Source organism: Paraburkholderia kururiensis (assembly GCF_034424375.1).
Lineage (GTDB): Bacteria > Pseudomonadota > Gammaproteobacteria > Burkholderiales > Burkholderiaceae > Paraburkholderia > Paraburkholderia kururiensis_A.
The window spans coordinates 5,497,449-5,555,119 of record NZ_CP139965.1 but is presented as its reverse complement, the minus strand read 5'-3'; the positions used below and the strand labels follow the sequence as shown (position 1 = coordinate 5,555,119).

Below are 57,671 nucleotides of genomic sequence, written 5' to 3'. Positions count from 1 at the left end.
TGCTCACCGCCGCGGACGTGTCGAGCCTGCGCACACTCTTTCTCGCGGGCGAGCCGCTCGACGAGCCCACGGCGACGTGGATTTCGGGCGCGCTCGGCAAACCGGTAGTGGACAACTACTGGCAGACCGAAACCGGCTGGCCGATGCTCGCCATCCAGCGCGGCGTGGAAGCGTTGCCACCCAAGCTCGGCTCGCCCGGCGTGCCCGTGTACGGCTACAACGTCACGTTGCGCGACGAGCACACGGGCGAGCCGTGCGGCCCCGGCGAGAAAGGCGTCATCACGCTCGGCTGGCCGCTGCCGCCCGGCTGCATGCAAACCGTGTGGGGCAACGACGCGCGTTTCGTGAAGACCTACTGGGAAAGCGTGCCCGGCGAGCAGGTCTATTCGACCTTCGATTGGGGCGTGCAGGACGAGGACGGTTACGTGACGATCCTCGGCCGCACCGACGACGTGATCAACGTGGCCGGGCATCGTCTTGGCACACGCGAGATCGAGGAAGCGCTGTCGAGCCACGCAGCCGTGGCCGAGGTCGCGGTGGTGGGCGTGAGCGATGCGCTGAAGGGCCAGGCCGCGCGCGCGTTCGTCGTGGTGCGCGATCCGGGCCGCTATGCTGACGAAACCGCGCGGCTCACGCTCGAAGCGGAACTCGCAGCGACCGTGGACCGCCAACTGGGCGCCATCGCGCGGCCCGCACGCGTGCATCTCGTGGCGATGCTGCCGAAGACGCGCTCGGGCAAGCTGCTGCGCCGCGCGATTGCGGCGCTGGCCGAGGGTCGCGACCCGGGCGACCTGCCCACCATCGAAGACGCCATGGCGCTGCACGAAGTGCGCGCGGCGCTGGACGAGGACAAGGGGCGATAGGTTTCGTGCGCGTTGCGGCGGCGTTGCGGCGGCGTTGCGGCGGCGTTGCGGCGGCGGTGCACAAGCAAAGAAGCGCGGCGCCGCAACAGTGGAGCATCCGCTTCGGAGGCGGGCTCGACGTCGAGTAACCAGGCGCGGCGCCGCTGCCCGCGCTAAGCGGCAGGCTCCTCCGCCCGCGCTTCCAGGAAGCGCCGCAGAATGCCGGTCGAATACGTGCCCGCGATCTCCGTGAGAAACGAGGCGAACGACGTGGGCGCGTGATCGTCGGCGGTATCGGACACGGTGCGCACGATCGCGCACGGCACCTCGTATTCGTGACACACCTGAGCGATGGCGGCGCCTTCCATCTCGACGGCAAGCGCGTCGGGCAACGTGGCGCGCAACGCCTCGACGGCGCTGGCGCTCGCGACGAACTGATCGCCGCTAATCACGAGCCCCCGATGCACCTGCGGCAACGCCGTGCCGAAGTGCGCTGCCAACGCCGCGCCCTCTTCCGCCACGAAGCGCTCGCACGCCGCGGCGAGCTGCGCGGCAAGACGCAGGTCGGCCGAAAAGCGCGCCATGCCGAGCAGCGGCACCTCGAAACGCGGAAAGAGCGGCGACGCATCCAGATCGTGCTGCAACAGCGTCTCGCCCACCACGATGTCGCCGATGCGCACGTGCGGCCCCACGCCGCCCGCCACGCCGGTGAACACCACGGCGTCGACGTCGAATGCATGGATCAGCGCGCTCGTGGTGGCCGCCGCGGCCACCTTGCCGATGCGCGCGAGCGTGACGACGCACGGCGCGCCGTGCACCGTGCCGACGTGATAGTCGCGACGGCCGTGCGTGACGGTCTTTACGCCGGACTCGGCGCGCATGGTGGCGATGAGGTCGCCGAGTTCTTCGGGCAGCGCGGCGAGCACGCCAAGCGGACGGGCAACAGTGCGGGTGGTCGGGTTCATTTTCTGTTTGTCAGGTGTGGGCCGGAGGCGAAGCGCACGCGCGCTCACTCCACGGGTTGCAGCTTCGCCACCGCCAGCGCGAGCCACTTCTCGCCGTGACGCTTGAAGCGGACCTGCGCCTTCGCGTCGGTGCCGCTGCCTTCCAGCGCCGTAATCGTGCCCTCGCCGAATTTGGTGTGGAACACCTGCTGGCCGACGCGAAAGCCCGTTTCGGCCGCACGCTGTTCGTTGGCGAACGCGGGCAGCGGCGCGGAGGGCTCGCCGCGGTATTCGTCGCGGCCGGCACGCTGTCCGTCGGGTCGCGCAAACCAGTCGCGGCCCCAGCCCGCGTTGTCCGAGCGGCCGCCCCAGCGCGCGCCCGCCTCCACCTTCGGCGTGAGCCACTTGAGCGTGTCCTGCGGCAGTTCGTCGAAGAAGCGCGAACGGATGTTGTAGCGCGTCTGGCCGTGCAGCATGCGGCTCTGCGCGAACGAAAGATAGAGCCGCTCCTTCGCACGCGTGATGGCGACGTACATGAGCCGGCGTTCCTCTTCGAGGCCGTCCGCTTCCATCGCGCTGTTCTCGTGCGGAAAGAGCCCTTCTTCCAGCCCCGTGATGAAGACGGCCGTGAACTCGAGCCCCTTGGCCGCGTGCACGGTCATGAGCTGCACGGCGTCCTGGCCCGCCTGCGCCTGGTTGTCGCCGGCTTCGAGCGAGGCGTGCGAGAGAAAGCCCGCGAGCGGCGTCATCACGTCCGGGTTCTGGGCCGGATCGGTGATGGCCGGGGCATCGAGCACTTCGACTTCGTCGCCGGCCGCCGTCGCCAGTTCGGGCGCCGAGGTTGCGCCCGGACGCAGCGGAATGGAGCGCGCGGGCGTGTCGAGCCCGTAGCCCTCCTCGCTCACGAAAGCGGCCGCCGCGTTCACGAGTTCCTGAAGGTTCTCGAGGCGGTCCTGGCCTTCGCGCTCGTTCTGGTAGAAGTCCGCAAGGCCGCTTGCGCGCACCGTGTATTCGACCGTCTCCGGCAGGCTCATCTGCTGCGTTTCGGCGCGCATTTTCGCGATCAGGTTCGCGAAGCCCGCGAGGCTCGATCCCGCCTTGCCCGCCACATACGGAATCGCCGCCGCCATCGAGCAGTTGTAGAGACGCGCCGCGTCCGTCAACTGCTCGATGGAACGCGCGCCGATGCCGCGCGCGGGAAAGTTCACGACGCGCGCGAACGCAGTGTCGTCGCTCGGGTTGTCGATGAGACGCAGATACGCAAGCGCGTGCTTCACCTCCTGGCGCTCGAAGAAGCGCAGCCCGCCATAGACGCGATACGGAATGCCCGCGTTCACGAGCGTGTGCTCGATGGTGCGCGACTGGGCGTTGCTGCGGTAGAGCACGGCGATCTCGTGGCGCGCAAGCCCCGTGTTGATGAGCGCGCGAATTTCCTCGACGATCCAGCCCGCCTCCTGCGAGTCCGTAGCCGCTTCGTAGACGCGCACGGGTTCGCCGTGGCCCGCGTCGGTGCGCAGGTTCTTGCCGAGCCGGCGCGCGTTGTGCGCGATCAGCTGGTTCGCGGCATCGAGAATGTAGCCGTGCGAACGGTAGTTCTGCTCCAGCTTGATGAGATGCCGCACGCGAAACTCTTCCTCGAAGTCGCGCATGTTGCCCACGTTCGCGCCGCGGAACGCGTAGATGGACTGATCGTCGTCGCCCACGGCGAAGATCGCGTTGTTCTGTCCCGCGAGCAGCTTGAGCCACGCGTACTGCAGCTTGTTGGTGTCCTGGAACTCGTCGACGAGGATGTGCCGGAAGCGCGCCTGGTAATGCGCGCGCAGCGGCGGATTGTGCGCGAGCAGTTCGTAGCAGCGCAGCAGCAGTTCGGGGAAATCGACCACGCCTTCGCGCTGGCACTGCTGGTCGTAGGCTTCGTAGAGTTCGACGAACTTGCGGTTGAAGTTGTCGGTGACGTCCACGTCCTTCGGCCGCAGGCCCTGCTCCTTCGCGTTGTTGATGAAGTACTGCAGGTTCTTCGCGGGGTACTTCTCGTCGTCAATGTTCAGGCCCTTCATCAAGCGCTTGATGGCGGAGAGCTGATCGGCCGTATCGAGAATCTGGAACGTGGCGGGCAGGCCGGCGTCGCGGTAATGCGCGCGCAGCATGCGGTTGCACAGACCGTGGAAGGTGCCGATCCACATGCCGCGCGTGTCGATGGGCAAGAGCGCCGAGAGCCGTCCCATCATTTCGCGCGCGGCCTTGTTCGTGAACGTCACGGCGAGCACGGTGGCAGGCGAGGCGAGCCCCTGCTGGATCAGCCACGCGATCCGGGTGATCAGCACGCGCGTCTTGCCGCTGCCGGCCCCGGCGAGAATCAGCGCCGGCTCGTTGGGCAGCGTGACGGCGGCATGTTGTTCCGGATTCAGGTTCGCGAGCAGATCGGGCATGAGGAAATGGGGGAATCAGGAGGAAAACGGGGACGTTGCGGCGGCTGGCCGGCGCGTGGCGCAGATCGTCCGACATTATAAGTCGGGGGCGCTGCGGGACGCCGGGGCACCGCCGGGCGCGCTTGGCGGCGCGGGGGGCGTGGGGGCGTGGGGGGCGTGGGGGGCGTGGGGGGCGTGGGGGGCGCGGGTGGCGCAGTTGGCGCACTCGGCAAGGGGCCGGCGCGGCACGCCGCTTCCCATGCGTTCGGCATGCGCGCTTCGCATTCGCGTGCGCTGCTTCGCACGTACAGCTTGTCGACACGCGCGGCCGCCGCATCATCGGCAATGATCGCCCGCCTTGCGTGCAGAGCGTGCTGCGTGTTTCGCGTGTTGCCGGCACGGCGCCGGGGCACGCCAAACGTCTGTGCTGCGGCAAGGCGGGGATCGAGCCACGGGAGGCATTCAACATGTCGAGCGCGATTTCGGCCTTGTCCTTCGATACCGTGCCGTCGTCCGGCACCGGTTCCTATGGTGCGTACGGCTTCTCCAGTTCTCCGGCGACCGATCCGCAGCTCGAAAGCCTGTTGGGCGGCACGACCGGGCTGCAGCCCTATTTCAGCTGGGAAAAAACCACCTTCGGCCAGAACGGCAACCCCGGCACCGCCAGCAAGGCGGCGCAGCAGCTCTTCGGAACCACCAACGCGCAAGGCAGCCAGGGCAGCGGCAACGGCCAGTTCGACTCGGCGCTGCTTCAGGTGTTGATCGCGCTGCTGGAAGAACTGAACCAGTCGATCTCGTCGAACGACGGATCGGCGCCCACCTCAGGCCCGGTGTCCGCGGGCGGCTATGGCGGCGGCGGAGGTTATGGCGGAGGGTACAGCGGCGGATCGAGGTCGGTCGGCAACGCTTCGGGCAATACAGGCGGCCCTGTCCAGCACGGCGACACCAACGTGGCGCCCGCCGGCTCCGGCAACCCGGCCGGCATCGCGCAAGGGCTTCTCGATCATTCGGCCGCGAGCATCATGGCCAACCAGAACGTGCCCATGGACCGCGGCATTCCCACCGACGTCTGCTGCGCGAATTTCGTCTCCGCGTGTCTGACGAAGGCGGGCGAGCTGCCCGAATCGCAGCACACCAACAGCGTCGCCACGCTCGACTCCGAACTGAAGCAGGACGGCTGGCACACCGAAAGCCGCAGCGAGGCCAAGCCCGGCGACGTGGTGATCATCGGCAGCGACGAGCACACGGAGATCGTCGCGAGCAACGACAACGGCCGCATCACGCTGATCGGCTCGAACAACACCGAAGGCGGCTCGGGCCCGCAGGTGGTGTCGTACGACAGCGCCTCGGGCAACCGCGGCAACGTGGAGTTCCTCACGAAGTCGTAAAGGCAGGCTGTGCGTCGATGGGGCAACCACGGGCGCGCGACGGCTGCGCGGGCTCGGGCTTCAGTGGTCGCTTCATTCAGGCCACCTCGTCGGCCGACTCGTTCGACCCACTGACAGACCGCCGGCGCGCGCCTGAGCGCCGCCGTTAGTTGCCACCGGTCAACGCAATCGCGCGCTCTTGCCGCGACGCTTGACCCGCCCCCGCGGTGTTGTCGCTGCCCGCCTTGTGCGCGGCGTCTTGCCCGTTGTGCCTGCCGCCCCCGCGCCCTTCATTGCTCCCTCGCTGCGCCCCTCACGTCCCATCACGCGCCCATCACGCGCCCTGTGCGCCGCCCACCACGCCCGGTCCCCGCCTGTGCGGGCCGGCTCGCCCCGCCTCCCTTTATAATTCAAGGTTTCACGCCTCTCTTCACGCATTTTTTCGGCAGACTTCCATAATGAGCGACAGCACGCTTGCCAAGAGCTTCGAGCCTCAAACGATCGAGGCCTCGTGGGGCCCGGAGTGGGAAAAACGCGGCTACGCCGCGCCCGCCTTCGAACCGGGACGCCAGAATTTCTCGATCCAGTTGCCGCCGCCGAACGTCACCGGCACGCTGCACATGGGGCACGCGTTCAACCAGACGATCATGGACGCGCTCACGCGCTACCACCGCATGCTCGGCGACAACACGCTGTGGGTGCCGGGCACGGACCACGCGGGCATCGCCACGCAGATCGTCGTGGAACGCCAGCTCGACGCGCAAGGCGTCTCGCGCCATGATCTGGGCCGCGAGAAGTTCGTCGAACGCGTGTGGGAATGGAAGCAGCAGTCGGGCTCCACCATCACGAGCCAGGTGCGGCGCCTCGGCGCGTCCATCGACTGGTCGCGTGAATACTTCACGATGGACGACAAAATGTCGGCCGCCGTGCGCGAAGTGTTCGTGCGGCTCTACGAGCAAGGCCTGATCTACCGCGGCAAGCGGCTCGTGAACTGGGACCCGGTGCTCGGCACCGCGGTGTCCGACCTCGAAGTGACGAGCGAAGAAGAAAGCGGCCACCTCTGGCACATCCGCTATCCGCTCGCGGACGGCTCGGGCCATCTCACGGTGGCCACCACACGTCCCGAAACGATGCTCGGCGACGTCGCGGTGATGGTGCATCCCGAAGACGAGCGCTACGCCGCGCTGATCGGCAAGAGCGTGAAGCTGCCGCTCACGGACCGCGAAATTCCCGTGATCGCCGACGACTACGTGGACCGCGAGTTCGGCACGGGCGTCGTGAAGGTCACGCCCGCGCACGACTTCAACGACTACCAGGTGGGCCTGCGCCACAAGCTCGCCGCCATCGAAATTCTCACGCTCGACGCGAAGATCAACGACAACGCGCCCGCGCACTACCGCGGTCTGGACCGCTTCGAGGCGCGCAAGCAGATCGTGGCCGACCTCGACGCCGCAGGCCTGCTCGAATCCGTGAAGCCGCACAAACTGATGGTGCCGCGCGGCGACCGCACGGGCGTGGTGCTCGAACCCATGCTCACGGACCAATGGTTCGTCGCGATGAGCAAGCCGGCGCCCGAAGGCACGTTCACACCGGGCAAGTCGATTGCGGAAACCGCGCTCGACGTGGTGCGCAACGGCCAGATCCGCTTCGTGCCCGAGAACTGGACCACCACCTACTACCAGTGGCTCGAAAACATCCAGGACTGGTGCATCTCGCGCCAGCTCTGGTGGGGCCATCAGATTCCCGCCTGGTACGGCGACAACGGCGAAGTGTTCGTCGCGCGCACAGAAGACGAGGCCCGCGCGCAGGCCGCGGCGAAGGGCTACACGGGCGCACTGAAGCGCGACGAAGACGTGCTCGACACGTGGTTCTCGTCGGCGCTCGTGCCGTTCTCATCGCTCGGCTGGCCGAACGAAACGAAGGAACTCGCGGCGTTCCTGCCCTCCTCGGTGCTCGTCACGGGCTTCGACATCATCTTCTTCTGGGTGGCGCGCATGGTCATGATGACCACGCACTTCACGGGCAAGGTGCCGTTCGATACGGTCTACGTGCACGGCCTCGTGCGCGACCACGAAGGCCAGAAGATGTCGAAGAGCAAGGGCAATACGCTCGACCCCATCGACATCGTGGACGGCATCGACCTCGAATCGCTCGTCGCCAAGCGCACCACCGGCCTCATGAATCCGAAGCAGGCCGCCACCATCGAAAAGAAAACGCGCAAGGAATTTCCGGACGGCATCCCCGCGTTCGGCACGGACGCGCTGCGCTTCACGATGGCGTCGATGGCCACGCTCGGCCGCAACGTCAACTTCGACCTTGCGCGCTGCGAGGGCTATCGCAACTTCTGCAACAAGCTCTGGAACGCCACGCGCTTCGTGCTGATGAACTGCGAAGGCCACGACTGCGGCTTCGGCGAAAAGGCAGCGGCGTGCGGCCCCGACGGCGCGGGCGGCTGCGGCCCGGGCCGCTATCTCGACTTTTCGCAGGCAGACCGCTGGATCGTCTCGCTGCTCCAGCGCGTGGAAGCGGAAGTCGAAAAGGGCTTCGCGGACTACCGTTTCGACAATGTGGCAAACGCCACATACAAGTTCATCTGGGACGAATACTGTGACTGGTACCTGGAGCTCGCCAAGGTGCAGATCCAGAACGGCACGCCGGAGCAACAGCGGGCCACGCGCCGCACGCTGCTGCGCGTGCTCGAAACCGTCCTTCGACTCGCCCACCCGATCATTCCGTTCATTACCGAAGCCCTGTGGCAAAAGGTTGCGCCGCTCGCGAACCGTTATCCGGCAGGCAAGGCCGAAGGCGAAGCCTCGATCATGGTGCAGCCCTACCCCGTCGCCGAGCCGGGCAAGATCGACGAAGCCGCGGAGCAATGGGTGGCGGACCTGAAGGCCATGATCGATGCGTGCCGCAACCTGCGCGGCGAGATGAACCTCTCGCCCGCCACGAAGGTGCCGCTGCTCGCCACGGGCAACGCCGAACGTCTCGCGACGTTCGCGCCGTACGCCCAGGCGCTGGCGCGGCTGTCCGAGGTGCGCATCATCGCCGACGAAGCGACGCTCGACGGCGAAGCCCATGGCGCGCCGATTGCTATCGTGGGAACGGACAAGCTCGTGCTCAAGGTCGAGATCGACGTGGCCGCGGAGCGCGAGCGTCTGTCGAAAGAAATTGCACGCCTCACCGCGGAAATCGCGAAGTGCAACGCGAAGCTCGGTAACGAGAGCTTCGTGGCAAAGGCCCCGCCTGCTGTCGTTGAGCAGGAACAGAGAAGGCTGGCAGAATATGAAACCACCATTGGCAAGCTGACCGCGCAGCTTTCGCGGCTGCCTGCCTGAACACCGCGGCGGCCGTTTTGGCCGCAGCAGTCGCCGCATGCGGGGCATGGCGCAGTGCTGGAGGCGCCGCGTGCGGACAAAGGACCAGGGTAACGACATGCTCAAAGTAACCAAGGCGGTATTCCCCGTGGCCGGTCTCGGCACGCGCTTTCTGCCCGCCACGAAGGCGAGCCCGAAGGAAATGCTGCCCATCGTGGACAAGCCACTGATCCAGTACGCGGTGGAAGAGGCGATGGCCGCCGGCATCACGGAAATGATCTTCGTGACGGGACGCAGCAAGCGCGCCATCGAAGACCACTTCGACAAGTCCTACGAGATCGAGGCCGAACTTGAAGCACGCGGCAAGGACAAGCTGCTCGAACTCGTGCGCAGCATCAAGCCGAGTCACGTCGACTGCTTTTACGTGCGTCAGCCCGAGGCGCTGGGTCTCGGCCACGCGGTGATGTGCGCCGAGAAGCTCGTGGGCGACAACCCGTTCGCCGTGATTCTCGCGGACGACCTGCTCTACGGCACGCCGCCCGTCATGCAGCAGATGATCGAGGTGTTCGACCACTATCACAGCTCGGTGATCGGCGTGGAAGAGATTCCGCCCGAAGACACGAAGTCGTACGGCATCGTGGACGGCAAGGAGTGGGAAGACTCGATCATCAAGATGTCGGGCATCGTGGAAAAGCCGGCACCGGACGTGGCGCCGTCGAACCTGGGCGTGGTGGGTCGCTATGTGCTGAAGCCGCGCATCTTCGAACATCTGCGTGCGCTGAAGCCGGGTGCGGGCGGTGAATTGCAGCTCACGGATGCGATCCAGTCGCTGCTGGCCGACGAGCAGGTGCTGGCCTACAAGTACCACGGCACGCGCTTCGACTGCGGCAGCAAGCTCGGTTATCTGAAGGCGACCGTCGAGTTCGCGTTGCGCCACCCCGAGGTGGGCGCGGAATTCGAGGCCTATCTGCGCACGCGCTCGCCGGTGCTCGCCGGGTAAAGCCGCGCCGCGGTGCAAGCACCGCGCACATGTTTGATTCATGCCGTAAAAAGGCGCTGCGATTCGTTCTCCGCGGATCGCAGCGTTTTTGTTTTGGGGGGCCGATTTCAGGTGCCCATCGCCATGTCCGGCATGACGCTTCCGTGACACGGGCGTCCGCCCGGTCCGCGCTTGACTCACGTCAACTCGCCACTGCTCGCCGGTGCGAACATCCGCCCTACCGGCCCGTCCTCTTCGGCTGGCGTTGCCCGGCAAACCGACGCGATGCCGACGTCGTAACGCGCCGGCGTCCGGCTCACTTCTGAATCCGATCATGATGCTTCCGGACGGCAAGGCGCGGTTCCTTTCTCCCATTCTGTCCCGGCTGTTGCGCTCGCCGCGCGGCGGCTCGCACGTGCCCGCCACGCACGACACGCTCGGCCAGTTCGCGCGCATGTCGCCCGACGAAGCCATGCAGCGGCTCGGCACCGGCGCCGCGGGGCTCGACGCCGACGACGCCGCGCAGCGGCTGCGCACCGTCGGTCCGAATCAGGTCGCGCGCGAGGCGCGGCACACGATGGTCCGCGAACTGGCCGCGCGAGCCGCCAATTCGCTGAACCTGCTGCTGCTCTCGCTCGCCGCCGCATCGTGGTTTCTCGGCGACCCGCGCGCCGCGCTCATGATTTCCGTGATGGTCGTGCTGAGCGTTTCGCTCGGCTTCGTGCAGGAGCACCGCTCGAATCGCGCCGCCGAAGCGCTGCGCCGCATGGTGCACACCACCGCCACAGTGCGTCGGCGTCGTGCCACGGGCGGCAGTGAAGCGGGCGTCGAAACGCTCGACATTCCCATCGAACAGATCGTGCCCGGCGACATCGTCATGCTCTCAGCCGGCGACATGATTCCCGCCGACCTGCGGCTCATTTCCGCGCGCGATCTGTTCGTGAATCAATCGGCGTTGACGGGCGAAGCCATGCCGGTCGAAAAAGCGCCCACCGTGGGCACGCACAGCGCCGACTCGCACTTCGAATTGCCGGACATCTGCTTCATGGGCAGCGCGGTGGTGAGCGGCGTGGGTTGCGGCGTCGTGATTCTCACGGGCGGGCGCACCGCGTTCGGCGGCGTGGCCGACATGATCGCGGGACAGCGCGTGCTCACGAGCTTCGACAAGGGCATCGCACGTTTCACGTGGCTCATGATGGGCTTCATCGCCGTGATGGTGCCGCTCGTGTTTCTCATCAACGGGCTCACCAAGGGCAACTGGTTCGAGGCGCTGCTGTTCGCGGTCGCGGTGGCCGTGGGGCTCACGCCCGAAATGCTGCCCATGATCGTGACCGTCAATCTGGCCAAGGGCGCCATTGCGATGTCGCGCAAGAAGGTGATCGTGAAGCGGCTCAACGCGATCCAGAACTTCGGCGCCATGGACGTGCTCTGCACCGACAAGACCGGCACGCTCACGCAGGACCGCATCATCCTCAAACGCCATCTCGACATTCACGGCAACGACTCCGACCGCGTGCTCGAATACGCGTACCTCAACAGCACGCATCAGTCGGGCCTCAAGAATCTGCTCGACGTGGCCGTGCTCAAGCACGTCGAGCTGCATGAGCAACTGAAGGCACACGAGCAGTACACGAAGATCGACGAGATGCCGTTCGACTTCGAGCGCCGCCGCATGTCCGTGGTGCTCGCGCGCGACGACGGCGCGCATCTGTTGATCTGCAAGGGCGCGGTGGAAGAGATCTTTTCGGTATGCACCCGCTATGCGGTGGATGACGACATCGGCGTGCTCGACGAAAGCCACTTCGTGGCCGCCAAACAAACCACGGACGCGCTCAACGCCGACGGCTTTCGCGTGGTCGCCGTCGCCTACAAGGAGATGCCGCCGCAACAGGCGGCCTGTTCGGTGAAGGACGAGCAGGACCTCACGCTACTCGGCTACATCGCGTTTCTCGATCCGCCGAAAGAAACGGCGGCCGCGGCAATCCGGGCGCTGAAGGCAAGCGGCGTCGCCGTGAAGATTCTCACCGGCGACAACGACATCGTCACACGCAAGATCTGCCGCGAAGTGGGCATCGACGCCGGCACCATCGTGCTCGGCAAGCAACTGGAGAACTGCACGCCTGACGAACTCGCCGCGCTCGCGGAGCGCGCCTCGGTCTTCGCGAAGGTGTCGCCGGCGCAGAAGGCGGCCATCGTCGACGCCCTGCATCGCCAGGGCCATGTGGTGGGCTTCTTAGGCGACGGCATCAACGACGGGCCGGCGCTCAAGACGTCGGACGTGGGCGTATCGGTCGACAGCGCCGTGGACATCGCCAAGGACTCGGCCGACATCATCCTGCTCGAAAAGAGTCTCGCCGTGCTGGGCGACGGCGTGATGGAAGGCCGCAAGGTGTTCGGCAACATCACGAAGTACATCAAGATGGGCGCAAGCTCGAACTTCGGCAACATGTTCAGCGTATTGGGTGCGAGCATCCTGCTGCCGTTCCTGCCGATGGCGCCCATTCAGGTGCTGACCAACAACCTGCTCTACGACTTCTCGCAAACCGCGATTCCGACCGACAACGTCGATGCCGAATATCTGGCGGTGCCGCGCCGCTGGGATATCGTCAACATCATGAAGTTCATGCTGCTGGTGGGCCCCATCAGCTCCATCTTCGACTACGTCACCTACTTCCTGATGCTCGACGTCTTCCATGCGTGGAACAACGCGTCGCTGTTCCAGACCGGCTGGTTCGTGGAGTCGCTGCTTACGCAAACGCTGATCATCCACATCATCCGCACCGCGAAGGTGCCGTTCTTCGAAAGCCGCGCGAGCGGCGCGCTCATGGCGACGAGCGCCGTCATCGCCGTGGTGGGCATCGCGATTCCATTCACCTGGCTCGGCCACGTGCTGGGCTTCACGCGGTTGCCGTGGACGTACTGGCCCGCGCTCGTGCTGATCCTGCTTGCCTACGCGGCGCTCACGCACGTCGTGAAGACGTGGTTCGTGCGGCGGTTCGGCCTCGGCTGACCGGGCAAACGTTTACCAAACCGACCGCGCCCCGAACCGCCGCCGCTTCCCGCTTCGCCCCGCCACACCTTGCCTCGTTTTCCGTCAAATTTACTTGACGCCGATTCCAAACGGCAGGAAAAATAGCGACGCTTACGTCAAGTAAATTTGACAAGGGCGACGCACCGGACCCGGCATGCGCGCTCGCGAGCCGGGGCAACGGGGCTTCAGGCGACGTTTCCAGGCGGGGTTTCCAGGACATATGGAATGAACGACAGTTTCCTGTTACCGGTCGCGCTGCGCGGACACGAACGTGGCCCGGTCGACGCCAACAGGCAAGACGAGGCGCAATTCCTCGGCAAGCAGGTCGAACTGATCCGCCTGCTCCTGCATCGCGCGCACAGCCTGCGCGGATTCGGACGCGAGACGCCGGCCGCCGATCTCTTCGTCGCCTGCATCGTCAATCTGCTGGAAGCACTCGAACTCAATTCGCCTGACGAAGCCGGCATCGGCATCGCCCGGCTGCAACAGATCATCGACCTGATCTTCACAGACGGCCCGTGGCGAACGGCGTCAGGCTGATTCAACGGCCCGCGCAACACGGCGCGGCCGCGATGAGAAAACGTCCGACACGAGAGAAAGCGCATTCATCCACGGCGCGTGCGGGACGACAACACCAGTTCGCAGAACTGGAACACGAGGGGTTGCCATGCATCAAGAGACCGGTTGGGTGGTCACGCCTTTTCGCCTCTCGGCGACGGAGCGTCGCGTGTCCGACGAAGAATGGATGCGGGTCGCCCATCTGTTCTCGAACGACGAAACGAGACGCGGCGGACGGCGCAAATGCCCGGACCGGTCCGTGCTGGATGCGGTCTTGTGGGTCATGACGAGCGGCGAGAAATGGCACCGGCTGCCGTCCTGCTATCCGGCACAGCAGACCTGCTACAACCGGTTCGTGGCGTGGCGCCGAAGCGGCCTGCTCGATCAGGTCGTGCGGCTGCTCGGCTGGGACGCGATTCGCGCCGACGTCCCGCACGCCGAAGTCTGACGCGCGCTGCCCGTGGCGCGCGCTCAGGCGACCCCAAAGATGCGGCCGTATTCGCTTTCGAGCGTGCTGTGGCATTCGCACGCGGCCGCTTCGATCGCGGTGCGATCGAGCACGCGAATCGATCCTGGCCGGCAACGCACGGCGCCGCTCGCTTCGAGCGACGTCAGTTCGTCGAGCGCGCTCGCCGCGTGGGCACCCAGCACGTCGGGAAATACCTTCTGACTGAAACGGATGTCGTCGGAATCCTGGCGGCTGAGCGTCTGCAAGAGCCAGCGGCACATCTGCTGACGCGGCGTGTGATGGTTCACGCACAAGGCGATCTGCGTCATCTGCGCCATGAGCGCCTGGGTATAACGCAGCAGCGCCCGCTGGAACGCGCCCGCGAGCGCGAACTCGCGGCGTGCCACCTCCACGCTCAACCGGAAGGCCTCGCCCGCCCCTTGCACGACGGCACGCCGTGCGGCATGCGGCTCGCCGATGCACGCGGACAAGCCCAGCATCCCCTCGTTGCCCACCACCGCCACGCCGAGCGGCGCGCGATCCGCCGTCGCGTGAAAAATCGCGAAGATCGCGGTGGTCGGCAGGTACACGCTGGTCAGCGGCTCGCCTTGCCGGAACACGACCTGGCCGAGCGGCATCGCCACCGGCGCGAGATGCGGTTCGAGGCGCTCGCGCTCGCGCGGCGAAAGCGCGGCGAGCAGCCGGTTGCCGGGCGCCGCAGCGTCGGCGGCGGTGCCGTCCGCATTGCGGCCCGCGGTTGCATGGCCTGCGACGCGTCGCACGAGCGCGAGGTGCTCCTGAATCAGCGTGTCGCGGTTTCTTTCGGGCAGCAGGCTCAGCACGGCCGAGCGCACGTCGTTGTGACCGAGTACGTCGAGAATGCGAAGCTTGACGAGGGTACCGAGATCGCTCTTGCCGTTGCGCCAGGCCGATATCTGGGCACGGGTGAGATGGAGAGCGTCTGCAAGCTGGGCGTCGCTTGCGAAGCCGCCCCGCGTTTTGACATCGTCGAACAATGCGTACCAGTCGCGCACAGTGTTATTGGCCTGGGTTGGCGTCCAGAGAACTCGACATGGACGGCATGGCAGCGCTGCGGCATGTCGATGAAGTAACCGGGTAAGGTGACCGCACGAGGGGACCGGGTCCGGTCGAAAGCGCACCCTTTATAGCACAACTGCGACAGTGTCCACGCCTCGCGCCGGCAAGACTCGATGCGACGTCATCCGCCGCGAGACGCCGTTTGCGCAGACAGCGCCGCGATGATCCGCACGAGCTGCTCGCGGCAAACCGTACTCTCGCTCGTATCGTTGAGTGCGATGCCTTCGAGCAGATTCACCATTGCGCTCAGGAACGCATCGGCCACCGGCGTGGGTCGAGCGCGGCTGCGCAGATAGTCGGCGTGGCCGAACACCGCTTGCAGAAATGCGACCTGGCAGGATGCGAACTGCTCGTCGTCGAGGCGCCCCGCGACGGCCACTGTCTCGCGCCCGTTGCGCAACGCACCGGGCAACCGAATCGTATGCGGATTGTTCATGGCGCCCTCGCACACGCCGTGAATGACCACGAGAGAATTGCCATGCGCGGACGCCGCCTACCTTGATCTGTATCAGCGAGGCGGCAGACGTGCCGCCGCCTCGGGCCACCGGTTCGGGCGCGTGCCGCTGCGTGTTCGCTCTGCTGCACGTGGCCCGAACCAGCGCGTGCCTCAACGAAACACGCTCACGGCATCGACCAGACGCGTAGCCTGCTGTTTGAGACTCTCCGACGCCGCCGTGCTTTCTTCGACCAGCGCCGCGTTCTGCTGCGTAATGCGGTCCAGTTCGCCCACCGCCGCGTCCACTTGCGTGACACCGCTGCTCTGCTCCTCGGTGGCCGCGCGAATTTCGGCGATGAGGTCCGAAACGCGTTTCACCTGCGCCACGATCTCGTCCATCGTCGTGCCCGCGTCGTCCACAATGCGCGCGCCCGACTCCACGCGCTCCACGCTCGCGCCGATCAGGTCCTTGATCTCGCGCGCCGCGTTCGCGCTGCGTTGCGCGAGCCCGCGCACTTCGCCCGCCACCACGGCGAAACCGCGTCCCTGTTCGCCCGCGCGTGCGGCCTCCACTGCCGCGTTGAGCGCCAGGATGTTGGTCTGGAACGCGATGCCGTCGATCACGCCGATGATGTCGGCAATGCGCCGCGAGCTGTCGGTGATCTCGTTCATCGTATGCACGACTTCGGACACCGCGCGCCCGCCCCGCGCCGCAGCGCCGCTCGCCGAGCCCGAAAGCGTGTTGGCCTGCAGCGCCGTTTCGGCATTGCTCTTCACCGTGGCCGTCATCTGCGCCATGGACGCCGCCGTCTGCTGCACGCTGAAGGCGGCCTGCTCGGTGCGCTTGCTCAGATCGGTGTTGCCCTGCGCGATCTCGTCGCTCGCGCGCTGCACGTTGATGACCTGCTCGCTCACGTCGTCGATAAGCCAGCGAAACATCAGGCCGAGCTGGCTGATCGTGCGCAGCGTCATGCCGATTTCGTCGGCGCGGTTCATGTGAACGACGTTCTGGCTCTCCCCCGTCGCCACGCGCAGCGCCTGGGCAAGCACCTGTTCGAGCGGTCGCGAAATCTGCGATTCGAGCCACCACGTGGCCACGAACGACAACGCCGCCATCAGCGCCGCAAAGCCGCCCAGCGCGCCGCCGGCAAGGCCGAGCAGCCAGGCCGCGGCGACCGTCGCCGGCGCCATGACGAGCAACGCCGAGCGGATACGCCAGCGCACCGGCATCGTCGTCAGCAGCGACATCCACCCCATCAGGCCGCGGCGCACCAGCAGGCCCTTGTGAAAGCGCCGGTTGCCGGCCTTGCCCTCGCGGAAGTCGCGATAGAGCGACTCCGCTGCGGCAATTTCCTCGCGCGTCGCCTTGGTTCGCACCGACATGTAGCCCGCGGCCCGGCCGTTGCGCACCACCGGTATCGCGTTGGCCCGCACCCAGTAGTGATCGCCGTTCTTGCGGCGGTTCTTGACGAGCGCCGTCCACGGCTCGCCGCCCTTCAGCGTGGCCCACATGTCGGCGAACGCTTCTTTCGGCATGTCGGGATGACGCACGATGTTGTGCGGCTGGCCCTGAATTTCTTCCTCGGAAAAGCCGCTGACCTGAATGAACGCCGCGTTGGCGTAGGTGATGTGACTCTGCGCGTCCGTGGTGGACATCAGCGTGGCGTTGTCGGGAAACTCGAATTCGTGCTGCGTGACTGGCTGGTTGTTTCGCATGACTCCCCCGTGAAGCGAATCGTATGTTCGCTATTTATCGACAGGTATTGCGTATTACTGAAGTGCAGACGTGTCGCGATGCGCGCACATTCATTCCGGCGATAACGCGCTCGCGCTTCTTTCGGCATCCTCACACGTCAGCGGCAAGCTGAACATGGCGCGCATTTTTTCGCCATAGGGACGGCCCGCACGCCTTGTGCGGCGCGGGTTTCACGATGCGCTTCGCGTCGTCGGCACGCGCCGGGGATGGCTTCGTGTGGTCGCACCTGCCATCGCGTGGTTCGTCGCGGCGTGCGTGCGAGGCGCGTAAGACATCGGGTAAAACCGGATCGGCAATTATCGCGTTGACTCGTCGCTTATTCGACAACTCTCATTCTGGTCTTACGTCTGCTGAAACTGATGCCCGCTGAAACGCCACTCGCCACGAAGCCGCTTCTCGACACGTACGCCTTGATGAAGCGCACCGTCGAAAGACTGGCCGAACACTACGTTGCGCCCACCCAGACGTACACGCTGGATCTCGTCGTAACCGGTCATGAGCGCGAGTGCTGGCGCTTCGTGATGGGTGCGACCGTGCAATCGATTTCGCCCGATGAGTGCGACTCGCAGCCGCCCGCCATGTGCACGTTGACGTTGTCGCGCGCGCTGCTCGAACACGTGCTCGAGCACCCTGCGTCGTTCGATCTGCGCAGCGCCCAAAGCCTCGCCCTGGGCGGCGCACGCGTCACGGGAACCAGCCGGATCGCCGCCTGGTGGATTCAATTGCTCAAGCGGCCCGATGCAACGCAGCGCGCCGCGCTTGCACGGGCTCGTGCGCACGCGCCGGGGTCGCTGCGGGCCGTAGCCCGTGTATCGCGGCACGATGGCTCCGAGCAGGCGTTGCTCGCGCAGGTGTTGAACGCGCTGCAATCGAGCACCCCATTGCATCTCGCAGGGGTGCTCGACTGGCCCGAGACGCAATGGAGCGCCGCCGACTGGCGCGTGCGAGAAGGCGAAACGGTACTGCCCATCGCCTCGGGAGAAGGTCAACACGTGCGCGTGAGCGCGCTGATCGACGCGTTTTCGGATACGGCCGCGCAGAGCGCCACGCCCTACACCGAAGGCTGCCTGCTGCCGCCCGCGTGGGAGACCCGCTTTGCGATGCCGCTCGTGCCTCGCGACCTGCTGGGTCCGGGACAGCTCTGGGCCGGCCGGCGCAGCACGCAAGCGGTCACGCGTCTGCATTGCGATCTCGGCAACTCGTTTCTCGCGCAGGTGCTGGGACGCAAGCGCGTGCGCCTCTATAGTCCGGCCCAGGAACGCGCGCTCTATGCGCTCGATGCGTTCAACAGCTACCGGGTCTGCGCGGTGGACGTGGACGCACCGGACTTCGAACGGCACCCGCGTTTTGCCGAGGCGCAGGGCGTCGACGTGTTGCTGGCGCCCGGCGATCTGCTCGTCGTGCCGACAGGCTGGTTTCACTGCGTATGGGCGGTGGATGACGTGCTTTCGGTCAGCCGCGTATTGAGCGACGACCGGATCACGCGGCTGCGGTCGCTCGCGTGAGCGTGGAAGGATACGAACGGGAAAGCCGGAGGAAAAACCAGCCGCGAACCCTCTCACGACCGGCACAAACGAGAAACGGCGACCGCCTAGCGCCGCCGCATGAGAAACACGAAGGTCTTGTCCTCCACGGAGCTTTCCACGATCTCGTTACCCGTCTGCTTCGCGAAGGCGGCGAAATCGCGTTGCGAGCCCGGATCGGTGGCGAGCACCTTCAGAATCTGCCCGCTTTCCATGTCGGCCAGCGCCTTCTTGGCGCGCAGGATGGGCAGCGGACAGTTGAGCCCGCGCGCATCCACTTCCTTGTGAACCTGAGTTTGCATCGGTGTTCGACCTTCGGGAGAGGCGCGCCAGCGGCGCGCTCGTAGAAGGCCGGATTTTACCGCAGCCGCCGTGGCGCCGCTGTGCGGGCTGCCGCCACGACGTTCCGCTTCACGCCTGCAACGTCACCGCCTCGCCCGTCTCGAGCGAACGCCGCAGCGCGCTGCCGATGCGCGTGGCTTCCAGTGCATCGGCCAACGTGGCGCCCGCCTGCTCGCCGTTCCTCACCGCCGCGACGAACGCTTGCGCCTCGCACAGGAACGCCTCTTCGAAGCGGTCGAAGAAAGTCGGCGTGCATTCGTTGCGAATGCCGGTGTTGTCGTAGATCTCCACGCGGTTCGCGCGAGGATTGCGCCCCACCGTGAGCGCGCCCGCGGTGCCGATTACTTCGGATGACGTATCGTTGCCGTGCGCCATGGTGCGCGACGCGTAGAACACCGCAAGCTGCCCGCCTTCGAATTCGCAGATGGCCACGCCGTTATCCACATCGCCTGCTGCGCGCAGTCCCTCGTGCAGCGCGATCGTGCCGCTCGCGTAGACGCGTTTGGCGCGCGGAAAGCCGAGCAGCCAGCGCGCCACGTCGATGTCGTGCACGGTGCAGTCCAGAAAGATGCCCCCCGAGGTGGGCGCGAAACGCACGAAAAAACCTTCGGGGTCGTTCTGGTCGCAGGTCTGCGAGCGCACGAGAAACGGCCGTCCGATCGCGCCCGTCTGCACCTTGCCGAATGCGTCGCGATAGCTCGGATCGAAACGGCGCATGAAGCCGATCGTCACCTTGAGGTGCGGATAGCGCGCGGCCACGCCGAGCACGCGTTCGCATTCGGCCACGTCGAGCGAAAGCGGCTTCTCGCAGAACACGTGCTTGCCCGCATGCAGCGCATCGACGATCTGCTGCGCGTGCAGCGAAGACGGCGTGACGAGCCACACCGCGTCGACGGCAGCGTCGGCGAGCAGGGCCGCATAGTCGTCGTAGACGCGCGTGGCGGCAAAGCGCTCGCGCGCCCACGCGCATTCCTCGGCGAGCGGACTGCACGCCGCTGCCAGTGTCGCGCCCGGCACGCGGAACGCGAGGTTCTCGGCATGGCGCCGTCCGAGCCGCCCGAGCCCCACCACGCCGATGCGCAGCGGCTGCGAAGTTGTGATGTTGGCTGTTGTCGCCATCAGTCGTGTCTCCTCGATGCTCTCTGTGAACGAACGCGCGTCAGCCCAGCTGCACGATGCGCCCTTCGCGCCACGACTGCGTGGCGGCCTCGGCCAGTTCGAGCGCCTTCAGGCCGTCCGCTACCGTCGTGCGCACGGGCTTGCCTTCGGTCACGGCGGCGAAGAAATGCGCGATCTCGTCGGCATACGCGGCGCGATAGCGTTCGAGGAAGAACGCCTCGGGCACGTCGATCGCGACAGCACGCTTCGACCACGCCACCACTTCCGTGGGCCGCACGTTGCCCGCCTGGAGCATGCCTTCGCTGCCCAGCACTTCGAAGCGCTGGTCGTAGCCGTAGGCAGCGCGCCGCGTGGTGTTGATCTGGCAGAGCCGCCCGCGCTTCGTGCGAATCGTGACCGCGGTCGAATCGATGTCGCCTGCCTCGGCAATCGCCGGGTCCGTGAGGCAACTGCCCGTGGCATGAACCGTCGCGGCTTCGTCGTCCAGAATCCAGCGGAAGATGTCGAAGTCGTGGATCAGCATGTCCTTGAAGATGCCGCCCGAGTGCTTGATGTACTCCACGGGCGGCGCGCCCGGATCGCGGCTCGTCACGACGAGCATTTCCGGCGTGCCGATTTCGCCCGCGTCGATGCGCGCCTTCACCGCCGCGAAGGTCGGGTCGAAGCGGCGCTGAAAGCCGATCATGCAGACCACGCCCGCGCGGGTCACCGCGTCTGCGCATTCGCGCGCGCGCTCGATCGCGAGATCGACGGGCTTCTCGCAGAACACGTGCTTCTTCGCTGCCGCGGATTTCAGGATGAGGTCCGCGTGCGTGTCCGTGCTCGAACAGATCACGGTTGCGCCAATCGACGCATCGCCCATCGCACCGTCCACGTCCGCCACCTGCGCGCCGTGCTGCGCCGCGAGCGCGGCGGCCGCCTCGCGGTTCACGTCCACCACGTACTTGAGCCGCACGCTGGGCTGTCTTGCGAGATTGGCCGCGTGAATGCGGCCGATGCGGCCCGCGCCGAACACCGCCACGTCGAGGGTCTTGCCGCCTGCTGTTTCAGTCATCGTAGCCTCCAGTGTCTTTCGATTCTTCTACGTTCAATTCGAGCTTGTACGCGAGCGCGATGAAGAGCGCCTGGCACAGGCAGATCGTGCTGGTCAGTGAGCGGAAGGCGAATGCGCTGCCCTCCTTCACGTACAGTTGCGCGCTCGCATAACGCGCGAGCGGCGAAAGCTGGCTATCGGTAATCACGAGCGTCTTCGCCTGGTGATGCTGCGCCACGCGCAGGCAGTACTGCGTTTCCTTGCCGTAGGGTGCGAAGCTGATGGCGATGACCACGTCGCCCTTGCGCACACTGCGAATCTGTTCGCGGTACATGCCGCCGAAGCCCGATACCAGATGCACGCGTTTGGGCGTGTGCTGCAACGCGTAGACGATGTAGCTCGCCACCGGAAACGAGCGGCGCACGCCCACCACGTAGATGTTCTCGGCTTGCTGGAGCATCTTCACGGCGGCGTCGAACTGCGCGTTGTCCAGCCCCGCTTCGAGTTCGTCCAGACCGCTGCGGCACGCGCCGATGAACTCGCGTGCCACCGACCCGCCCGACACGCGCCCCGGTTTTTCGTCGATGAGCTTGCGGATGCGCTGCTGGTAGCTCGTGGCCGACACGCCCTGGTTCGTATAGGCCTGGCGAAACACGGCCTGCAGATCGGAAAAGCCCGAGAAGCCGAAGCGCTGCGCGAAACGCACCACCGCCGACGGATGCACGCCGCAGCTTGCCGCGATGTCGCTCGTGCGATCCACCATCACGCTCGCGCGATGCTGTTCGATGTAAGTCGCCACGCTCTTCAACTGGCGCGGCAGCGACTCGTAGTTTTCCGCGATGCGCTGCATCAGTTCCTCGACGCTCGGCAGCGCTTCGGTGCTTTCTTCGTTCATGGTTCTACCCGTTTCTATTGGTGCGGCGCCACAGCGCCCGGCAAGGTACGTCGCGCCGCCCTTCGTGCTCTTCGTAGCCGGCCTTCATTGCGTCGCAAAAAGCGTCTTGCCCGCCCCGGTGCTCCGGCCGCCTGGCCGCGCTCGGCGGGGCTTTCCGGCCGGTTGCATGTGGCGTGTCGTTGGGGGCGATTATAGGCACGCGGCCTCATCAATGGAACAGATTTTCCATTTTTATTTGCAATGAAATTTCCGTTGCAACGCTCGGCGAGATGACCTAATCTTGTTCGTGAGCGATGGCCCCGGCACGCTTGCCATGCATTCACCGTGGGCCGGCACGCTCGCTCATTCCCTAAAAACGAAAGATCGAGATAGGTGGAGACAATGACACATCGCAAGGGCAAGGCAACGCTCAGGATGCTGGCCGCCGCATTGACGCTGGCGGCCGGCCTCGCCACCACGCTGGGCACGGCGTCCACCGCTTACGCGGCCGACGCGCACTTCGTTCTGATCAGCCACGCGCCGGATTCGGATTCGTGGTGGAACACCATCAAGAACGCCATCAAGCAGGCCGACGAAGACTTCAACGTCCAGACCGACTACCGCAATCCGCCCAACGGCGACATCGCCGACATGGCGCGGCTCATCGAGCAGGCCGCGGCGCGCAACTACGACGGCGTGATCACCACCATCGCCGACTACGACGTGCTGAAGAGCTCCATCTCGAAGGTCACGGAAAAGAAGATTCCGCTCGTCACGATCAACTCGGGCACGGAAGAGCAGAGCGAAAAGCTCGGCGCCATCATGCACATCGGCCAGCCCGAATACGTGGCAGGCAAAGCCGCCGGCGAAAAGGCCAAGGCCGCGGGCGTGAAGAGCTTCCTGTGCGTGAACCACTTCGCGACCAACGCTGTGTCGTTCGAACGCTGCCGCGGTTTTGCCGATGCGCTCGGCGTGGACTACAAGACCTCCACCATCGACTCGGGCCAGGACCCGACGGAGATCCAGTCGAAGGTGAGCGCCTATCTGCGCAACCATCCGAACACGGGCGCCGTGCTCACGCTCGGCCCGGTGCCGGCTGCGGCCACGCTGAAGGCACTCCAGCAGATGGGGCTCGCGGGCAAGGTGTTCTTCTGCACGTTCGACTTCTCCGACGACATCGCCAAGGCCATCCAGGCCGGCACCATCCAGTTCGCCATCGACCAGCAACCGTATCTGCAGGGCTATCTGCCGGTCGCGGTGCTCGCCATCGCGAAGAAGGACCACACCACGGACCCGGCCGCCATCCGCAAGGCGCTGCAGGCCAATCCGAAGTTCCAGGCGCGGCTGCAAACGTACGGGCTGGAACCGTCGTATGGGCCGAAGAACATCCGTTCGGGCCCGGGCTTCATCACGAAGGCCAACCTCGACAAGGTCATCAAATACGCGGGCCAATACCGCTGATGGCGCGTGCCTGATTCGTGGTTGATTCGTTCTGGTTGTTGATTCGTTCTGTCAGTCACCGGTTTCGCCATCCGCACGCGCGCCTGCCCGGCGCAGGGCGTGCGGCATGGCGGCCGGGCTTCAAGGAGACATCATGGGCGTAGCCGGCAAACCTTATCCCTCGCACGTCGACGAGAGCCCTGCCAATAACGGCGGCGGGCGCGGCGCGGCATCGGTCTCGTCGGCCGCGGACGAGCGCGTGCGCAAGGAGTCGTGGTTCGGCCATCTCATGGGCCGCCCCGAGTTCGCCGCCATTTCGGGCACCGTGCTCGTGTTCGCCGTATTCGCCATCGGCGCGGGCAGCTCGGGCATGTTCAATCTCGACGGCGTCATGAACTGGTCGCAGGTTTCCGCGTATCTCGGCATTCTGGCCGTGGGCGCGTGCCTCTTGATGATCGCGGGCGAGTTCGATCTTTCCATCGGCTCCATGATCGGCTTCGCGGGCATGATGGTCGCGCTGCCCACCATGTATTTCCACTGGCCGATCTGGCTTGCCATCGCGTTCGCGTTCATCGCCTCGATGGCGCTCGGCGCGCTGAACGGCTATCTCGTCATGCGCACGCGCCTGCCCTCGTTCATCGTCACGCTCGCGTTCCTGTTCATCCTGCGCGGCCTCACGCTTGCGCTCTCCATCATGTTCGCGGACCGCACCATTGTCTCGGGCGTGGGCGACGTCGCGAAGGCCGACCCGCTCACCAACCTGCTCTTTCACGGCGTCGCGTTCAAGGGGCTCTTCACGGCGCTCGCGCACATGGGCATCGGCTCGCTGCTCGACAACGGCCAGCCGCTCGTGCCCGGCATTCCGAAGGTGATTCTCTGGTGGTTCGCACTCGCGGCCGTGGGCGCCTTCGTGCTTGCGAAAACGCGCTACGGCAACTGGGTTCTCGCCGTGGGCGGCGACGCGAACGCCGCTAAGAATGTGGGCGTGCCCGTGCGGCGCGTGAAGATTTCGCTCTTCGTGCTCACCGCGTTCTGCTCGTGCCTCTTTGCCGTGCTGCAGGTGTGCGACATCGGTTCGGCCGCCGCGGACCGCGGCATCCAGAAGGAATTCGAAGCCATCATCGCGGCGGTGATCGGCGGCACGCTGCTCACGGGCGGTTACGGGTCGGTGATCGGCGCATGCTTCGGTGCCCTGATCTTCGGCGTGGTGCAGATCGGCATCACCTACACGAACGTCAGCTCCGACTGGTTCCGCGTGTTCCTCGGCGTCATGCTGCTGATGGCCGTGCTGTTCAACCACTATGTGCGCCGCCGCGTCGCGCAATCGTAACGGGAGGACGATCATGGCAGACACGACTACGGCGCAGGCCGCCACGATGACGGACACCGCAAGCGACACCATCCTCGCGCTCGAAAACGTCAGCAAGTATTTCGGCAAGGTGATCGCGCTCAACGGCGTCACGCTGCGCCTGAAGCGCGGCGAGGTGCATTGCCTGCTGGGCGACAACGGCGCGGGCAAGTCCACGCTCATCAAGACGCTTGCGGGCGTGCACGCGCCCAGCGCCGGCGAATATCTCGTGGACGGCAAGCCCGTACACTTCCAGTCGCCGAAGGAAGCGCTCGACCTCGGCATCGCCACGGTCTACCAGGACCTCGCGCTCGTGCCGCTGCTCTCCGTCGCGCGCAACTTCTTCATGGGACGCGAGCCGCAGAAGAAGCTCTTCGGGCTCGTCAACGTGATGGACCTCGAAACGAGCGCCGCCACCGCGCGCGAAAAGCTCGCTGAAATGGGCATCATCGTGCGCGACCCGCATCAGCCTATCGGCACGATGTCGGGCGGCGAGCGCCAATGCCTCGCGATTGCGCGCGCCATTCACTTCGGCGCGCGCGTGCTGATTCTCGACGAGCCCACCGCCGCGCTCGGCGTGAAGCAGAGCTTCAACGTGCTCAAGCTCATTCACAAGGCACGCGCCAAGGGCATCTCGGTCATCTTCATCACGCACAACGTGCACCACGCCTACCCCATCGGCGACTCGTTCACGCTGCTCAACCGCGGCCGCTCCATGGGCACCTTCACGAAAGACACCATCACGAAGGACGAAGTGCTCGACATGATGGCGGGCGGCGCCGAGATGCAGAAGATGATCGCCGAACTCGACGGCGCCACGATCTGACGCAGCGCGTCCCTCTACGCTCGATACACGAATACCAGGACTCACTCATGGCACTCACCGGCAACTCCAGCGTCCCCGGCCCGAGCCGCTTCGCGCCAGGCCGCAGCCGCGACGTCATCTGTCTCGGCCGCCTCGCCGTCGACCTGTACGCGCAGCAGGTCGGCGCGCGGCTGGAAGACGTGACGAGCTTCGCGAAATACCTCGGCGGCTCGTCGGCGAACATCGCCTTCGGCTGCGCGCGGCTCGGCCTGCGCGCGGCCATGCTCACGCGCGTGGGCAACGACCACATGGGGCGCTTTCTGACCGAAACGCTCGACAAGGAAGGCTGCGACACGAGCCACGTGCGCGTCGACATGGATCGCCTCACGGCGCTCGTGCTGCTCGGCCTCAAAGACCGCGACACGTTTCCGCTCATCTTCTATCGCGAGAACTGCGCGGACATGGCCGTGGACGAACACGACTTCGACGAAGCGTTCATCGCGTCGTCGAAGGCGCTGCTCATCACGGGCACGCACTTCTCCACCGAACAGGTGAACCGCGCGAGCCGCCGCGCACTCGACTACGCGCGCCGCAACCAGGTGCGCACCGTGCTCGACATCGACTATCGGCCCGTGCTCTGGGGCCTCACGGGCAAGGCCGACGGCGAGACGCGGTTCGTCGCGAACGAAGACGTGACGGCGCATCTGCAACGCATCCTGCCGCTCTTCGATCTCGTGATCGGCACCGAAGAAGAATTCCGCATTGCGGGCGGCAAGAGTGAACTCGTCGACGCGCTCGCCATGGTGCGCGCCGTGACGCCCGCTACGCTCGTCGTGAAGCGCGGGCCGCTCGGCTGCCAGGTGATCGACGGCAAGGTGCCCGCCTCGCTCGACGACGTGCCGTTGCAGGGCGGCGTCGAAGTGGAGGTGCTCAACGTGCTGGGTGCAGGCGATGCGTTCGCGTCGGGCTTCCTGTCGGGCTGGCTGCGCGACCAGCCGCTCGACGCCTGCGCAAAAGCCGCGAACGCGTGCGGCGCGCTCGTCGTGTCGCGCCACGGCTGCGCGCCCGCCATGCCCACGCCCGCTGAACTCGATTACTTCCTCTCGGCCGCGGCCGTGGACCCCGTGCGCATGCGCCGCCCCGATCGCGATACGACGCTCGCGCGTCTGCATCGCGTCACGCCGCCGCGCACGCGCCACGACGAAGTGCTCGGCTTCGCGTTCGACCATCGCAACCAGTTCTTCGACCTCGCGCAGCAAACGGGCGCCGACGAATCGCGCATCGCCACGCTCAAGGGCCTCTTCGTGGAAGCGGTGGCGCAGACCGAAAGCGCGTTGGGGCTCGCGGGCCGCATCGGCGTGCTGATCGACGACCGCTACGGTCAGGACGCGCTCAACGCCGCGACCGGACGCGGCTGGTGGGTGGGTCGCCCTGTCGAGCTGCCGGGCTCGGTGCCGCTCGTGTTCGATCATGGCCGCTCCATCGGCACCACGCTCACAAGCTGGCCCATCTCGCACACGGTGAAGTGCCTCGTGCAGTTCCATCCCGACGAGCCCATCGAACAGCGGCTCGAACAGGAAGCGCAATTGCGCGCGCTCTACGACGCAACGCAGGCAAGCGGCCACGAATTGCTGCTCGAAGTGATTCCGCCCAAGCACGCCGGTCTGCCGCTCGGGCCGGATACGGTTTATCGCGCGCTCAAGCGGCTCTATAACATCGGCATCTATCCCGAGTGGTGGAAGCTCGAACCGATGGATGCCGCGCAGTGGCGGGCCATCGACGCGCTCGTCGCCGAACGCGACCCGTATTGCCGCGGCGTGGTGCTGCTGGGACTCTCCGCGCCCGTCGAGCAGCTCACGCAGGACTTCCGCGCGGCAGCCGCATCGGCCACCTGCCGAGGCTTCACGGTGGGCCGCACCATCTTTCATGAGCCGAGCCACGCGTGGCTCGCGGGCACCATCGGCGACGACGAACTCATTGCCCGCGTGCGCCGCACGTTCGAAACGCTGATCGCCGCGTGGCGCACGGCGCGCGAAGCGGCCGGCGCGGGCGCGAGCAGCGCGACGAACCGCGCAGGCACGGTACACGAGGAGAAAGCCGCATGAACGAACGCGTTGCACCTCCCTCGACCGGCGCCGCGCACACGCCGGCCCAGGCCGCACAGCCGCAGACGGGCACCGTCCGCCTGACCGCGGCCCAGGCCCTCGTGCGCTATCTCGCTGCACAGCGCGTGGCAGCCGAAGACGGCAGCGGTCGCACCGAGCCGCTCTTCGGCGGCGTGTTCGCGATTTTCGGCCACGGCAACGTGGCGGGCATGGGCGAGGCGCTCTATCAGCATCGTCACGAGCTGCCCACTTTCCGCGCCCACAACGAGCAGGCCATGGCGCACAGCGCGATTGCCTACGCGAAGGCACACATGCGCCGCCGCATGATGGCCGTGACGACCTCGATCGGTCCGGGCGCGACGAATCTCGTGACGGCTGCGGCGCTTGCGCACGTGAACCGGTTGCCGGTACTGCTCCTGCCAGGCGACATCTTCGTGTCGCGCGCGCCAGACCCGGTGTTGCAGCAAGTCGAAGACTTCCACGACGGCGGCATTTCCGCGAACGACGCGTTCAAGCCCGTCTCGCGCTATTTCGACCGCATCATGCATCCCGCGCAGTTGCTCACGGCGTTGCCGCGTGCGTTGCGCGTGCTCACGGACGCCGCGCTCTGCGGGCCCGTCACGCTCGCGCTGCCGCAGGACGTACAGGCCGCCGCCTACGACTATCCCGTCGATTTCTTCATGCCGCGCCTCGTGACGTTCCACACGCCGGCGCCGGTCGAGAGCGAGATCGACGCGGTGCTCGGCACGCTGCGCGCCGCGCAACGACCGATGATCGTGGCGGGCGGCGGCGTGCTCTACAGCGGCGCCACGGAAGCGCTGCACGCGTTCGCGCACGCGCATGGCATTCCGGTCGCCGAGACCCAGGCAGGCAAGAGCGCGCTTGCCTGGGACGATCCGCTCAACGCGGGCGCAATGGGCGTGACGGGGTCGCCCGCCGCGAATGCGCTCGCGCGCGACGCCGACTGCGTGCTCGCCGTGGGTACGCGCCTGCAGGACTTCACCACAGGGTCGAACTCGCTCTTCACGCAGGCGCAGGTCATCGGCATCAACGCGAATGCATTCGACGGGCTCAAGCACGGCGCGCTCGTCGTCGAGGCCGATGCGAAGCGCGCGCTCGAAACGCTCGGTGCGAAGCTCGAGGGCTGGCGTGCGGCGGCTGACTGGAGCGAGCGTGCACGGTCGCTTGCTGCGCAATGGCGCGACACCGTGAGCCGCCTCACGAACGCGCCCCAGCACGAAGTCGGGCAAGGTAGCACCCTGCCCTACGACGCGGACGTGATCGGCGCCGTGCAACGCTCGGCCGCGAACTCGCCCGCCAACGACATCGTGGTCTGCGCAGCCGGCACGCTGCCCGCCGAACTTCACAAGCTCTGGCGCGCGGGCCGACCCGGCGCCTATCACGTCGAATACGGCTACTCGTGCATGGGCTACGAGATCGCGGGCGGTCTGGGCGCGAAGCTCGCACACCCGGAACGCGAAGTCATCGTGATGGTGGGCGACGGCAGCTACCTCATGATGAACAGCGAACTCGCGACCTCCGTGATGCTCGGCGCGAAGATGGTCGTCGTCGTGCTCGACAACCGCGGCTACGGTTGCATCAACCGGCTGCAGCAGGCCTGCGGCGGTGCGCCCTTCAACAACCTCTTCGAGGACTGCGTGCAGGGCCCGGCCGGCGCGCCGCAGATCGACTTCGCCGCGCATGCGCGCGCGCTCGGCACGCACGCGGAGCACGTGGCGAACGTCGGCGAACTCGAAGCCGCGATGCAGCGCGCGCGGGCGGCGGATCGCACCTACGTGATCGTGATCGACACCGATCCCGCGCGTACCACGGACGAAGGCGGCTGGTGGTGGGAAGTGGCGGTGCCCGAAGTCTCGCAGCGCGGCGCCGTGCGCGAGGCTCGCGCGAAGTACGAGGCGCAGATCGCCGCGCGCCGTCGCCACGACGGCACCACGTGACGTCATCGAAAAACAAGGAACGCTCCATGAATTCGTTTGAAGTGCGCATCGGCATCAACCCGCTCTCGTGGATGAACGACGACCTGCCCTCGCTCGGCGGCGAAACGCCGCTCGAGGTGGCGCTCACCGAAGGGCGGCGCATCGGCTACGAGGGGTTCGAACTCGGCAACAAGTTTCCGCGCGAACCGCAGGCCTTGAAGGCATTGCTCGCGCAGTACGACCTCGCGCTCGTCTCCGGCTGGTACTCGGGGCAGCTCGCGCGGCGCAGCGTGGAAGAGGAAATTGCGGCCGTCGGCCCGCATCTCGAACTGCTCGCGAAGAACGGCGCCACGGCGATGGTCTACGGCGAAGTGGCCGACACCATCCAGGGCGCGCCGAAACCGCTCTATCAGCGCCCGCGCTTTTTCTCCGCGGCGCAGTGGGACGCCTACGCGGAACGTGTCGATGCCTTCGCGCGCTACACGCTCTCGCACGGCGTGCGCGTCGCCTATCACCATCACATGGGCGCGTACGTGGAAACGCCGGCCGACGTCGACAACCTCATGGCCCGCACGAGCGACGCCGTGGGCCTGCTGTTCGACACGGGGCACATCACGTTCGCGGGCGGCGACCCCATCGCGGTGCTCGACAAATACATCGACCGCGTGTGCCACGTGCACTGCAAGGACGTGCGCCCTGCCGTCGTGAAGCTCGCGCGCAACCGCAACTGGAGCTTTCTCGATGCCGTGCTGGCGGGCGCCTTCACCGTGCCCGGCGACGGCGCCGTCGACTTCGCGAGCGTGATCGATCGGCTCAAGCGCCACGGCTATCGCGGCTGGCTCGTGGTGGAAGCGGAACAGGACCCGGTGGTGGCGCCCTCGTACTCGTATGCGGAGAAAGGCTATCGCACGCTGCGTACGCTCGTGGACGCGCCGCTCGACGCAACGAAGGAGGCCGCATGACCCTGCTGGTAAAGGCCGAGCGCGAAGGCCAGACGATCGCGCGCGTCACGCCCGAATCGGCGGACTGGCGCTATGTCGGTTTCGCCGCCTACCGGCTCGGTGAAAACGACGTGGTACACGTGTTCGACAGCGCGCGGGAAAGCTGCATCGTCGTGCTCTGTGGTGTGGTGGACATCGAGGCCGGCGACACGAAGTGGCTGAACCTGGGTTCGCGCGACAGCGTGTTCGAAGACAAGTCGCCTTATGCGGTGTATCTGCCGCCCAACGTGCGCGCCGTGGTGCGCGGCGTGCGTAACGCAGAGATCGGCGTGGCGAGCGCGCCCGCGAAGGGCACGCTGCCGCCGCGGCTCATCGAGCCCGCGCAGATGAAGCGCTCCACGCGCGGCAAGGGGCTCAATACGCGGTACGTTTGCGACATCCTTCCGCAGACGGAGCCGGCCGAATCGCTGCTCGTGGTGGAAGTGCGCACGCCGCCCGGCCACGCGTCCAGTTACCCGCCGCACAAGCACGACACGGACGCCATACCCGTGGAAAGCTCGCTCGAAGAGACGTACTACCACCGGCTCGATCCGCCGCAAGGCTTCGCGTTCCAGCGCGTGTACACGGATTCGCGCGACATCGACGAATCCATGGCCGTGGAGGATCACGACGTCGTGATGGTGCCGCGCGGTTATCACCCGGTGGTGGTGCCCTACGGCTACGACTCGTACTACCTCAACGTGATGGCGGGACCGCAACGCGTGTGGCACTTCAAGAACGACCCGGCGCACGAGTGGATCATCGAGCGGGATGCGCGCGGCGGCTGAGCGCAGGAGGCGGGGTCGGTCGGGCTGGCGGAGGGAAGACCTGGCTGAAGGGGCGATGAGGCGACGCGATATGCACCTTTTATTGGACATTAAGCTCGAATCGCGTCTTAATGTTCAACATACAAGACAAAACTTGCACCCACCCAACGTCGCGTATACGATGCGTTAAAGCACATCTTCGCCTTAACGCATCGTATACAGAACATGAACCTCGCAGAATTGGGTGAAGCCTTCCGCCGTGCGCGCATGGCGGCCAACCTGACGCAACAACAGGTGGCCGACATGAGCGGCGTCGCCCGCGGCCGCATCAGCATGTTCGAAACGGGAACGCTGCCCGAAATCGGCGCCGTCAAGTTGCTGAGTCTCTTCGACGCGGTCGGGCTCGAACTGATCGCGCGCCCACCGGGCCATCAGCGCACGCTCGACGACGTGCTGACGGAAGCCGCCGTCACCTACGACGCGCCGCCGCGCCAGCGCGTGCGCACCCGCGCCGCGCGGCCTCCGAAAACCACGGAGGGCAAACCGTGAGCGGCGCGACCCTCGACGTCTATGTAAACGGCCGGCAAGTGGGGACGCTCGCGGAGGAAGCCGGCCAGTACGTGTTCACCTACCTGCCCGACGTTCCACCGGCAAGCCTCGTCTCGCTGCTCATGCCGGTGCGCGCGGCCTCGTATGGCTGGAAGACGCTGCATCCTTTCTTCCAGATGAATCTGCCGGAAGGCTTCCAGAAGAATTTGATGATCCGACGGCTCGGCCCGCACGCCGACGTCAGCGATTTCGGTCTGCTTGCGCTCACGGGCGCGAACACCATCGGACGCGTTCAGCTGGTGCCGCGAGGCGTCACGCCGGAACGCGCGGCCAGCAAGGCGGATATGGCGCCGCTGCTGGCGTCGGCCGATTCGCGCGACAACCTCTTGCAACTGCTCGAAGGCGGCGTTGCGGAAGGCGTCTCGGGGGTCATGCCCAAGGCGCTCGCCCGCCCTGACCGTCTCGCTCCTCCCGACCTTCCCGACGATAGAGCCACTGTCCGGACCGACGAGTTCATCCTGAAGACCGGATTCGAAGACTTGCCGGGGCTCGCCATCAACGAATACCTGTGCCTCGAAGTGGCGCGCGAAGCCGGTCTCGAGGTGCCCGAAGCGCGCCTGTCCGACGACGGCCAGGTGCTCGCCGTGCGCCGCTTCGACCGCAACGCCGACGGCGGGATGCTCGCGGTGGAGGACTACTGCGCGCTCAAACCCAACGACGCCGTGAACAAGTACAAGGGGTCGCTGGAAGACCTCGCGAAACTCACGCACACCTACGTGCCGCGGGCCGCGCTCAAAGACAACGCACGGCGCCTCTACACGCTGATCCTGCTCAACTACGCGATTCACAACGCCGACGCGCACCTGAAGAATTTCGCCCTCGTCTACACGAGCGTCGACGACGTCCGGCTTGCGCCCGTCTACGACGTGCTGAGCGGCACCGTCTACCCGAGGTACGCGACGCAACTGCCCGCGCTCACGTTGCAGGGCAAACGGGTGTGGGCGTCGGGCAGCATGCTGGCGACGTACGGCGGCGCACGGCTGGGGCTCAGCAAGGCGGACATGGACGAGGCACGCGAGCGCATCACGACCGCGGTGCACGCGGTGGCGCCGAAGGTGGAGATCTGCGCGAAGCGCTACCCCGCGTTTCGCGAGGTGGCAAAAGGCATGCTGGATACGTGGGCCGCCGGGCTGGAAGACATCCAGCCCGGCGCGAAGCCCGGCAAGACCACGCCGGCGCCGCTGCGCGAACAGATGGGCATGTCGGGGCCCGACACGGCGGCCCGGCGCAAGGAAGCAAATCCCTACGCCAACGCCGACGGTCCCTTCAGCCACAAGTCGCGATAAGCGGTTCGACGCGCGGCCCGGCGCGCCATCCCGCCATCGAGCCGCCTCAACCCGCCAGCTGGAACTTGCCGACCATCCGCTTGAGCGCCTTCGCCTGATCGTCGAGCGACTGGGCCGCCGCCGTGGCCTCTTCCACGAGCGCCGCGTTCTGCTGCGTGCCGGCGTCCATCTGCGTGACCGCGTGGTTCACTTCTTCGATGCCGGCGCTCTGTTCCGCCGAGGCCGCCGAGATTTCGCCCATGATGTCGGTCACCCGCTTCACGGCCTTCACGACCTCGTCCATGGTTTGGCCCGCGTCCTGCGCGAGCGCCGAGCCGTTGCTCACGCGATCCACGGATGCGCTGATGAGCGTCTTGATTTCCTTCGCCGCAGCCGCGCTGCGCTGCGCGAGGTTGCGCACCTCGCCCGCCACCACCGAAAAGCCGCGCCCTTCCTCGCCCGCGCGCGCCGCTTCAACGGCCGCGTTGAGCGCCAGAATGTTGGTCTGGAACGCGATGCCTTCGATCACGCCGATGATGTCCGCGATGCTCTTCGCGCTGTCGTTGATCTCGCCCATCGTCGCGACCACGCGGCCCACCACTTCGCCGCCCTTTTCCGCGATCTCCGACGCGTTGGCCGCCAGCGTGCTGGCCTGCTTTGCGTTGTCGGCATTCTGGCGCACCGTGGACGTGAGCTGCTCCATGCTGGTCGCCGTGCGCTCCAGCGCCGTGGCCTGTTGCTCCGTGCGCTGCGAGAGATCGAGGTTGCCCATCGAGATTTCGCTCGACGCCGCCGCAATGGCCTCGGCGCTCGCCGCGATCTCGCTCACCGTGGAAGCGAGCCCCTTCTGCATGTCGCGCAACGCGAACAGCACGCTCGACGAATCGCGCCGGTCCACCTTCACGGGATAACCCAGCTCGCCCGCGGCGATGCGCGCCGCGATCTCTTTCGCGTAGGCCGGCTCGCCGCCCAGCTGACGCGCGAGCCGCCGCACCACCCACTCGCTCACGAGGAACGCGAGCACGATCAGCCCCACGGTCATCGCCGCGATCATCACGAACGACGAACGGAAGATGAACGCGGACGCCTCGATGGTGGCCTTCGCCGCCGTGCCGCGCTGGGCGACGAGTTCGTCGACGAGCTTTTCGAGCTTGCCCGTTTCCACGAGCAGCGACACGTCCTGCGTGCCCACCTGCCAGTTCATCTGCGAGAGGTCGAGCGGCTGCGCCTTCACGAGCGTCACGAAGTCATGCAGGTGGCCGCTCCAGGTGGCCACCGCCGCAGAGAACTTGCGCTCCAGCTGGGCGTCTTTTGCATCAGACGAAGCATCGGAATATTGCTTCAGCGTGGCGAGCTGCGTGTTGAGCGCGGCGAGCCCGCTTTCGATGTCGGCGCCCAGTTCGTCGCGCTCCTTCGCCGTGGTCGCGGTGAGCAGCATCTTCTGGGCGCGGCTCGCACGCAGCATGTAGCCGCGCACTTCTTCCGCGGCGCGGCTGGCCACGTGGCCCTGGTCATAGATGGATTGCGCCGATGCGTTGAGCCGGCTGATCTGCGTGAGCGCGAATATGCCGATGGCGAGCGTGCCGATCAACAGGAGGGCAAAGGCGAGCCGCAGCGTCGCCTTGACCGACAGCCGCGCGAGGCGGCGTGATCCGGCCGTGCCCGCAGGCTGGCCCGACCGGGGTGCCGCCGGTTCGTGCCGTGGTACGAATCCGATGGCGCCGCTGGTCCCCGAAACTGCTTTCATAGTGTCTTCCCCGCTACTTTGGCCGCGCGCCGCGGGCCGGATCGCACCCGCACACGCGCTTATCCTCCGGGTCTACGGCAACGGCGCCTTTTTCTTTAGCGTTGCGCCGCCCGTGTCGACCCGACCCCGTCGTGACGCGCGCTTCGTGGGCGCACGTCCGTGCGGCTTTATACACGGCCAAAAACGCGCAGCGGCGGCAGCTTCGCATTTGTCATGAAAATCCGTCGCGCGGATGCGACGTAGTTGCCAGACGACTCCCGGCACTTGTTTTCAGGGGGTTTTCACGCGTTCGTCACACCCGTGGGCCATCAGACAGCAGGTCGCGTGGGCGCACGCTGCGCAAACTTGCGTAGCCGATGCGCGAGCCGGTGCGAGGGCCGCTCCACCGCGAGGTAGAACGCGTAGCTCACGGCGAGCGCGATCACCACCGTCGCGAACCATGCGGCCACCACGCCCGGCGGACTGCCCGTCACGCCGAGAATCGCCTGCGCGAGCTTATGGCAGAGATAGAGGCTGTAAGACCACGCGCCCAGTGCACCCACGCGATGCCAGAAGCGACTACGCGAAGGCCGCGCCAGTTCGGCGGCAAGCCATGCGGTCGCAACGAGCTGGAAAACGGGCAGCGTGATGTCGGGCCCGATGAACGGCAGGAACGCCGGCTTGATGCGCGACGTGGAGGCCAGCACGAAGGTCAGCGACGCGGCCGTCACGACGGCGATGCGCGTCACGACGAGTTGCGTCGAAAGCGCCTGCGCGACGACGCGCAGCGTACCGGCAAAGCGCGCGGTAAAGGGGGACATGGACGAGCGCGCAGACGCGGCGCCACGCTCGCCCGCTCTCGTCAAACCCGTCTGCTGGATCTCGGCGACGAGGCAGCCCAGCAGCCAGCCCGGCAGATATAGGAGCGACGTGCCGGCCACGCCATACGTCTCGTAGACGCAGTGCTCACACACGATGTGCGTGTGCGTATGGACGTACCACACCATCGCGGCGCCCGCGAGCGCGATGCCGACGATCATCTCCCCCGCGTAGCGGAAATAGCTGCGCAGCAGCGGATAGAGCGTGTAATAAACGATTTCGCAGTAGAGCGACCACAGCACCGACTGCAGCAGATTGCCCGCCCCCGGCAGAGGCTGACAGACGAGCACGGCCACCGCCAGCGGCAAGCCGATGCGCACGTAGCGCGAGGCAAAATAGTTGACGGGCTTGAGCACCGCGTCGCGATGCCAGGCGTGGTGAATGCAGTAGCCCGAGATCACGAAGAACACGATCACGGCCGCCGGCCCCGCGAACAGCACGACCGAACCCGACCACAGCGCGCCGCCCACGGGCGCGAGCGCAGGCGGCAGCATGGCCTTGAAAATCTCTTTGAAAGGCGGGGGGCCGAAGTGGTACAGCATGACCCACGTGGCCGCGAGAAAACGGATGGCGTCGATCTTGAGCGATTTGCCGGACGCCGCACTGCCCGTATTGCCTGTGTTGCCCTCAGCGCGCGCCCCTGCCGACCTCACAGCGGAAAGTCCGTCCATGACAGGCCCCTTTCAGGAAAGTGCGAAAAGCCTACGCTTGCGTGCCGTGAAAAAAATCGGAAATAAATTCGCATGCGGCGAGGAGGCGAAGCGCAACGCATCGATGTCCTGATTGCGACAAAGGTTGTCCGCACAATGCGCGCAGGACACATTACACTGCGTCAAAACAAGTCGAATAAATCTATTTATTCCATGCAATTTGGCGTCACATCGGGACCGCCCGCTTTGGGCGGCCGCACGCCGCGATGCATGGACACTTCCGCGAATAAAAAATGGATACGAGTTTCGATAAAGGCGCCGCTGCCGCCGCCCGCACCGCTTCGCCTGCGTCAACCACAGCAGCCTCGCTGCCCGCGAAAGCCCAGCGCACCGTTTATTCCGTGCTGGGCGCAATCAGCTTTTCGCATCTGCTCAACGACATGATCCAGTCGTTGATTCTCGCCATCTATCCGATGCTGAAGGCGAATTTCGCACTCTCGTTCACGCAGATCGGCCTGATCACGCTGACCTATCAGATCACGGCGTCGATGCTGCAGCCGCTCGTCGGCATCTATACCGACCGGCGGCCGCAGCCGTGGTCGCTGCCCATCGGCATGGGCTTCACGCTGAGCGGGCTGCTGCTGATGTCGGTGGCGCCGAACTTCGGCGTGCTGCTCGTCGCGGCGGCGCTGGTGGGCTGCGGCTCGTCGGTGTTTCATCCCGAGTCGTCGCGCGTAGCGCGCATGGCGTCGGGCGGACGGCACGGGCTCGCGCAGTCGCTGTTCCAGGTGGGCGGCAACGCGGGCACTTCGCTCGGACCACTGCTTGCGGCGGCCATCGTGATTCCGCACGGGCAGCGCAGCATCGCGTGGTTTTCGGTGGCGGCGCTCGTCGCGATCGTCGTGCTCACGCAGATCGGCCGCTGGTATCGCCAGCATCCGGCCACCAAAAAGACGCGCGCCGAACGGCCGCACGCCACGCTTTCGCGCGGACGCGTGGCGGCCGCGATGGGCGTGCTCGTGCTGCTCGTGTTCTCGAAGTACTTCTACCTCGCGAGCATCAACAGCTACTTCACGTTCTATCTGATCGACCGCTTCCATCTGCCCGTGCAGGCCGCGCAGGTGCATCTGTTCGTGTTTCTCGCGGCCGTGGCGGCGGGCACGATCATCGGCGGACCGGTGGGCGACCGCATCGGGCGCAAATACGTGATCTGGGTATCGATACTCGGCGTGGCGCCGTTCACGCTGCTGCTGCCCTACGCGAACCTGTTCTGGACCGGCGTGCTGACAGTGGTGATCGGCGTGGTGCTCGCCTCGGCGTTCTCGGCAATTCTGGTCTACGCGCAGGAACTCATCCCCGGCAAGGTGGGGATGGTGGCGGGGCTCTTCTTCGGTTTCGCGTTCGGGCTGGGCGGCATCGGCGCGGCCGTGCTCGGCCAGCTCGCGGACGCCACGAGCATTGCCTACGTCTACAAGGTGTGCTCGTTCCTGCCGCTGCTCGGCGTGCTCACCGTCTTGTTGCCCGACGTCGAGGCGAAGAAAGCCGCGGCATGATGCATGGCGCCGCACGCGGTGCGTCGAACGGCGCGGCGTGCGGCGCGTTCGGTGCATTCAGCGCGGCTTCGCCGGCTTCGAGCCAGCTTCGTTCGCTTCATTCGCCTCATGACCGGCCTCACTTGTCCGCAGCGAGCGAGGCCGACGGCCCCGTCGCCTGCGGCGCGGCCATCTGTGCCCCTGCATGCGGCCTGAGGTCCACGTCGAGGCTGCCGTCCAGCGCCATTTTCACGGTGCCCTTCGCCACATCGCGCCGGTACGCGTACATGTCGAAATGCAGCGGACCGTTCGCGCGCGAGTCGTGGATCAGCGTGCGCCCGTTCACGACGAGCGAATCGAACATCTTCACGTCCCCGGCTTCTATCCAGATGTAGCTCGATCCCGCCGACGCCGGCGCGTGGATGACGGGCGCATGCGGCTCGGCGCGAAACTTGAGCACGAGGCCCTCCTGCGTCACCGTCGCGCTCTCCAGATGACCGCGCAACACGGGCGGCGGGAACACGGTGTACTGATCGAACACGAGTTCGTTGCCGCGCAGCGCCACGCCTTTGCGCGCGAACGGCGTCAGCGACGAGAGCGGAATGTCGAGCGCGCGCAGCAAGCCCGCCTGCGGCACGCCGAGCACCGTCACGCTCTGTGGCGCGTAGGCGAGATGCCGCTCGTCGAGCACGCGGATCGTGCCGCTCATCGTCGTGGGCAGCCACACGCCCGGAAAGTGATTCCAGAGCTTGATGCCGCCCGTCACGCGCAACGCGTTGCCTTGCGGCGTGAGCGCGAGGTCGTTGAGCGAGCGCGGCGTGTAGTCGAGCAGATAGTCGTTGAAGAGCGCCGACATTGCGGGCCACGGCTCCACCACTTCGCCGCCCAGAATACGGATGTCGTATTGCGTCGGATCGTCCAGATTGACGGGCTGGCCGGGCTGCTTCGCCACCAGTTGTGCGTCGAGCGAGCGCACGTGAAAGCCGATGCGACCGGTCACGTAGAAGTCCACGTTCTCCGCATGAATGAACGGCGCCGGGCCTGGCGAGCGGCGTTCGTCGTCGGCCGGTTGCGCCGTGGGGGTGCCTGACGGCGCATCCGGGGACATTGACACAGTGGACAGACCCGACGTAGCAGCCGATGCCGTCTGCGCGCTCGCGTCGCGCAACGCCGCCGGCACGAAGCGCCACTGCGCGCGCGCTTCAGCGAGCGACGCCTGCTGCATGCGGATGAAGCTGTCGTTGTATCGGGCCGCGGCGCTGCCGATCTGCATCGGCGCAGACTGCATTGCCTGCGCGGCACCGTTCACAACCGGCCACGACGCGAGCCGCACGTCGAGCGCGCCCGCCTCGCTGAACGTGAGCCAGCCCGCGGCGAGCTGCTCGCGATAGTGGTACAGGTCCAGCACGAACGGCGCGGCGGGATTCACGGGTTCGATGGTCATGTCGATGTTCATCGGCATCGAACGCATGAACTTCACGTCGCCGCCCACGATGCGCAGCCCGCGCGCCGGCATCGACTCGGGCCATACGATGGCCTGCTGTATCGCGTTGGTAGGGTCGTCCAGCGTGAAGCGCACGCCCTCGGGCGTCACGTCGATGTGCGTGATCGTCATGCGCAGCGCGGGCGGCGGCGTGAGCTTCGCGACCTGCATCACGACGTCGTCGCCTTCGAGGCGCGCAATCGGCGTCTCGACCTTCAACAGGTCGGCCATCTTTACGTGGGCCGCCTGCATCAGATGATCGGCGCTCGCGCCCGCCACCTCGACGTGCTGGGCATGGAACACGAGTTCGTCGGCATGGCGCATGGCGAGCGTGCCTGTCAGCGCGATCGGCACCCAACCGTCGCGCCACATCTGCCCCGTGATGCGCAGCGTGCCCTGTTGCGGCACCACGCGCATGTTGCGCAAGGGCGAGCCCTGGTACTGGAACAGATAGCGGTTGAAGATCGCGGTGAGGCGGTCCGCGTTGAGCGTGACGTCGCCGCGATGGACGGCGATGACGACGCTCGTCGGGTCGTCGAACACGACGGGTTCGCCTCGCTTGACGGGAGTGAGCGTGGCGCTCATGTCGTGGATCATGAAGCCGATGTCGCCGGTAACGCGAAAGTCCACGTCGCGCGCAAACATGAGCGACCCGTCGACGCCCGAGTCGCGCAGCGTGAGTGCGCGCGTGCGCTGCAACGCCAAAGGGCCCACGGACGGCACGCGCGCAAGCACGCGTTGATCTTCGCCCAGCTCGCGCGCCTTCGCGACTTCGAGCGTTGGACGCTCGGCCGAACCGGCATCAGCGCAGCCGGTGAGCCACGCGGCCGTGCCAAGCAATGCGATGGCGCACGCCACCGCGGACGCGAAAGCGCGCGCGCCGCGCTTTGCGTGCACGGTGCGTGATCGAGGTTTTTCGGGCTGCGCTTTGGCGTGCGATTTGGCGTGCAATTTAGCGCACGCTTCGTGCTGAACCTCGGCCGAGCTGGTCGTGTCTTGCATGGTGTTCGCCTCCTCCCTGGGAACGGCGCAGCCGCTTCCTGTCGTGTCGTGCCACGCGGCGGCGCCGTCGTCCTCCTTGCCCTCGTTGTCCGGCGCGGTCGTCTGAACGACGCGCCGAAACGGGGTCTTTGCAAGCGATTGTCTTTTTTTGTCGCCGCGCTGCCGACAAGATTCGTCGAGGAGAGTTACCAAACGCGAACGCAGATCGCGGCGACTTCAGAAGCGCCGCGAAGCCGCGTCTGCAGGGGCTTTTCGTCAACGGCCGGGGCCACATTCAAACGCCTGTTTTGAGCGTTCGAATCGATCGACGACGCAGTTTTCGTGCTGCACCGCAATGGCGCCATGTTGCCCGCGCGACGCTCAACCCACGCCGAGCCAATCGCGCACGATGTCGTCGCGTTGCGCGAACGCGTCCAACGACCCTTCGAACACGATGGCGCCGTGCCCCATCACCGCGATGCGGTCCGCCAGCCGGCGCGCGAGCGCAAGCCGCTGTTCGATCAGCAGCACCGCGACGCCGCGTTCGCGCAACGTATGCAGGCAATCGCCCACCACTGCGCTCACCTGGGCCGCGAGCCCTTCGGTGGGTTCGTCGACGATCAGAAGATCAGGATTCCCGAGCAGTGCGCGAGCCAGTGCGAGCATCTGCTGCTCGCCGCCCGAGAGCACGCCTGCGCGTGCCGCGGCACGCTCGCGCAGAATCGGAAAGAGCGCGTAGGCGTCGTCGAGCGTGAAGCGTGGCGTACGCCCCGAACGCGGTGAACGCGGCGCGATGCCGAGCGCGAGGTTCTCGCGTACCGTGAGCGTGGGGAACACGTCTCGGTGCTCGGGCACGTAACCGATGCCGAGCCGCGCGATCTCGAACGTGCACCGGCCCGCCAGCACGTGGCCCGCGAACCGCACCTGCCCTTGCGTGCGCACCATCCCCATCACGGCTTTGGCGAGGGTCGAACGACCCGAGCCGTTGCGTCCCGCAAGCGCGAGCACTTCGCCTGCCTCCACGTGCAGGTCGACGCCGTGCAGCACCTGGCTTGCGCCGTACCACGCTTGTAGTCCGCGAATCTCGAGCAGCGCGCCCATCACGCGAATGCCTCGCCCAGGTATGCGGCGCGCACGGCGGCATGCGCGCGAATCTCCGCGGGCGTGCCCGTCGCGATGACCTTGCCCTGCACGAGCACCGAGATGCGATCCGCGAGTCCGAACACGGCGTCCATGTCGTGCTCGATCATGAGCAGCGTTTTGCCGGCCGTCGTCGCGCGGATCAGCTCGATGGCGTGCGCGGCTTCGGCGCGGTTCATGCCGGCCGTGGGCTCGTCGAGCAGCAGCATGTGGGCGTCGCTCGCGAGCGCGAGGCCGAGGTCGAGCGCGCGCTGCTGCGCGTAGCCTAGACGCGCGGCGAGCACGTCGCGCTGCGCCGCAAGGCCGATGGCGTGCAGCACTTCATCGGCACGCGCGTCGACAAGCGTCGAGTCCATCCACCGATGCCACCATCGCACGCCGCCGCGCCGCGCGGCGAGCACGGCACAACGCAGGTTGTCGTAGACGGAGAGCCGTCCGAACACGCTGGTGGTCTGGAAACTGCGAGCAAGGCCGAGGTGATTCACGCGCGCGGGCGTGAGCCGCGCGATGTCCGCGCCGTTCAGTTCGATGCGGCCCGCGCTCGCGCGCGCGGCGCCCGTGATCACGTCGAAGAGCGTGGACTTGCCCGCGCCGTTCGGGCCGATCAGCGCGTGACGCTCGCCGGCCTCGACGACGAGATCGACGCCGCGCAGCACCTTGACGTCGCCGAAGCGCTTTCCGACGCCACGCAGAATGAGCGCGGCAGTCATGGTTCGTCTCCGGTGCGTGGGCCGGCGCTATCGTTGCCCTTGCCGTTGCTGGTCCCGAGCTTCGACCACGCACGCGCGGCGCGCCACGCGCACACGCCGCCTGCCGTCGCCAGCGCGATCAGACCCATCGCGAAACGCGAGGCACTGGCCGCGTCGCGCGGCACAGCGCCCACGAACGGCAACGCGGCGTCGGCACCGCCACCGCCCGAGAGGTCACCAAATCGCGCGGCATAAGCCCACTGCACCGCGAGCACGAGCGCCACGCCCCACGCAATCGCGCCGCCCGCGCTCCACGCATAGGCACGCGCGCAACGCCGCCCGCCGTATCCCGCGACGACACGCCGCTGCCGCGCAATGAAGCCCGCGAGGCCGCCTGGCGACACCATCATCACGGCCATGAAGTACAGGCCCACGTAGAGCAGCCACGCGCGCGTCACGCTCGCCACCGCCACGCTGAAAAACACCAGCACGACGGCACCGACCGCCGGCCCGAAGAACCACGCGGGACCGCCCGTGACCGTCGCGATCAGCATCGCGGCCGAGGGCAGCATGCCCACGCTCTCGGGCGACACGAGCTCCACGTTCACGAGCGCGAGCGTGCCCGCCACGCCCGCGAAGAACGACGCGAGCACGATCATCGCGTAACGGATGCGCGCTGGCGCACAACCGATTGCGGCCGCACGCACGGGGTTGTCGCGCACGGCATTGGCAAGCCGCACGAGCGGCGTGCGCGAGAGCGCGAACATCGCGACGCTCGCCAGCACGCACCACCCGGCGATCAGCGCGTACGCCTGATGCGCCGGGCCGAAGGTCCAGCCGCCCCAGGCCGGACCGCTCGTACGGTCGATGGTCACGCCCGCCTCGCCGCCGAACCAGTGCGGCAGCGTCCAGGCCGCCGCCGCGACGAGTTCGCCGAGCCCGAGCGTGATCATGGCGAACGCGGTGCCCGCGCGCCGCGTGGCCACGGCGCCGAACAGCACGCCCACCGCCGCGCCGCCCAGGCCGCCAATGAACGGCAGAAGCGGCAATGCGACGCCGAAACGGTTGAACACGTGCGCGGCCGTCAACGCGCCAAGCCCCGAGCAGGCGGCATGGCCGAACGAGAGCAGACCGGTCTCGCCGAGCAGCAGGTTGTACGAGAGCGCGAGCACGACGAGCGTGGCCGTTTGCGCGAGGTACGAGAGCAGCCATCCGGCCGGAACGAAGTATGGCGGCGACAGCAGCGCAGAGACCGACGGCGGCACGGCGAGCCACGCAATCAACGCGCACCAGGGCGCCGCGCGCGGCCACAGGCGCGCCCACGTAAACGCATGAGCTTTACGCATCGTCGCCACGCTGCCCGAAGAGTCCGCGCGGACGCAGCGCAAGCATCGCCACGAGCAGCACGTAGGGCAGCAGCGGCGCGATCTGCGCGACGGTGAGCGCGCTCCAGGCGGGCGGCAGCGCATCGGCAAGCCGGCCGATGTGGCCGAGGCGAGCCAGGCGTTCGGCCAGATCGCCGAACGACACGTTGCTCGCCGCCGCGAACGTCTCCAGGCAGCCCACCGCAAGCGAGGCCACCAGCGCCCCCGCAAGCGAACCGAGCCCGCCCGCCACCACGACGACGAACACGATGGAGCCCACGGACTGCGCCATCGCAGGCTCGATCACGAAGAGCGGCGCGCCCACCACACCGGCCAGTGCCGCGAGCCCCGTGCCCACGCCGAACACCCACGTGAAAACGCGCGGCACGTCGTGGCCGAGTGCTTCCACCATCTGCGGATGCGTGAGCGCCGCGCGCACCACGAGCCCCGTCTTCGACACGCGCAGCACCGCGGCAAGCAGCGCGAGCATGGCGAGCGCCACGGCCATCATGAAGGCGCGGTAGCGCGGAAAGGCGACGCCGTCGAGCGTGAACAGCGGACCGTCGAGCACGGCCGGCACCGTTGCGCTCAGCGGCTCGAGTCCCCACACGAGCTTGACGAGTTCGCCGATCACGTAGGCCGCGCCGAAGGTGAGCAGCAACTCGTTCAACGCGCCGCCGGGCCGCACGCGCCGCAACAGCCAGCGCTCGAGCGCCGCGCCCGTGGCGCCCACGGCGAGCGGCGCGAGCACGAGCGCCCAGCCGAAGCCGATACGCGATGCCAGCGAAAAGCCCACGTACGCGCCCAGCATGTAGAAGCTCGCATGCGCGAAGTTGAGCACGCCGAGCATGCTGAAGATCAGCGTGAGTCCCGCGGAGAGCATGAACAGCAAGAGGCCGTAGCTGAGACCGTCCAGCGTCTGGATTGCCAGGGTCTGCACGGCTTAGTCCGCCGCCCGGTCCTGGTCGTTGCCCTGAGCGCAAGCGCCCGCGTCGTGAGGGGCCACGACGAGCGGCGCGAGCGCGGCGTGCAACGCGTCCGGCAACGCGGCCACCGGCCGCCGCGTGGCGCGTTCCACATAGACGTGCACGAAGTGCCCCTGCGCCGCGGGCTGCGACTCGCCTTCGCGAAAGAGTCCCACCTCGTAGCGCACGCTCGACGATCCGAGCCGCGCCACACGCAGTCCGGCATCCACGCGCTCCGGAAACACGAGCGGCGAGAAGTAGTTGCACTGCGTTTCCACCACGAGGCCGATCGTCGCGCCGTGTTCCACATCGAGCGCGCCCGCGCGGATCAGGTACTCGTTCACCACCGTGTCGAAATAGCTGTAGTAGACGACGTTGTTCACGTGACCGTAGACGTCGTTGTCCATCCAGCGTGTGGTGATGGGCAGGAAGTGGCGGTAGGCGCTGCGAACGATCGCGGTGGGCCTCATGGTGGTTTGCGTCCCTTCGTGGTTTAGAGCGACTCGTGCAGCATGCGCCGGTAGTCGTCCGCGCTGGCTTCGCGCGGATTGGTCTTGTGGCAATGGTCGGCGAGCGCGCCTTCGATCACGTGGTCGAATACGCTCGGGTCCACGCCCATCTGCGCGAGGCCGGTGGGCAGGCCGAGCCGTGCGGTCATGTCGTGCAGCGCGTCGGCCAGATCGGCGTCGGGCGCGAGCCCCATCACGCGGCGCATGCGCTCGTAGCGGCGGTTGGCCACCACGCTTTCGGCGCTCGCGTTGAAGCGCAGCACGGCGGGCAGCACGACGGCATTGAGCGTGCCGTGATGCAGCGACGTGCGGCCGCCCACCTTCACGCCGCCGAGCGGATGCGAGAGCGAATGCACGCAGCCGAGGCCCTTCTGGAACGCCATGGCGCCCTGCATCGACGCGCTCATCATGTTGAGGCGCGCGTCGCGGTCGCTGCCGTCGCGGGTGGCGCGCTCGATGTTCGCCCACGCGCGTTCGAGTCCGTCGAGCGCGATGCCGTCGGCGGGCGGGTTGAAGGCGGACGCAAGGAAGGTCTCGATGCAGTGCGCGATGGCGTCCATGCCCGTGGCCGCCGTCAGCATGGGCGGCAGACCGAGCGTGAGGCCGGGGTCGCAGATCGCGGCCTTCGGCAGCAGGTGCCACGAGTGAAAGCCGAGCTTGCGCCCGTCGTCGAGGATGATGATGGCGCCGCGCGCCACCTCGCTGCCCGTGCCCGCCGTGGTGGGCACGGCGATGAGCGGCGCGGCTGTGCTCGTGATGCGGTTGCTGCCGCCTTCGATGGTGGCGTAGGTGGCGAGCGGCCCCGGGTGCGTCGCCGCAATGGCCACGCCCTTCGCCAGATCGATGGACGACCCGCCGCCCACGGCGACAAGCCCGTCACAGCCCGCCTCGCGATAGCGCGCCGCCGCGGCCCGCACCATGGCCTCCGTGGGGTTCGAGGGCGTGTCGTCGAACACGGGCAATGCGCCCTGGCCGAGCGCATCCACCGCACGCTGGGCAAGACCCGCGGCCGCGACGCCTTTGTCCGTCACGACGAGCGGTCGCGTGATGCCGGCCCGCGTGCATTCGGACGGAAGCTGTTCGAGCGCGTCGTAGCCGAGATGGATGTGAGTCAGGTAGTAGATGTACGCCATGCCATGTCTCCTGGTTGGGTCGCCTGCGTCGTGCGCGGGCCGCTTCGTCTTGTGGGCCGCCGCCCACGGCTGCGGCTTGCCGGGTGCCGCTTCGTCGTTACCGGTACGAATGTGCCGCTACTGCCCGGTTGTTACGGGGTGCTGGTACGTCGCTACAGGCGGCTGCCGCCGTCATTGGCCCGGCCGCTCGACGAACTCGAACGGCAGGCCGCGTCGCCGCATCCATTCGGCGAGCGCCTGGCCCGTGCCCGCCAGCCACGGCCGCAGCTTCGCGGGCTCCACGAGCCGATACTCCAGAAGTTCGGGCGACAGCGCGATGGTGCCATGCGCCTTCACGTGATACGCGATGATCAGTTCGTTCTTGCGGATGAACTCGTAGACGCCGACCAGTTCCACGCTCTGCGCGTGCAGGGCCGTTTCCTCGCGCACCTCGCGGGCAATACCTTCTTCGGGCGTTTCGCCGTTTTCGAGAAAGCCCGTGATGAGCGCGAAGGTGCCCTCGGGCCAGGCGGCATTGCGCGCGAGCAGCACGCGCCCTTCGTACTCGACGATCGCAGCGACCACGGGCAGCGGATTGTTCCAGTGCACATAGCCGCAGGCCTCGTCCGGACAGGTCTGGCGCACGCGGCCGCCCTCGTGTTCCGGATCGGTTCGCTCGACGAGCGGCGTGGCGCAGCGGGGGCAGAAGCGGTAGTCGGTCATGGGGCGGGAGGACGGGCGGCGCGATGGAAAGCGTCCATTTTAGTGTGCGATTGCGGCGGTCGTGGGGCGGCGTCGGCGTGGGGCGAGGTTCGGTTGAGATTCGTCCCGGGAAGGCCGCCTTGGGCCGCCACGCCGCTCTCGTTGTGCCCCACGCCGCGCGCCACAAACGAAACGGGCCGCTCCCTTTTCTTAAGGAGCGGCCCGCTTGTCTTTTACCCTCTTACCCTCTGCTGCGCCGCGACGGCGCTTTCATTTCATCGGGCCATTACCGTAGCCCGCCACGTGCGATTAAAGCTGTGCCTCGATCCAACCCTTCACGCCCGCCAGCGCCGCAGGCAGGTTGGTCGGATCGGTGCCGCCGGCCTGCGCCATGTCGGGCCGGCCGCCGCCCTTGCCGCCCACCTGCTGGGCCACGAAGTTGACGAGTTCGCCGGCCTTCACCTTCTTGCTGGCCTCGGCCGTGACGCCCGCAATCAGGCTCACCTTGCCGCCTTCCACAGACGCCAGCACGATGGCCGCGCTCTTCAGCTTGTCCTTGAGCTTGTCGACGGTCTCGCGCAGCGTCTTCACGTCCGCGCCTTCCAGCGTCGCGGCGAGCACCTGCACGCCGGCCACATCGACGGCCTGGCCGGCCAGCTCGTCGCCCTGGCTCGACGCGAGCTTCGACTTGAGCGCCGCCAGTTCCTTCTCGAGCGACTTCACCTGGTCCTGCACCTGCGAGATGCGCTGCGTGAGTTCGGCCGGCTGCGCCTTGAGCGCCGCGGCAGCCGCATTGATGCGCGCGTCGAGTTCCTGCACGTAGCGCACCGCGTTGTCGCCGGTGATGGCTTCCACGCGACGGATGCCCGCCGCCACGCCGCCTTCCACCACGATCTTGAAGAGGCCGATGTCGCCCGTGCGATGCACGTGCGTGCCGCCGCAGAGTTCGCGCGAGAAGCCGAGGTCGAGCACGCGCACTTCGTCGCCGTACTTCTCGCCGAAGAGCGCCATCGCCCCGCCCTTCACGGCTTCGTCGTAGGGCATCACCTGCACCACGCCGGGCGCGTTCGCGAGCACCTCGGCGTTCACGATGTCTTCCACGCGGCGGATTTCGTCGTCCGTCATGGGCGCGTTGTGGGCGAAGTCGAAGCGCGTTTTCTCCGCGTCCACGAGCGAGCCCTTCTGCTGCACGTGCGCGCCCAGCACTTCGCGCAGCGCCTTGTGCATGAGGTGGGTGGCCGAGTGGTTGCGGGCCGTGCGGGCACGGCGCACGGCGTCGATCTCGGCCTTCACCACGTCGCCCACCTTGAGCGTGCCCTGCTCGAGCAGACCGTGATGACCGATCACGTCGGCCTGCACCTTCTGCGTATCGCTCACGGCAAAGCGCACGCTCGCGTTGCCGAGCACGCCCTGGTCGCCCACCTGGCCGCCCGACTCGGCGTAGAACGGCGTGTGGTCGAGCACCACCACGGCGTGCTGGCCCTTCGTCACTGCGTTCACCGAGGCGCCGTCCACGTAGAGCGCGACCACCTTCGCGTCGTCGAAGACGATCTCTTCGTAGCCGTGGAACGTGGTCTTCGCACCCGAGTATTCGAGGCCTTGCGCCATGCGGAACTTGCCGGCCGCGCGAGCCTGCTCGCGCTGACGCGTCATGGCTTCGTCGAAGGCGGCTTCGTCCACGCTCACGCCGCGCTCGCGGCACACGTCCGCCGTGAGATCCAGCGGGAAACCGTAGGTGTCGTGCAGCTTGAACGCGAGTTCGCCGTCGAGCGTCTTGCCGCCTGCGGCTTCGAGTTCGGCGAGCGCGCCATCGAGGATCGACATGCCGTGCTCGATGGTCTCGAAGAAGCGCTCTTCCTCCTGGCGCAGCACGTCGGTGACGCGCGCCTCGTTTTCCTTGAGCTCGGGATACGCGCCGCCCATCTGCGCGACGAGGTCGCCCACGAGCTTGTGGAAGAACGCCTGCTTGCGGCCCAGCTTGTAGCCGTGGCGGATGGCGCGGCGCACGATCCGGCGCAGCACGTAGCCGCGGCCTTCGTTGCCCGGAATCACGCCGTCGACGATCAGGAACGAGCACGCGCGGATGTGGTCCGCAATCACCTTGAGCGAGTTGTTCGTGAGGTCGGTCATGCCGGTTTCACGGCCGGCGGCCGCGATCAGCGCCTGGAACAGGTCGATCTCGTAGTTGCTGTGCACGTGCTGGAGCACGGCAGCGATACGTTCGAGGCCCATGCCGGTGTCCACGCAGGGCTTCGGCAGCGGCGTCATGTTGCCCTGCGCGTCGCGGTTGAACTGCATGAACACGAGGTTCCAGATTTCGATGTAGCGGTCGCCGTCTTCTTCGGGCGACCCCGGCGGGCCGCCCCACACGTCCGGGCCGTGGTCGTAGAAGATCTCCGAGCACGGGCCGCACGGGCCGGTGTCGGCCATCTGCCAGAAGTTGTCCGACGCGTAGCGCGCACCCTTGTTGTCGCCGATGCGGATGATGCGCTCGGCAGGCACGCCCACTTCCTTCGCCCAGATGTCGTAGGCCTCGTCGTCTTCCTTGTAGACGGTGACCCAGAGCTTGTCCTTCGGCAACTGGTAGACCGTGGTGAGCAGCTCCCACGCGTAGTGGATCGCGTCGCGCTTGAAGTAGTCGCCGAACGAGAAGTTGCCGAGCATCTCGAAGAACGTGTGGTGGCGAGCGGTGTAGCCCACGTTTTCGAGGTCGTTGTGCTTGCCGCCCGCGCGCACGCTGCGCTGCGCCGTGGTGGCGCGCGAGTACGGCCGCTTGTCGGTGCCGAGGAACACGTCCTTGAACTGCACCATCCCCGAATTGGTGAAGAGCAGCGTCGGGTCGTTGGCGGGCACAAGGCTCGACGAGCGCACGATCGTGTGGCCCTTCGATTCGAAGAACTTGAGGAATTTCTCGCGGATATCGGCTGCTTTCATGGCGTGGTGGGGCGGTCTCTGCTTTAAATCCGGCGCGTACCGGTCAAAACCGCAGACGCGCCAGCCATTTGCTTTCCAGACGGTCGATTATACGGGATCACGCCCGCCACGCGAGGCCGCGAGGCCCTCCCGGACAGGGCCGCGGGCGGGAATCGCTTAAGATGGGCGGCATTGCAGGCAGCCACAAGAGGAGACACGCAAGACATGATGGGCGCTCTCAGTCATATCCGGGTGCTGGACCTCACCCGCGTGCTGGCCGGTCCCTGGTGTGCACAGACACTCGCCGACTTCGGCGCCGACGTGATCAAGATCGAGCGCCCCGGCGCCGGCGACGACACGCGCCATTGGGGTCCGCCGTACCTGAAGACGCCGGACGGCGCCGACACGCGCGAAGCCGCCTACTACCTCGCGGCGAACCGCAACAAGCGGTCGGTCACGGTGGACATCGCCACGCCCGAGGGCCAGCGCATCGTGCGCGAACTCGCCGCGCAAAGCGACGTGGTGCTGGAAAACTACAAGGCCGGACAACTGAAGAAGTACGGGCTCGACTACGCATCGCTCGCCGCCGTGAAGCCCGACATCGTCTACTGCTCCGTGACGGGCTTCGGCCAGACCGGGCCGTACGCGTCGCGGGCCGGCTACGACTTCATCGTGCAGGGCATGGGCGGCTTCATGAGCATCACGGGCGAGCGCGACAGCCTGCCGGGCGGCGGCCCGCAAAAGGCCGGCGTGGCGATTGCGGACCTCATGACCGGCATGTACGCGACCATCGCCGTGCTCACGGCGCTTGCGCACCGCGACCGCACGGGCGAAGGCCAGTACATCGACATGGCGCTGCTCGACGTGCAGGTCGCCATGCTCGCGAACATGAACGCGAACTACCTGGCAAGCGGCAAGCCGCCCGTGCGCTGGGGCAATGCGCACGCGAACATCGTGCCGTACCAGACGTTCCAGACGAGCGACAGCTGGATCATCGTCGCAGTGGGCAACGACGGCCAGTTCCGCAAGTTCGTGGAGGTGGGCAGCCGCGCGGAACTGGCCGACGACGAGCGCTTCGCCACCAACCCGGCCCGCGTGCGCAACCGCGACACGCTCGTGCCCATGCTCGCCGAGATGGTGCGCCTGAAGACGAAGCACGAATGGATCGCGGCACTCGAAGCGGCCGGCGTGCCGTGCGGGCCGATCAACGATCTGGCCGAGGTGTTCGCCAACGAGCAGGTGGTGGCCCGCGGGATGCAGGTGGACGTGCCGCATCCGTCGGGCGCCACGGCGAAGCTCGTCGCCAATCCCATCAAGATGACGAAGACGCCGCCGCGGGTGGCGAGCCATCCGCCCACCCTCGGCGAGCACACGGACGAAGTGCTGCGCGACGTGCTCGGCTACGGCGAAGACGCCATCGCGGCGTTGCGGGCGAAGTCGGCGATTTAGGTTCGGCGCCCCGGGCCGCTCAAGCGCCTTCAGCGCCCTTCCTCCACGCGTGGCTCGCGCGCCAGCTCGGCGAGCCACGCGAGCCCCTGCTCCCAGTCGCCGAGACCGCTGTCGGCATTGATGTGCCCGCGTGCGCCGACGTCGAACCAGCGGCTGCCCCACGCCCGCGCGCACGACTCGGAGAACGCGAGGCTGCCGTACGGGTCGTCGCTGCTCGCCACGACGGTGGTGGGAAACGGCAGCGTTTCGAGCGGCACGGGCGAAAAGCCGGCCGCGTCGCGCGGAAACGCAGCGCCTGCGGGGTCCGGCACGGCCACGAGCAGCGCGCCCGCCACCTTCGCTGCATGTTCGGGCGTGGCGTACTGCGTGGCCCAGAACGCCACGGTGAGGCACCCCATGCTGTGCGCGGCCAGCAGCACGGGCCCTTCGGCGGCGGCCACGGCCGCGTCGAGCGTGCGGCACCACGCCTCGCGCACCGGATGATCCCAATCGGCCATCTGCACACGGGTGAAAGCGAAATTGCCGGGACGCGCGCCCGAGGTTGCGACCACCGCAGGCCCATGCCCGCCGTGCAGCGCTTCCCAGCGCGTCTGCCAGTGGCCGGGGCCGGAGTTCAGGTAGCCGGGCAGCGTCAATACCGTGTGGTCGATCATCGCTTTCGTGTTCCTCGCAGGCTCGCGACAAGGCTGCGGCGCCCCGCGCCACGCCGCGCGGCGGCTGCCGGAGCGGGCCTCGTCAGGTAGAATTAACAGAATTGCGGACGCACCGCGCGCCCTCGAACGATATCCCTACTCTCGCATGAACAACGAACGCAAACCCACCGAACGCAAGCCAGCAGACCACGCCGACCGGACCGACGCGCCCGCGTCCAACTTCATCCGCAACATCATCGACGAGGACAATCGCTCGGGCAAGTGGGGCTCGCGGGTGGAAACGCGGTTCCCGCCGGAGCCGAACGGCTACCTGCACATCGGCCACGCGAAAAGCATTTGCCTCAATTTCGGCACGGCGCGCAGCTACGGCGGCGTGTGCCATCTGCGCTTCGACGACACGAATCCGGAAAAGGAAAGCGTCGAGTACGTCGAGTCGATCATCGACGCCGTGAAGTGGCTCGGCTTCGACTGGAAGCAAGACGGCAAGGACCATCTCTACTACGCGAGCGACTACTACGACAAGCTGTACGCCTTCGCCGAACTGCTGATCGAGCGCGGCAAGGCCTACGTGGACAGCCAGAGCGCCGAAGAAATGCGCGCGACCCGCGGCTCGCTCACCGAGCCCGGCAAGCCTTCGCCGTACCGTGACCGCACGCCGGAAGAGAACCTCGGCCTGTTCCGCCGCATGAAGGCGGGCGAGTTCGCCGAGGGCGAGCACGTGCTGCGCGCGAAGATCGACATGGCGTCGCCCAACATCAACATGCGCGACCCGGTGATCTACCGCATCCGCTTCGCGCATCACTACCGTACCGGCGACACGTGGTGTGTGTACCCGATGTACGACTACACGCACTGCATTTCGGACGCGCTCGAAAACATCACGCATTCGCTGTGCACGCTCGAATTCGAAGACCACCGGCCGCTCTACGACTGGGTGCTCAACGAACTGGCCGACGCCGGCGTCTTCACGCGTCCGCTGCCGCAGCAAATCGAGTTTTCGCGGCTCAACCTCACGTACGCCATCACGAGCAAGCGCAAGCTGCTGCAACTCGTGACCGAGGGCCACGTGGAAGGCTGGGACGACCCGCGCATGCCCACCATCGTCGGCCTGCGCCGCCGCGGCTTCACGCCCGAGGGCATCCAGCTCTTCTGCGATCGCATCGGCGTGACGAAGGTGGACTCGTGGATCGACATGAGCGTGTTCGAAGGCGCGCTACGCGACGACCTCGACGACAAGGCGCCGCGCACGGTGGCCGTGCTGGACCCGGTGAAGCTCGTCATCGACAACTTCCCCGAAGGCGTGACCGAGGAATGCAGCGCGCCGGTGCATCCGCACCATCCGGAACGGGGCCTGCGCACGTTCCCGATTTCGCGCGAACTGTGGATCGAACGCGAGGACTTCACGGAAACGCCGCCGAAGGGCTACTTCCGCCTCTTCCCCGGCAACAAGGTGCGGCTGCGCTACGGCTATGTGGTGGAGTGCACGGGCGCGGAGAAGGACGCGGACGGCAACGTCGTGGCGGTGCATTGCACCTACTTCCCGGACAGCCGCTCGGGCACCGAAGGCGCGAACAACTACAAGGTGAAGGGCAACATCCACTGGGTGAGCGCGGCGCAGGCCTGCCCGGCGGAAGTGCGTCTCTACGACCGCCTCTTCAAGGAACCGCAGCCCGATGCAGGCGGCCGCGACTTCCTCGAAGCGCTGAACCCGGACTCGAAGCGCGTGGTGCAGGCCTATCTGGAACCAGGTGCGCGCGACGCGATGCCCGAAGACCGCTACCAGTTCGAACGGCACGGCTATTTCGTGGCCGACCGCGTGGACTCGAAACCGGGCAATCCGGTGTTCAACCGCATCGTCGGGCTGCGCGACAGCTGGGGCAAGCCGGCCTGAATCTGCCGTCAGGCAGTGCGGCGTCCGAAACGACGCCGCTTCTCTCCTGCATCGCGGGCCTCACAGCCGGCGATGCAGTTCCACCAGCGACAACGTCGTTTCGAAGAGCCGGTTCAGACTGCGGCTCGCGTACCGGGACACCTCGTCGGGCGCGGCCCAGCGGTAGGCGTCCATCTCGGGAATCATCACGCCGTCCCAGCGGCGCGGAAAGAGCGACGTGCAGGTGCAGCGTGTGAGGTCGAGTTCGTCGGCCCGCGCGCGGGCGGCAAAGAGATGCAGTTCCTTGTCGCGCCGATAGTCGAAACGGCCGAGGTCCACCAGCCGCTCCGGGTCGATCACGAGGCCCGTCTCCTCCACCAGTTCGCGCAACGCCGCCTCGCGCGGCGTCTCGCCTTCCTCGCCCTGCCCTTTCGGAACGTCCCAGTGGTTGGTGCCGGTGGCATGCGCGAGCAGGACCCGGCCTTCGGGGTCCAGCAAAACGACACCACACGATACGGTCCGTCCGGTCACGGGCTGCGTCCTCCCTGCCGCCGCTGCCCGGCTTAGCGGGCCTTCTGGAATTGCCACTCGCCTTTGCCTTCGCGGCAGTAGGACGGCACCAGCGTCATGGACTGGCCTTTCGCATCCAGTTCCACGTCGACCTTGCGACAGGTCTTTTCCCCGTCTTTAGTCGTGTCGTGCGGCGTGATCTTTGCGTCGATCCGCACGCTGTTGCGGGAGCCCTGATTCGTCCAGTTCGCGGTTTGGCCGTCCTGCTTGCTGTCCAGCGCGACATACACGGCCTTGATGATTTCATCGTGATCGCGCTGCTGGATGTAGGCGAGCGGCGTGTTGTCGAGGAAGCTCAGGTTCGAGGCCAGCGCGCTGCCCGCGCACGCCAGCAGCAGCGCCCCGGCGCCGAGGCTCGTGAGGGTTCGGATCGGCTTGCGGTTTGGATGGTGATTGTGCGTCGGCATGTTCAGTCGTTCTCCTTGTTGGCGTCTTTCGAATAGACGTCCGTGCAATGGCCCGCACACCGGTTCGTTGTCTGGCTCGCGATCGGCTCAGTCTGGCTCGTTGTCGGCTGTTCAACCGGCACACCCGTCGGCACGCAGATCAAGCGCCCGGCACGCGGGACGGCCGTGGCAAGCATAGCACGCAGCTTTCGGCCGTCCGGGGCCGGCGGCACCCCGTGCGGCCCCGCGTCGCGGCTTACTGCGCCGAGGGCTGCCAGCCGTCCGTGAGCGTGTTGAGAAAGGCGATGACGTCGCGGATTTCAGCCGCGTTGAACACCGGCGCGTCGCCCGGCTTGCGGTCGAACGGCGGCTCGGTATTGAGGTTGGACCAGTAGCGTTGCGGCAGGTCGTCGAACTTCTGCACCTTGCCGTTCACCACGGGATAAAACTTCGCCGGGTTCGTATCGCGCTCGGCGTAGAAGCGCAGCACCTGTTCGAGCGAATGGTAGATGCCGTTGTGGAAGAACGATTTTTTGAGCGCCACGTTGCGCAGCGTCGGCGTGCGAAAGAGGCCGCAGAATTCGGCGCGGCCCTTGAGGTCGGTACGCTCGGGGCCGCAGGCGCCCAGGTCGTAGAAGTGCGGATCGCGGTTCACCGCGAGCGCGCGGTTACGCGGCACGCCGATGGCGATCAGCCCGAAGTCGCTGAACTGCGGCGGCGCGCCGTCCCGCGCGCGCTGGCTGACATGGCAGCTCGCGCAGTTGCCCTTCTGCTCGTCGTTGAACAGCTGCAGGCCGCGCAGCTCGGCCGGCGTAAGTTGCGTCTTGCCCGCCAGATACGCGTCGTACTTGCTCGTGTACGGATAGAACACCTGCGGCGTCTGCTCGAACGTTTCCAGTGCTTTGAGCACTGCGTTGAAGGTGGCGTCGGCGTTGTCGAAGATGTGCTCGCCGAACGCGTCGCGAAACTGGTCGGCATAGGGCGCGGCCTTGACCGCGGCGGCCACTTTCTGCGGCGAGCTGCCCATCTCGAGCGGCGAAAGGATCGGAATGCGCGCCTGGTCCGCGCCGCGGTCCACGCGGCCGTCCCATGTGAGGCCGCCCGTGGGGCCGGCATCCACGCTTTCGTCGCCTTCGTCGTCGGACTCGTGATAGTGCGCCTGAAACGCCGGCACCGACTGCAGATACTTGAGCGTGGGCACGGCGCGCATGCCTTGCTGGTGCATGTCGCTGCCGCCCAGCTGCACGGAGAGCGCGTTGGCCGGCGTGAACGCGCGCGACGGCGTGTGGCACGTGGCGCACGCGAGCTTGCCGGAGCCGGACAGCGACGGATCGAAGAACAACTGTTGACCGAGCGCTGTCATCTTGCGTACCGATTCGTACACCTGGGCGCGCGTCTGCCCGCCTTGCGCCGCGACGGCCGCAGCCGTCACACGCACGATCTGCGGCGCGTCCGTCCGCTGCGCTGCGGGTTGCGCTGTAGCCGCCACGGTCTTCGCACGTGCCGACGTGCCCGTGTCGGGGGCGCCTTCGGCACCCGGCCCGCGCGCATCGCATCCGCCGAGTAGCGCAAGCAGCGCGATGACCGAGCCCGCGGCGAGCGCGGCAACGGCACCCTGCCGCATGCGAAGCGCCCGACGGTCCGGCGAAGGCGGCGGGGCGAACTGCCATTCCGTGAAACGACACAGCATGAGTATTCTTCCGAGGTTGGCGAACCGCGAGAGCGTATGTCGGCACCGTGACGAAACCATGACGGAAAGCCGACGGATGCCCGGGAATCTAAAGGCCGTTGTAAATAATTACATCTGTCTGTCAAATTAGCTTGCGACACTCCCGACGCCGAACGTGCCGCGACCATCCCGCCGCTCCGACAGCAGCCGCACAGCATAGGCGGCCGAGCCGGACACCGGCGATAGCCCGTTGGATCCCCGGGATGGACAGCACGGCACCGGCAGTCCCCTACGCGAGAGAGAGAAAACTCCATGAACAAGAAACTGATCTGCACGGCGCCCCTTGCGATCGTCGCAGCGCTCGGCCTGTACGCCTGCGGTGGCAATGAAGTCACCAAGCCCGACATCTCGTCGGTGAAGAACATCGTCGTGATCTATGCGGAGAACCGCAGCTTCGACAACCTCTACGGCAAGTTCCCGGGCGCGAACGGCCTGCAGAACGTGACGGCCGCAAGCGCGAAGCAGCTCGACCGCGACGGCTCCGTGATGGCCACGCTGCCGCCCATCTGGAACGGTCTCACGCAAACGGGCGTGACGCCCGCCGTCACGCAGGCGATGACCGCGAACCTGCCCAACAGCCCGTTCGCCATCGACGACCCGAACGGCTTCAACGTGCCCTTCACGCAGACCACGCGCGACCTCTGGCACCGCTTCTACGAAAACCAGATGCAGATCGACGGCGGCAAGAACGACAAGTTCGCCGCCTGGGCCGATTCGGGTGGCCTCGTGATGGGCTACTACAACCTCAATGCGGACAAGCTGCCGCTCTGGAAGATCGCCCAGCAATACACGCTCGCCGACAACTTCTTCATGGGCGCGTTCGGCGGCTCGTTCCTGAACCACCAGTGGCTCGTCTGCGCGTGCACGCCGGTCTACCCGAACGCGGATACGAGCCCGGCCGCCGGCTCCATCTCGGCCGTGAACCCGGACGGCGTGTCGCTGCAGGTCGCATCGAACTCGCCCGCCTCCGCCATCTCGGGGCCGCCGAAGTTCGTCAAGTCGGGCAACCTCACGCCGGACTTCTTCGCCGTGAACACC

The 57,671-nt window shown here is 66.8% G+C and carries 45 protein-coding genes (2 of these 45 cut by a window edge); 21 read left to right on the top strand and 24 right to left on the bottom strand.

All coding sequences use genetic code 11. The features are described 5' to 3' along the window. Positions 1-863, top strand: the 3' portion of a protein-coding gene (locus tag U0042_RS24890; RefSeq protein WP_114815322.1) for a propionate--CoA ligase. The gene continues 1,042 nt to the left of window position 1, outside the view; the window shows 863 of its 1,905 coding nt (coding positions 1,043-1,905); its start codon lies off the left edge, out of view; it ends in the stop codon at positions 861-863. Positions 864-1,015: 152 nt separating this feature from the next. On the opposite strand, the gene U0042_RS24885 is transcribed toward U0042_RS24890, so the two are convergent. Then, a complete protein-coding gene (locus U0042_RS24885; RefSeq protein ID WP_114815323.1) occupies positions 1,016-1,807 on the bottom strand; it encodes a 5'-methylthioadenosine/adenosylhomocysteine nucleosidase in 792 nt (263 codons plus the stop codon). 44 nt (positions 1,808-1,851) lie between these two features. Beyond that, on the bottom strand, positions 1,852-4,215 hold the full coding sequence (locus tag U0042_RS24880; protein ID WP_114815324.1) for a UvrD-helicase domain-containing protein: 2,364 nt from the start codon (positions 4,213-4,215) through the stop codon (positions 1,852-1,854). Positions 4,216-4,661: 446 nt separating this feature from the next. Here U0042_RS24880 and U0042_RS24875 point away from each other — a divergent pair, with 446 nt between their 5' ends. The 6 genes from U0042_RS24875 to U0042_RS24850 all read left to right on the top strand — a co-directional run bounded on the left by U0042_RS24875 (position 4,662) and on the right by U0042_RS24850 (position 13,894). Next, positions 4,662-5,582 carry a hypothetical protein gene (locus U0042_RS24875; protein WP_198665418.1) on the top strand — a complete coding sequence of 307 codons (921 nt, stop codon included), beginning with the start codon at positions 4,662-4,664 and terminating at the stop codon, positions 5,580-5,582. Positions 5,583-6,019: 437 nt separating this feature from the next. After that, complete coding sequence (locus U0042_RS24870; protein WP_114814781.1) at positions 6,020-8,899, top strand: valine--tRNA ligase; 2,880 nt, start codon at positions 6,020-6,022, stop codon at positions 8,897-8,899. A gap of 97 nt (positions 8,900-8,996) precedes the next feature. Then, positions 8,997-9,878, top strand: coding sequence for a UTP--glucose-1-phosphate uridylyltransferase GalU (gene galU / locus U0042_RS24865; protein WP_114814780.1), 882 nt, complete (start codon positions 8,997-8,999; stop codon positions 9,876-9,878). A 313-nt stretch (positions 9,879-10,191) separates the two neighbouring features. Next, positions 10,192-12,867 carry a magnesium-translocating P-type ATPase gene (mgtA, locus tag U0042_RS24860; RefSeq protein WP_114814779.1) on the top strand — a complete coding sequence of 892 codons (2,676 nt, stop codon included), beginning with the start codon at positions 10,192-10,194 and terminating at the stop codon, positions 12,865-12,867. A 246-nt stretch (positions 12,868-13,113) separates the two neighbouring features. Next, on the top strand, positions 13,114-13,428 hold the full coding sequence (locus tag U0042_RS24855) for a hypothetical protein (RefSeq protein WP_114814778.1): 315 nt from the start codon (positions 13,114-13,116) through the stop codon (positions 13,426-13,428). A 127-nt stretch (positions 13,429-13,555) separates the two neighbouring features. Beyond that, on the top strand, positions 13,556-13,894 hold the full coding sequence (locus tag U0042_RS24850; protein ID WP_114814777.1) for a transposase: 339 nt from the start codon (positions 13,556-13,558) through the stop codon (positions 13,892-13,894). A gap of 23 nt (positions 13,895-13,917) precedes the next feature. Here the strand turns inward: U0042_RS24850 and U0042_RS24845 are convergent, their stop codons facing one another. The 3 genes from U0042_RS24845 to U0042_RS24835 form a co-directional block, all read right to left on the bottom strand. Next, positions 13,918-14,910: a Crp/Fnr family transcriptional regulator gene (locus U0042_RS24845; RefSeq protein ID WP_232833583.1), complete on the bottom strand. Its 993-nt coding sequence runs from the start codon at positions 14,908-14,910 to the stop codon at positions 13,918-13,920. Between the two features lie 203 nt (positions 14,911-15,113). Then, the gene (locus U0042_RS24840; RefSeq protein WP_157977907.1) at positions 15,114-15,428 is read right to left on the bottom strand and encodes a hypothetical protein; all 315 of its coding nucleotides are present in this window, start codon (positions 15,426-15,428) and stop codon (positions 15,114-15,116) included. 171 nt (positions 15,429-15,599) lie between these two features. After that, positions 15,600-17,144, bottom strand: coding sequence for a methyl-accepting chemotaxis protein (locus U0042_RS24835; RefSeq protein ID WP_114814774.1), 1,545 nt, complete (start codon positions 17,142-17,144; stop codon positions 15,600-15,602). Between the two features lie 453 nt (positions 17,145-17,597). On the opposite strand from U0042_RS24835, the gene U0042_RS24830 reads away from it, so the two are divergent. Further along, positions 17,598-18,689, top strand: a complete 1,092-nt coding sequence (locus U0042_RS24830; RefSeq protein ID WP_157977906.1) for a cupin-like domain-containing protein — start codon at positions 17,598-17,600, stop codon at positions 18,687-18,689. A gap of 86 nt (positions 18,690-18,775) precedes the next feature. Here the strand turns inward: U0042_RS24830 and U0042_RS24825 are convergent, their stop codons facing one another. The 4 genes from U0042_RS24825 to U0042_RS24810 all read right to left on the bottom strand — a co-directional run bounded on the left by U0042_RS24825 (position 18,776) and on the right by U0042_RS24810 (position 22,096). Beyond that, entirely contained in the window at positions 18,776-19,009 is a 234-nt protein-coding gene (locus U0042_RS24825; RefSeq protein ID WP_114814772.1) for a sulfurtransferase TusA family protein, read from the bottom strand. 109 nt (positions 19,010-19,118) lie between these two features. Continuing rightward, positions 19,119-20,168: a Gfo/Idh/MocA family oxidoreductase gene (locus U0042_RS24820; protein ID WP_114814771.1), complete on the bottom strand. Its 1,050-nt coding sequence runs from the start codon at positions 20,166-20,168 to the stop codon at positions 19,119-19,121. Positions 20,169-20,208: 40 nt separating this feature from the next. Next, entirely contained in the window at positions 20,209-21,222 is a 1,014-nt protein-coding gene (gene iolG / locus U0042_RS24815) for an inositol 2-dehydrogenase (RefSeq protein ID WP_114814770.1), read from the bottom strand. Then, on the bottom strand, positions 21,215-22,096 hold the full coding sequence (locus U0042_RS24810) for a MurR/RpiR family transcriptional regulator (protein ID WP_114814769.1): 882 nt from the start codon (positions 22,094-22,096) through the stop codon (positions 21,215-21,217). The genes iolG and U0042_RS24810 overlap by 8 nt, the downstream gene beginning before the upstream one ends. Positions 22,097-22,477: 381 nt before the next feature. On the opposite strand from U0042_RS24810, the gene U0042_RS24805 reads away from it, so the two are divergent. From U0042_RS24805 to U0042_RS24765, 9 genes are all read left to right on the top strand, one after another. Then, positions 22,478-23,536: a sugar ABC transporter substrate-binding protein gene (locus U0042_RS24805; protein WP_114814768.1), complete on the top strand. Its 1,059-nt coding sequence runs from the start codon at positions 22,478-22,480 to the stop codon at positions 23,534-23,536. A gap of 133 nt (positions 23,537-23,669) precedes the next feature. Then, complete coding sequence (locus tag U0042_RS24800) at positions 23,670-24,845, top strand: ABC transporter permease (protein ID WP_114814767.1); 1,176 nt, start codon at positions 23,670-23,672, stop codon at positions 24,843-24,845. Positions 24,846-24,858: 13 nt separating this feature from the next. Continuing rightward, positions 24,859-25,689 carry an ATP-binding cassette domain-containing protein gene (locus U0042_RS24795; protein WP_232833582.1) on the top strand — a complete coding sequence of 277 codons (831 nt, stop codon included), beginning with the start codon at positions 24,859-24,861 and terminating at the stop codon, positions 25,687-25,689. A 47-nt stretch (positions 25,690-25,736) separates the two neighbouring features. After that, positions 25,737-27,773, top strand: coding sequence for a bifunctional 5-dehydro-2-deoxygluconokinase/5-dehydro-2-deoxyphosphogluconate aldolase (locus U0042_RS24790; RefSeq protein WP_114814766.1), 2,037 nt, complete (start codon positions 25,737-25,739; stop codon positions 27,771-27,773). Further along, positions 27,770-29,731: a 3D-(3,5/4)-trihydroxycyclohexane-1,2-dione acylhydrolase (decyclizing) gene (iolD, locus tag U0042_RS24785; protein WP_114814765.1), complete on the top strand. Its 1,962-nt coding sequence runs from the start codon at positions 27,770-27,772 to the stop codon at positions 29,729-29,731. Before U0042_RS24790 ends, iolD begins: the two co-directional genes overlap by 4 nt. 26 nt (positions 29,732-29,757) lie before the next feature. Continuing rightward, positions 29,758-30,672 carry a myo-inosose-2 dehydratase gene (iolE, locus tag U0042_RS24780; protein ID WP_114814764.1) on the top strand — a complete coding sequence of 305 codons (915 nt, stop codon included), beginning with the start codon at positions 29,758-29,760 and terminating at the stop codon, positions 30,670-30,672. Continuing rightward, entirely contained in the window at positions 30,669-31,478 is an 810-nt protein-coding gene (iolB, locus tag U0042_RS24775) for a 5-deoxy-glucuronate isomerase (RefSeq protein ID WP_114814763.1), read from the top strand. Before iolE ends, iolB begins: the two co-directional genes overlap by 4 nt. A gap of 204 nt (positions 31,479-31,682) precedes the next feature. Further along, the gene (locus tag U0042_RS24770; protein ID WP_114814762.1) at positions 31,683-32,006 is read left to right on the top strand and encodes a helix-turn-helix domain-containing protein; all 324 of its coding nucleotides are present in this window, start codon (positions 31,683-31,685) and stop codon (positions 32,004-32,006) included. Then, the gene (locus U0042_RS24765) at positions 32,003-33,352 is read left to right on the top strand and encodes a type II toxin-antitoxin system HipA family toxin (RefSeq protein ID WP_114814761.1); all 1,350 of its coding nucleotides are present in this window, start codon (positions 32,003-32,005) and stop codon (positions 33,350-33,352) included. Before U0042_RS24770 ends, U0042_RS24765 begins: the two co-directional genes overlap by 4 nt. A gap of 46 nt (positions 33,353-33,398) precedes the next feature. On the opposite strand, the gene U0042_RS24760 is transcribed toward U0042_RS24765, so the two are convergent. Further along, entirely contained in the window at positions 33,399-35,078 is a 1,680-nt protein-coding gene (locus tag U0042_RS24760) for a methyl-accepting chemotaxis protein (RefSeq protein ID WP_114814760.1), read from the bottom strand. A gap of 308 nt (positions 35,079-35,386) precedes the next feature. Then, entirely contained in the window at positions 35,387-36,607 is a 1,221-nt protein-coding gene (locus U0042_RS24755) for an acyltransferase family protein (protein ID WP_114814759.1), read from the bottom strand. A 272-nt stretch (positions 36,608-36,879) separates the two neighbouring features. Between U0042_RS24755 and U0042_RS24750 the strand changes: the two genes are divergently transcribed. After that, complete coding sequence (locus U0042_RS24750; RefSeq protein ID WP_114814758.1) at positions 36,880-38,139, top strand: MFS transporter; 1,260 nt, start codon at positions 36,880-36,882, stop codon at positions 38,137-38,139. Between the two features lie 118 nt (positions 38,140-38,257). Here U0042_RS24750 and U0042_RS24745 read toward each other — a convergent pair whose 3' ends face one another. From U0042_RS24745 to alaS, 9 genes are all read right to left on the bottom strand, one after another. After that, positions 38,258-40,603, bottom strand: a complete 2,346-nt coding sequence (locus U0042_RS24745; protein ID WP_114814757.1) for a hypothetical protein — start codon at positions 40,601-40,603, stop codon at positions 38,258-38,260. Positions 40,604-40,963: 360 nt separating this feature from the next. Then, entirely contained in the window at positions 40,964-41,683 is a 720-nt protein-coding gene (locus tag U0042_RS24740; RefSeq protein ID WP_114814756.1) for an ABC transporter ATP-binding protein, read from the bottom strand. Further along, positions 41,683-42,432 carry an ABC transporter ATP-binding protein gene (locus U0042_RS24735; protein ID WP_114814755.1) on the bottom strand — a complete coding sequence of 250 codons (750 nt, stop codon included), beginning with the start codon at positions 42,430-42,432 and terminating at the stop codon, positions 41,683-41,685. The genes U0042_RS24740 and U0042_RS24735 overlap by 1 nt, the downstream gene beginning before the upstream one ends. Then, entirely contained in the window at positions 42,429-43,757 is a 1,329-nt protein-coding gene (locus tag U0042_RS24730) for a branched-chain amino acid ABC transporter permease (protein WP_114814785.1), read from the bottom strand. The genes U0042_RS24735 and U0042_RS24730 overlap by 4 nt, the downstream gene beginning before the upstream one ends. Continuing rightward, positions 43,750-44,658: a branched-chain amino acid ABC transporter permease gene (locus tag U0042_RS24725; protein ID WP_419150539.1), complete on the bottom strand. Its 909-nt coding sequence runs from the start codon at positions 44,656-44,658 to the stop codon at positions 43,750-43,752. The genes U0042_RS24730 and U0042_RS24725 overlap by 8 nt, the downstream gene beginning before the upstream one ends. A gap of 60 nt (positions 44,659-44,718) precedes the next feature. Further along, a complete protein-coding gene (locus U0042_RS24720; protein ID WP_114814753.1) occupies positions 44,719-45,210 on the bottom strand; it encodes an acyl-CoA thioesterase in 492 nt (163 codons plus the stop codon). Between the two features lie 23 nt (positions 45,211-45,233). Further along, on the bottom strand, positions 45,234-46,382 hold the full coding sequence (locus U0042_RS24715; protein ID WP_114814752.1) for an iron-containing alcohol dehydrogenase: 1,149 nt from the start codon (positions 46,380-46,382) through the stop codon (positions 45,234-45,236). A 171-nt stretch (positions 46,383-46,553) separates the two neighbouring features. Further along, entirely contained in the window at positions 46,554-47,084 is a 531-nt protein-coding gene (locus U0042_RS24710; RefSeq protein ID WP_017777711.1) for an NUDIX domain-containing protein, read from the bottom strand. A gap of 288 nt (positions 47,085-47,372) precedes the next feature. Then, positions 47,373-49,997 carry an alanine--tRNA ligase gene (gene alaS / locus U0042_RS24705; protein ID WP_114814751.1) on the bottom strand — a complete coding sequence of 875 codons (2,625 nt, stop codon included), beginning with the start codon at positions 49,995-49,997 and terminating at the stop codon, positions 47,373-47,375. Positions 49,998-50,204: 207 nt separating this feature from the next. On the opposite strand from alaS, the gene U0042_RS24700 reads away from it, so the two are divergent. Then, complete coding sequence (locus tag U0042_RS24700) at positions 50,205-51,425, top strand: CaiB/BaiF CoA transferase family protein (protein WP_114814784.1); 1,221 nt, start codon at positions 50,205-50,207, stop codon at positions 51,423-51,425. A gap of 29 nt (positions 51,426-51,454) precedes the next feature. Here the strand turns inward: U0042_RS24700 and U0042_RS24695 are convergent, their stop codons facing one another. After that, a complete protein-coding gene (locus tag U0042_RS24695; RefSeq protein ID WP_114814750.1) occupies positions 51,455-52,078 on the bottom strand; it encodes an RBBP9/YdeN family alpha/beta hydrolase in 624 nt (207 codons plus the stop codon). A 145-nt stretch (positions 52,079-52,223) separates the two neighbouring features. Here U0042_RS24695 and U0042_RS24690 point away from each other — a divergent pair, with 145 nt between their 5' ends. Then, positions 52,224-53,969: a glutamine--tRNA ligase/YqeY domain fusion protein gene (locus tag U0042_RS24690; protein ID WP_114814749.1), complete on the top strand. Its 1,746-nt coding sequence runs from the start codon at positions 52,224-52,226 to the stop codon at positions 53,967-53,969. A 60-nt stretch (positions 53,970-54,029) separates the two neighbouring features. On the opposite strand, the gene U0042_RS24685 is transcribed toward U0042_RS24690, so the two are convergent. The 3 genes from U0042_RS24685 to U0042_RS24675 form a co-directional block, all read right to left on the bottom strand. After that, positions 54,030-54,479 (bottom strand): NUDIX hydrolase, encoded by a 450-nt coding sequence (locus U0042_RS24685; protein WP_114814748.1) that lies wholly within the window; start codon positions 54,477-54,479, stop codon positions 54,030-54,032. Between the two features lie 32 nt (positions 54,480-54,511). Then, positions 54,512-54,925, bottom strand: a complete 414-nt coding sequence (locus tag U0042_RS24680; RefSeq protein WP_114814747.1) for a hypothetical protein — start codon at positions 54,923-54,925, stop codon at positions 54,512-54,514. A gap of 235 nt (positions 54,926-55,160) precedes the next feature. Then, positions 55,161-56,594, bottom strand: coding sequence for a cytochrome-c peroxidase (locus U0042_RS24675; RefSeq protein WP_114814746.1), 1,434 nt, complete (start codon positions 56,592-56,594; stop codon positions 55,161-55,163). A 291-nt stretch (positions 56,595-56,885) separates the two neighbouring features. Here U0042_RS24675 and U0042_RS24670 point away from each other — a divergent pair, with 291 nt between their 5' ends. Next, positions 56,886-57,671: the start of an acid phosphatase gene (locus U0042_RS24670; protein ID WP_114814745.1), read on the top strand. The gene runs 792 nt beyond the window's last position; 786 of the gene's 1,578 nt are visible here — the first part of the coding sequence; it begins with the start codon at positions 56,886-56,888; its stop codon lies beyond the right edge, outside the window.

Excerpts from the sequence above, each read along its gene's own strand:
- U0042_RS24735 (WP_114814755.1), bottom strand. The coding sequence starts at position 42,432 with ATGACTGCCGCGCTCATTCTGCGTGGCGTCGGAAAGCGCTTCGGCGAC.
- U0042_RS24870 (WP_114814781.1), top strand. The coding sequence starts at position 6,020 with ATGAGCGACAGCACGCTTGCCAAGAGCTTCGAGCCTCAAACGATCGAG.
- U0042_RS24750 (WP_114814758.1), top strand. The coding sequence starts at position 36,880 with ATGGATACGAGTTTCGATAAAGGCGCCGCTGCCGCCGCCCGCACCGCT.
- U0042_RS24715 (WP_114814752.1), bottom strand. The coding sequence starts at position 46,382 with ATGGCGTACATCTACTACCTGACTCACATCCATCTCGGCTACGACGCG.
- U0042_RS24830 (WP_157977906.1), top strand. The coding sequence starts at position 17,598 with ATGAAGCGCACCGTCGAAAGACTGGCCGAACACTACGTTGCGCCCACC.
- U0042_RS24805 (WP_114814768.1), top strand. The coding sequence starts at position 22,478 with ATGACACATCGCAAGGGCAAGGCAACGCTCAGGATGCTGGCCGCCGCA.
- U0042_RS24720 (WP_114814753.1), bottom strand. The coding sequence starts at position 45,210 with ATGAGGCCCACCGCGATCGTTCGCAGCGCCTACCGCCACTTCCTGCCC.
- alaS (WP_114814751.1), bottom strand. The coding sequence starts at position 49,997 with ATGAAAGCAGCCGATATCCGCGAGAAATTCCTCAAGTTCTTCGAATCG.
- U0042_RS24875 (WP_198665418.1), top strand. The coding sequence starts at position 4,662 with ATGTCGAGCGCGATTTCGGCCTTGTCCTTCGATACCGTGCCGTCGTCC.
- U0042_RS24795 (WP_232833582.1), top strand. The coding sequence starts at position 24,859 with ATGGCAGACACGACTACGGCGCAGGCCGCCACGATGACGGACACCGCA.
- U0042_RS24825 (WP_114814772.1), bottom strand. The coding sequence starts at position 19,009 with ATGCAAACTCAGGTTCACAAGGAAGTGGATGCGCGCGGGCTCAACTGT.
- U0042_RS24740 (WP_114814756.1), bottom strand. The coding sequence starts at position 41,683 with ATGGGCGCGCTGCTCGAGATTCGCGGACTACAAGCGTGGTACGGCGCA.
- mgtA (WP_114814779.1), top strand. The coding sequence starts at position 10,192 with ATGATGCTTCCGGACGGCAAGGCGCGGTTCCTTTCTCCCATTCTGTCC.
- U0042_RS24855 (WP_114814778.1), top strand. The coding sequence starts at position 13,114 with ATGAACGACAGTTTCCTGTTACCGGTCGCGCTGCGCGGACACGAACGT.
- U0042_RS24840 (WP_157977907.1), bottom strand. The coding sequence starts at position 15,428 with ATGAACAATCCGCATACGATTCGGTTGCCCGGTGCGTTGCGCAACGGG.
- U0042_RS24880 (WP_114815324.1), bottom strand. The coding sequence starts at position 4,215 with ATGCCCGATCTGCTCGCGAACCTGAATCCGGAACAACATGCCGCCGTC.
- U0042_RS24690 (WP_114814749.1), top strand. The coding sequence starts at position 52,224 with ATGAACAACGAACGCAAACCCACCGAACGCAAGCCAGCAGACCACGCC.
- U0042_RS24680 (WP_114814747.1), bottom strand. The coding sequence starts at position 54,925 with ATGCCGACGCACAATCACCATCCAAACCGCAAGCCGATCCGAACCCTC.
- U0042_RS24695 (WP_114814750.1), bottom strand. The coding sequence starts at position 52,078 with ATGATCGACCACACGGTATTGACGCTGCCCGGCTACCTGAACTCCGGC.
- U0042_RS24700 (WP_114814784.1), top strand. The coding sequence starts at position 50,205 with ATGGGCGCTCTCAGTCATATCCGGGTGCTGGACCTCACCCGCGTGCTG.
- U0042_RS24675 (WP_114814746.1), bottom strand. The coding sequence starts at position 56,594 with ATGCTGTGTCGTTTCACGGAATGGCAGTTCGCCCCGCCGCCTTCGCCG.
- U0042_RS24755 (WP_114814759.1), bottom strand. The coding sequence starts at position 36,607 with ATGGACGGACTTTCCGCTGTGAGGTCGGCAGGGGCGCGCGCTGAGGGC.
- U0042_RS24885 (WP_114815323.1), bottom strand. The coding sequence starts at position 1,807 with ATGAACCCGACCACCCGCACTGTTGCCCGTCCGCTTGGCGTGCTCGCC.
- iolD (WP_114814765.1), top strand. The coding sequence starts at position 27,770 with ATGAACGAACGCGTTGCACCTCCCTCGACCGGCGCCGCGCACACGCCG.
- iolB (WP_114814763.1), top strand. The coding sequence starts at position 30,669 with ATGACCCTGCTGGTAAAGGCCGAGCGCGAAGGCCAGACGATCGCGCGC.
- U0042_RS24820 (WP_114814771.1), bottom strand. The coding sequence starts at position 20,168 with ATGGCGACAACAGCCAACATCACAACTTCGCAGCCGCTGCGCATCGGC.
- galU (WP_114814780.1), top strand. The coding sequence starts at position 8,997 with ATGCTCAAAGTAACCAAGGCGGTATTCCCCGTGGCCGGTCTCGGCACG.
- U0042_RS24810 (WP_114814769.1), bottom strand. The coding sequence starts at position 22,096 with ATGAACGAAGAAAGCACCGAAGCGCTGCCGAGCGTCGAGGAACTGATG.
- U0042_RS24760 (WP_114814760.1), bottom strand. The coding sequence starts at position 35,078 with ATGAAAGCAGTTTCGGGGACCAGCGGCGCCATCGGATTCGTACCACGG.
- U0042_RS24745 (WP_114814757.1), bottom strand. The coding sequence starts at position 40,603 with ATGCAAGACACGACCAGCTCGGCCGAGGTTCAGCACGAAGCGTGCGCT.
- iolE (WP_114814764.1), top strand. The coding sequence starts at position 29,758 with ATGAATTCGTTTGAAGTGCGCATCGGCATCAACCCGCTCTCGTGGATG.
- U0042_RS24850 (WP_114814777.1), top strand. The coding sequence starts at position 13,556 with ATGCATCAAGAGACCGGTTGGGTGGTCACGCCTTTTCGCCTCTCGGCG.
- U0042_RS24710 (WP_017777711.1), bottom strand. The coding sequence starts at position 47,084 with ATGACCGACTACCGCTTCTGCCCCCGCTGCGCCACGCCGCTCGTCGAG.
- U0042_RS24725 (WP_419150539.1), bottom strand. The coding sequence starts at position 44,658 with ATGCTCTCCGCGGGACTCACGCTGATCTTCAGCATGCTCGGCGTGCTC.
- U0042_RS24800 (WP_114814767.1), top strand. The coding sequence starts at position 23,670 with ATGGGCGTAGCCGGCAAACCTTATCCCTCGCACGTCGACGAGAGCCCT.
- U0042_RS24770 (WP_114814762.1), top strand. The coding sequence starts at position 31,683 with ATGAACCTCGCAGAATTGGGTGAAGCCTTCCGCCGTGCGCGCATGGCG.
- U0042_RS24835 (WP_114814774.1), bottom strand. The coding sequence starts at position 17,144 with ATGCGAAACAACCAGCCAGTCACGCAGCACGAATTCGAGTTTCCCGAC.
- iolG (WP_114814770.1), bottom strand. The coding sequence starts at position 21,222 with ATGACTGAAACAGCAGGCGGCAAGACCCTCGACGTGGCGGTGTTCGGC.
- U0042_RS24730 (WP_114814785.1), bottom strand. The coding sequence starts at position 43,757 with ATGCGTAAAGCTCATGCGTTTACGTGGGCGCGCCTGTGGCCGCGCGCG.
- U0042_RS24790 (WP_114814766.1), top strand. The coding sequence starts at position 25,737 with ATGGCACTCACCGGCAACTCCAGCGTCCCCGGCCCGAGCCGCTTCGCG.